The sequence below is a fragment of the Streptomyces sp. NPDC086549 genome (genome assembly GCF_044746205.1).
In the GTDB taxonomy this organism is placed as follows: Bacteria; Actinomycetota; Actinomycetes; order Streptomycetales; family Streptomycetaceae; genus Streptomyces.
The window spans coordinates 168,879-213,479 of sequence record NZ_JBIVBS010000017.1; the positions used below are offsets into that span (position 1 = coordinate 168,879).

Below are 44,601 nucleotides of genomic sequence, written 5' to 3' on the forward strand. Positions count from 1 at the left end.
GTGAACGCGTATGCGCCCATCCTCGTACTGGGAGCCCTCGGGGCAGGCTTTGCGATCTTCTCCGTGGTCATGGCCACGCTGATCGGTCCGAAGCGGTACAACCGCGCCAAGCTCGAAGCCTACGAGTGCGGTATCGAGCCGACCCCCACGCCGGCCGGCGGCGGGCGCTTCCCGATCAAGTACTACCTGACGGCGATGCTCTTCATCGTCTTCGACATCGAGATCGTCTTCCTCTACCCCTGGGCCGTCACCTTCGACGCCCTGGGTGTTTTCGGGCTCGTGGAGATGCTGCTCTTCGTGCTCACCGTCTTCGTCGCATACGCGTACGTATGGCGGCGCGGCGGCCTGGAATGGGACTGAGGGGCCTAAGGACATGGGACTCGAAGAAAAGCTGCCGAGCGGTTTCCTGCTGACCACCGTCGAGCAGGCCGCGGGCTGGGTGCGCAAGGCGTCCGTCTTCCCCGCCACATTCGGCCTCGCCTGCTGCGCCATCGAGATGATGACGACCGGTGCCGGCCGCTACGACCTGGCGCGCTTCGGCATGGAGGTCTTCCGCGGCTCGCCGCGGCAGGCGGACCTGATGATCGTCGCGGGCCGGGTCAGCCAGAAGATGGCGCCGGTGCTGCGACAGGTCTACGACCAGATGCCCAACCCGAAATGGGTCATCTCCATGGGCGTCTGCGCCTCCTCCGGCGGCATGTTCAACAACTACGCAATCGTCCAGGGCGTCGACCACATCGTCCCGGTCGACATCTATCTGCCAGGCTGCCCGCCCCGGCCCGAGATGCTGATGGACGCGATCCTCAAGCTCCACCAGAAGATCCAGTCCTCCAAGCTCGGCGTGAACGCCGAGGAAGCGGCGCGGGAGGCCGAGGAGGCCGCTCTCAAGGCCCTGCCCTTGATCGAGATGAAGGGGCTGCTGCGGTGAGCGACGCGAACAGCACCAACGGCGCGAACGGGTCCGCGAACGGGGTGAACCCCGAGAAGGACCTCGCCGCCTCCAACCTCCCCGGCCAGCGCGGCGAGGGCGGCGAGGAGATCCGCGTCCAGCGCGGCATGTTCGGCGCCAACAACGGCGGCGACACCTCCGGCTACGGCGGCCTCGTCCGCTCGGTCCGTCTCCCGGGACCGGCGACCCGTCCTTACGGCGGATGGTTCGACGAGGTCGCCGACGAACTGGAGGGCGCTCTGGAGGAACAGGGACTCCTCCCCGAGAACGCCATCGAGAAGACGGTCGTCGACCGCGGCGAGCTGACCTTGCACATCGAGCGCGAGCACCTCGTCCGGGTCGCCCAGACCCTGCGCGACGACCCGGCCCTGCGCTTCGAGCTCTGCACCGGCGTCAGCGGCGTCCACTACCCGCACGACAAGGGCCGCGAGCTGCACGCCGTCTATCACCTGCGCTCGATCACCCACAACCGGCTGGTCCGCCTGGAGGTCAGTGCCCCGGACGGCGACCCGCACATCCCGTCCCTGGTCTCCGTGTACCCGACCAACGACTGGCACGAGCGCGAGACCTACGACTTCTTCGGGATCGTCTTCGACGGTCACCCGGCCCTCACGCGGATCATGATGCCGGACGACTGGCAGGGCCACCCGCAGCGCAAGGACTACCCCCTCGGCGGCATCCCCGTCGAGTACAAGGGCGCCCAGATCCCGGCTCCGGACCAGCGGAGGTCGTACTCGTGAGCACGCAGTCAGCATCCGCGGCCGCCTCGGCGCGCGAGACCACCGAGGGCACCGTATATACGGTCACCGGTGGCGACTGGGACGAGATCGTCCAGTCCGCGGCCCGCGCCGACGACGAGCGCATCGTCGTCAACATGGGTCCCCAGCACCCGTCCACCCATGGAGTGCTCCGTCTGATCCTGGAGATCGAGGGCGAGACGGTCACCGAGGCCCGCTGCGGCATCGGCTACCTCCACACGGGCATCGAGAAGAACCTCGAGTTCCGCACGTGGACGCAGGGGACCACGTTCGTGACGCGCATGGACTACCTGACGTCCTTCTTCAACGAGACCGCCTACTGTCTCGCCGTCGAGAAGCTCCTCGGCATCGAGGACGACATCACCGAGCGAGCCAAGATCATCCGGGTGCTCCTGATGGAGCTGAACCGGATGTCCTCCCACCTGGTGTGCATCGCCACCGGCGGCATGGAGCTCGGCGCCACCACGATCATGATCTACGGATTCCGTGATCGTGAAATGATTCTCGACATCTACGAGCTCATCACGGGCCTCAGGATGAACCACGCGTACATCCGCCCCGGCGGACTCGCCCAGGACCTGCCGCCCGGCGCGGTGGACCACATCCGCGAGTTCGTGAAGAAGATGAAGAAGAACCTCCCGGAGTACGACAAGCTCGCCACCGGGAACCCCATCTTCAAGGCCCGCATGCAGAACATCGGCTACCTCGACCTGGCCGGCTGCATGGCCCTCGGCGCCACCGGCCCGATCCTGCGCTCCACCGGTCTGCCGCACGACCTGCGCAAGGCGCAGCCGTACTGCGACTACGAGACCTACGACTTCGACGTCCCGACCGCCGACTCCTGCGACGCCTATGGCCGCTTCCTGGTCCGCCTGGAGGAGATGCGCCAGTCGCTCAGGATCGTCGAGCAGTGCCTGGACCGGCTGCAGCCCGGACCGGTCATGGTCGCCGACAAGAAGATCGCCTGGCCCGCCCAGCTCGCCCTGGGACCGGACGGACTGGGCAACTCCCTCGACCACATCAAGAAGATCATGGGCACCTCCATGGAGGCCCTGATCCACCACTTCAAGCTGGTCACGGAGGGCTTCCGCGTACCGCCGGGACAGGCGTACGCGGCCGTCGAGTCGCCCAAGGGCGAACTCGGGGTGCACGTCGTGTCCGACGGCGGCACCCGCCCCTACCGGGTCCACTTCCGGGACCCGTCCTTCACCAACCTGCAGGCCATGGCGGCGATGTGCGAAGGCGGCCAGGTCGCCGACGTCATCGTCGCCGTCGCGTCCATCGACCCCGTGATGGGAGGCGTCGACCGGTGAGCACGAGTTCTTCGGAGCGGGGCGTCAGCCTGGGCATGCCCGAGCTGCCCGCGCCCGGCTATCCGGACGACGTCCGAGCCCGGCTGGAGGCGGACGCGCGCGAGGTCATCGCGCGGTACCCCGACTCCCGGTCCGCGCTCCTGCCGTTGCTGCACCTCGTGCAGTCGGAGGAGGGACACGTCACGCGCACCGGGATGCAGTTCTGCGCGGACATGCTGGACCTGACCACGGCGGAGGTCACCGCGGTCGCCACCTTCTACACCATGTACCGGCGCAGGCCGAGCGGCGACTACCAGGTGGGCGTCTGCACCAACACGCTGTGCGCGGTGATGGGCGGCGACGCGATCTTCGAGTCCCTCCAGGAACACCTGGGCGTCGGCAACGGCGGGACCACCGACGACGGCAAGGTCACCCTGGAGCACATCGAGTGCAACGCGGCCTGCGACTTCGCGCCGGTCGTGATGGTCAACTGGGAGTTCTTCGACAACCAGAGCCCCGCGAGCGCGCGGCGCCTGGTCGACGACCTCCGCGAGGGACGCCCCGTCGAGCCCACGCGCGGGGCGCGCCTGTGCACCTTCAAGGAGACCGCCCGCATCCTGGCCGGCTTCCCCGACGAGCGGCCCGGGGCCGTCGAGGAGAGCGGCAGCGCCGGCCCCGCTTCGCTGGTGGGTCTTCGCCTGGCAAGGGGAGAGACCGCACCCGCGCGGGTGGTGCATCCGCGGGACGGCGGACCGCACGACGAGCCGCAGGACCGGGCGGTGCACGAGCCGTCACCGGCCGAGCACCTCAGCTCGCACGACGCGCCGCAGGACACATCGGCCTCCGACCCGTCCCACCCGTCGCCCACCACCACCCGTGATGGAGGGGCTTCGCCCCGCAGCCTTGATGCGGCAGGGCCTACCGCCGAGGAGGGGGAGTGATGACCGTGGCAGCCGACCTCAAGGACACCAGCCCCGAGAAGCTGCTCGCACCCGTGCTGTCGGCCTTCTGGGACGAGGACAGGTCCTGGACGCTGGACGTCTACCGGAGGCACGAAGGGTACGAGGGGCTGCGCAAGGCGCTCGCCATGTCGCCGGACGACCTGATCGCGTACGTCAAGGACTCCGGTCTGCGCGGGCGCGGAGGCGCGGGATTCCCGACGGGAATGAAATGGCAGTTCATTCCGCAGGGTGATGGAAAACCGCACTATCTAGTTGTCAACGCCGACGAATCGGAGCCCGGAACCTGCAAGGACATCCCGCTCCTCTTCGCGAACCCGCACAGCCTCATCGAGGGCATTGTGATCGCGTGCTATGCCATCAGGTCGTCGCATGCCTTCATCTATCTGCGTGGTGAAGTCGTCCCCGTTCTGCGGCGGTTGCACGAGGCCGTGCGCGAGGCCTACGCGGCGGGCTACCTCGGCGAGAACATCCTGGGCAGCGGACTCGACCTCCAGCTCACCGTGCACGCCGGCGCCGGCGCGTACATCTGCGGTGAGGAGACCGCACTGCTCGACTCGCTCGAAGGCCGCCGTGGTCAACCGCGGCTCCGTCCCCCCTTCCCTGCTGTCGAAGGGCTCTATGCCTGCCCGACTGTTGTGAACAACGTCGAGTCGATCGCGTCGGTTCCCGCCATCCTGCAGAACGGCAAGGAATGGTTCAGGTCGATGGGAAGCGAGAAGTCTCCAGGCTTCACGCTCTACTCGCTCAGCGGCCACGTCGCGAGCCCCGGCCAGTACGAGGCGCCGCTCGGCATCACGCTCCGCCAGCTCCTCGACATGAGCGGCGGCATGCGTCCCGGGCATCGCCTCAAGTTCTGGACGCCGGGCGGTTCCTCCACTCCGATGTTCACCGACGAGCACCTCGACGTCCCCCTTGATTACGAAGGAGTGGGTGCCGCGGGTTCCATGCTCGGCACAAAAGCCCTGCAGTGCTTCGACGAGACCACCTGCGTCGTGCGTGCCGTGACCCGCTGGACCGAGTTCTACGCCCACGAGTCCTGCGGCAAGTGCACGCCCTGCCGCGAAGGCACGTACTGGCTCGTCCAGTTGCTGCGTGACATCGAGGCCGGCAAGGGCGCCATGGCCGACCTCGACAAGCTCAACGACATCGCCGACAACATCAACGGCAAGTCCTTCTGCGCCCTCGGCGACGGCGCCGCCTCGCCGATCTTCTCCTCGCTCAAGTACTTCCGCGAGGAGTACGAGCAGCACATCACGGGCCGGGGCTGCCCCTTCGACCCGGCAAAGTCGACGGCCTGGGCCGACCGCCCGGAGGTGAACGCATGACCGTGACCACCAGCGCTCCCTCCGGAGGGGGAGAGGCGGCGGTCCCGCCGGAGGACCTCGTCACGCTGACGATCGACGGCGTGGAGATCAGCGTGCCCAAGGGCACCCTGGTCATCCGGGCCGCCGAACAGCTCGGCATCGAGATCCCCCGCTTCTGCGACCACCCGCTCCTCGACCCGGTCGGCGCCTGCCGCCAGTGCATCGTCGAGGTCGAGGGCCAGCGCAAGCCCATGGCGTCCTGCACGATCACCTGTACGGACGGAATGGTGGTGAAGACTCAGCTCACCTCGCCGGTCGCCGAGAAGGCCCAGCACGGTGTGATGGAGCTGCTCCTCATCAACCACCCGCTGGACTGCCCGGTCTGCGACAAGGGTGGCGAGTGCCCGCTGCAGAACCAGGCCATGTCGCACGGCAACGCCGAATCCCGCTTCGAGGGCCGCAAGCGGACGTACGAGAAGCCCGTCCCGATCTCCACACAGGTGCTGCTCGACCGCGAGCGCTGCGTGCTGTGCGCCCGCTGCACCCGCTTCTCAAGCCAGGTCGCGGGCGACCCGATGATCGAGCTGCTGGAGCGGGGCGCGCTCCAGCAGGTCGGCACCGGTGAGGGCGACCCCTTCGAGTCGTACTTCTCCGGGAACACCATCCAGATCTGCCCGGTCGGCGCGCTGACCTCGGCGGCGTACCGTTTCCGTTCCCGTCCCTTCGACCTCGTCTCCTCGCCCTCGGTGTGCGAGCACTGCTCCGGCGGCTGCGCCACCCGCACCGACCACCGGCGCGGCAAGGTCATGCGGCGGCTCGCCGCCAACGACCCCGAGGTCAACGAGGAGTGGATCTGCGACAAGGGGCGCTTCGCGTTCCGGTACGCGCAGCTGAAGGACCGGCTGGAGACGCCCCTGGTGCGCAACGCGGAGGGTGAGCTCGAACCGGCTTCCTGGCCCGAGGCGTTGCAGATCGCCGCCCAGGGTCTCCTGGCGTCGCGCGGCAGGACCGGTGTCCTGACCGGCGGGCGGCTCACCATCGAGGACGCCTACGCCTACAGCAAGTTCGCGCGGGTGGCCCTCGCCACGAACGACATCGACTTCCGCGCGCGCGTGCACAGCAGCGAAGAGGCCGACTTCCTGGCCGCCCGGGTCGCCGGACACGGCCGGGACCTCGACGGTACGGGCGTCACGTACGCGTCGCTGGAGAAGGCGCCCGCCGTTCTGCTGGTCGGGTTCGAGTCCGAGGAGGAGGCGCCCGGCGTCTTCCTGCGGCTGCGCAAGGCCTGGCGCAAGCGCAAGCAGAAGGTGTTCTCGCTGGCCACGCACGCCACCCGGGGCCTGGAGAAGGCGGGCGGCACACTGCTGCCGACCGCTCCCGGCACCGAGACCGAGTGGCTGGACGCGCTCGCGAGCGGGGTCGGCCTGGAGGAGCCCGGGACGAAGGCGGCCGAGGCGCTGCGCGCCGACGGCGCGGTGATCGTCGTCGGCGAGCGGCTGGCCGCGGTCTCCGGTGGCCTCACCGCCGCCGTACGGGCCGCGTCCGCGACCGGCGCCCAGTTGGTGTGGATCCCGCGCCGGGCCGGGGAGCGCGGCGCGGTCGAGGCGGGCGCACTGCCGTCGCTGCTGCCGGGCGGACGTCCGGCCACCGACCCCCGCGCGCGTGAGGAGGTCGCCGCGGCCTGGGGCCTCGCCGAACTCCCGCTCCGCTACGGCCGGGACACCGGCCAGATCGTCGAGGCCGCCGCGAGCGGCGAGCTCCAGGCGTTGCTGGTGGCGGGTGTGGAGGTCACCGACCTGCCCGATCCGGCACGCGTGCGTGAGGCCCTCGCCGAGGTCGGTTTCCTGGTGTCGCTGGAGCTGCGGCCCGGTGAGGTCACCGAGCTCGCCGACGTCGTCCTCCCCGTCGCCGCGGTCGCCGAGAAGGCGGGCAGCTTCCTCAACTGGGAGGGCCGGGTCCGCTTCTTCGAGGCCGCGCTCAAGCCCGACCAGATGACCCGCCGCCTGTCGCCGGCCGACGCGCGTGTCCTGCAGATGCTGGCCGACGCCATGGACGTACACCTGGGTCTGCCGGATCTGCGCACCGTGCGCGCGGAGCTGGACCGGCTCGGCGCATGGGACGGCCCGCGGGCCTCGGACCCGCTGGAGACGGGGACCGCGCTGCCGCGTCCGGCCGCCGGAGAGGCCGTGCTCGCCGGGCACCGGCTGCTGCTCGACCAGGGCGCCCTTCAGGAGGGCGACGAGGCGCTCGCCGGAACCCGGCACGCGGCACGCGCGCGTGTGTCGCCCGCGACGGCCGCCGAGGCGGGGATCGAGGACGGCGACGTCATCGCCGTGACCGGCCCCTCCGGGGTGACCGAACTCCCGCTGCAGATCACGGAGATGCCCGACCGCGTGGTCTGGCTCCCGCTGAACTCCGCCGGCCGGGGTGTCGCCTCCGACACCGGGGCGCTGCCCGGCTCCCTCGTCCGCATCGGCCCGGCGGCCACCGCCGGTGAGGCCCCCAAGGAGGTGGAGGCATGAGCCCGTACTTCGCCGCTGAAGACCTCTCGATGTTCGGCCGCGACCCCTGGTGGCTGGTCGTCATCAAGGCGGTGTTCTGCTTCGCCTTCCTGATGGTGACCGTACTGTTCTCCATCGTCTGGGAGCGCAAGGTCGTCGCCTGGATGCAGCTGCGCATCGGCCCGAACCGGCACGGCCCCTGGGGCATGCTCCAGTCGCTCGCCGACGGCATCAAGCTGATGCTCAAGGAAGACCTCATCGTCAGGCGCGCGGACAAGGCGGTCTACATCCTCGCGCCGATCGTCGCGGCCATCCCGGCCTTCATGGCGATCGCGGTGATCCCCTTCGGTCCGGCCGACAACGAGATCTCGATCTTCGGTACGCGCACCACGATGCAGCTCACCGACCTGCCGATCGCGATGCTCTACATCCTCGCGGTCGCCTCGGTCGGCATCTACGGCATCGTGCTGGCGGGTTGGAGTTCCGGATCCACCTACCCGCTGCTCGGCGGTCTCCGGTCCTGCGCGCAGATGATCTCGTACGAGATCGCCATGGGCGCCTCGTTCGCCTCCGTGTTCCTCTACTCGGGGTCGATGTCGACGTCGACGATCGTCGAGCAGCAGCAGGACCGCTGGTACATCCTGCTGCTGCCGGTCTCCTTCATCCTCTACATCGTCACGATGGTCGGTGAGACCAACCGCGCCCCCTTCGACATGCCGGAGTCCGAGGGCGACCTCGTCGGCGGCTTCAACACCGAGTACTCGTCGATCAAGTTCGCGATGTTCATGCTCGCCGAGTACGTGAACATGGTGACGGTGTCGGCCGTGTCGACCACGCTCTTCCTCGGCGGCTGGCGGGCCCCGTGGCCGATCAGCGGCTTCTGGGAGGGCGCGAACCACGGCTGGTGGCCGCTGCTCTGGTTCGTCATCAAGGTCCAGTTGCTGCTGTTCTTCTTCATCTGGCTGCGCGGCACGCTTCCCCGCGTCCGCTACGACCAGCTGATGAAGCTCGGCTGGAAGGTCCTCATCCCGGTCTCGGTGACCTGGCTGATGCTCGTCGCGACCGTGCGGACCCTGCGCAACGAGCACTACGACTTCGCCGACATCGCCCTCTACGTCGGCGGCGGTGTCCTGGCCCTGCTGCTCCTGTCCTTCGTCGCGGACATGTTCCGTGACAAGGCGAAGGCGGCCGAGCCGCCCGCGGAGCCGGCCGGGTTCGACCCGACGGCCGGCGGATTCCCCGTACCGCCGCTGCCCGGGCAGGAACTGCCGCCGGTGCCCAGGCGCCGTCCCCGCCGCGAGCGGGAGCTGATTGTCAGTGGTGGGTCGGACACTGTCAGTGACGGATCTTCGGATGGAAAGGAGGCGTCCGATGGCTGAGGAGCCCAAGGAGGCCGCACAGGCGAAGCCTGGCTTCCAGAACCCCGTGGCCGGCTTCGGCGTGACCTTCAAGGCCATGTTCAAGAAGCGGCTGACCGAGCAGTACCCGGAGCAGAAGAAGACCACTGCTCCGCGGTTCCACGGACGGCACCAGCTCAACCGCCATCCGGACGGCCTGGAGAAGTGCGTCGGCTGCGAGCTGTGCGCCTGGGCGTGCCCCGCAGACGCCATCTACGTGGAGGGTGCCGACAACACGGACGAGGAACGCTACTCGCCCGGTGAGCGGTACGGCCGCGTCTACCAGATCAACTACGCACGCTGCATCCTGTGCGGCCTGTGCATCGAGGCGTGCCCCACGCGCGCGTTGACGATGACCAACGAGTTCGAGCTGGCGGACTCCAGCCGCGCCAACCTCATCTACACCAAGGAGCAGCTGCTCGCCGGCCTCGACGAGGGCATGGTCGACACGCCCCACTCGATTTTCCCGGGGATGGACGAGCAGGACTACTACCGGGGTCTCGTCACCGAGGCGGCGCCCGGCACGGTGCGCCAGGTCGCCGTCTCCAAGGGCGAGCGGCCGGAAGAACAGGGGGCCGACGCATGAGCGCCCAGCTCGCCGCCTACTCCACCTCCACCGGAGAGGCCTTCCAGTTCTGGGTCCTCGGCACCGTCGCCGTGATCGGGGCCCTGGGCACCGTCTTCATGAAGAAGGCCGTGCACAGCGCGCTCTCTCTCGCCGGGACCATGATCATCCTGGCGGTGTTCTACCTCGCCAACGGCGCCTATTTCCTGGGCATCGTGCAGATCGTCGTCTACACGGGCGCGATCATGATGCTGTTCCTGTTCGTGGTGATGCTCGTCGGCGTGACCGCGGCGGATTCGCTGAAGGAGACCATCAAGGGTCAGCGCTGGCTGGCCCTTCTCTGCGGGGTCGGTTTCGGCGTCCTGCTCCTCGCGGGCATCGCGAACGCCTCCCTGAAGGAGTTCGACGGCACCGGCCAGGCGAACGCCAACGGCAACGTGGAGGGCCTCGCGTCCCTCATCTTCACCAAGTACGTCTTCGCCTTCGAAATCACCGGCGCCCTGCTCATCACGGCTGCCGTCGGCGCCATGGTGCTCACGCACCGCGAGCGCACCGAGCGGGCAAAGACACAGCGCGAACTGGCCGAGCAGCGGGTGCGGGAGGGCAAGCACCTACCGCCGCTGCCGGCGCCCGGCGTGTACGCGCGGCACAACGCCGTGGACATCGCGGGCCTGCTGCCCGACGGAACCCCGTCCGAGCTCACGGTCAGCAAGACGCTGCGCGAGCGCGGCCAGATCCGTGACGTGTCGGCTCAGGCGCTCAACGACCTGCGGGCCCTGGAGCAGCGCGCCGAGGAGCGGCTGGAGCGGACCGAGATCGAGCCGGAGAACTTCAAGCGGGCCGAGGAGGCGTCGAAGTGAACCCCGTCAACTACCTCTACCTCGCCGCCCTGCTGTTCACGATCGGCGCCACCGGCGTGCTGATCAGGCGGAACGCGATCGTCGTCTTCATGTGCATCGAGCTGATGCTCAACGCGTGCAATCTCGCGTTCGTCGTCTTCTCCCGTATGCACGGCAATCTCGACGGCCAGATCATCGCCTTCTTCACGATGGTCGTCGCCGCCGCGGAGGTCGTGGTCGGGCTCGCGATCATCGTGTTGCTGTTCCGTACCCGCCACTCGGCCTCGGTCGACGACGCCAGCCTGATGAAGCTGTAAGGGGCGCTGGACCGAATGAACGCAGAGAACCTGATTGCGCTGCTGATCGCGGCGCCCCTGCTCGGAGCGGCCGTGCTGCTGGTCGGCGGCCGGCGCCTGGACGCCGTCGGCCACTGGATCGGCACGCTCCTGTCCTTCACCTCCTTCGCGTTCGGCGTGATCCTCTTCGCCGACCTGCTGGGCAAGGGCGCCGATCACCGCACGCTCACCCAGCACCTGTGGACGTGGATCTCGGTCGGCAGCTTCCAGGCGGACGTCACCTTCCGCCTCGACCAGCTGTCGATGACGTTCGTCCTGCTGATCACCGGTGTGGGCTCGCTGATCCATCTGTACTCGGTCGGGTACATGGAGCACGACGGGCGGCGCCGCCGCTTCTTCGGCTATCTGAACCTGTTCCTCGCGGCGATGCTGCTGCTCGTACTCGCCGACAACTACCTGTTGCTGTACGTCGGCTGGGAGGGCGTCGGTCTCGCCTCGTACCTGCTGATCGGCTTCTGGCAGCACAAGCCGAGTGCCGCGACGGCCGCGAAGAAGGCCTTCCTCGTCAACCGCGTCGGCGACATGGGCCTGTCGATCGCGATCATGCTGATGTTCACGACGTTCGGGTCCTTCGCCTTCGGGCCGGTCTTCAGCCACGTCGGTGACACCTCCGAGGGCAAGCTCACCGCCATCGGTCTGATGCTGCTGCTCGCCGCCTGCGGCAAGTCCGCCCAGGTGCCGCTGCAGTCCTGGCTCGGGGACGCGATGGAGGGCCCGACCCCGGTCTCGGCCCTCATCCACGCCGCGACGATGGTGACCGCGGGCGTCTACCTGATCGTCCGCTCCGCCGCGATCTTCAATGCAGCCCCCGACGCGCAACTGGCGGTCACCGTGGTCGGCGCGGTCACGCTCCTGTTCGGTGCGATCGTCGGTTGCGCTAAGGACGACATCAAGAAGGCGCTGGCCGGCTCGACCATGTCGCAGATTGGCTACATGGTGCTGGCCGCGGGCCTCGGCCCCGTCGGCTACGTCTTCGCGATCATGCACCTGGTCACGCACGGCTTCTTCAAGGCCGGACTGTTCCTCGGCGCCGGCTCGGTCATGCACGGCATGAACGACGAGGTCGACATGAGGAAGTACGGCGGCCTGCGGAAGTACATGCCGGTCACCTTCATCACCTTCGGCCTCGGCTACCTCGCCATCATCGGCTTCCCGTTCCTGTCCGGCTTCTACTCCAAGGACGCGATCATCGAGGCGGCCTTCGCGAAGGGCGGCACCCAGGGCTGGATCCTCGGCAGCGTGGCCCTGCTGGGCGCGGCCATCACCGCGTTCTACATGACGCGCGTGATGCTGATGACGTTCTTCGGCGAGAAGCGCTGGCAGCCCGACGAGAACGGCCACGAGCCGCACCCGCACGAGTCGCCGAAGGTCATGACGATCCCGATGATCGTGCTGGCCGTCGGCTCCGTCTTCGGCGGTTTCTACTTCAACCTCGGCGACCGATTCCTGCACTGGCTGGAGCCGGTCACCGGACACAGCGAGGGGAACTCGCCGGTCAGCGCCTGGACGGTCACCGGTGCCACCCTCGTGTGCCTGGTCGTCGGTGTCGGCATCGCCTACGCGCAGTACGGCCGCAAGCCCGTCCCGGTCGTCGCCCCACGCGGTTCGCTGCTCACCCGGGCGGCCCGGCGCGACCTGCTCCAGGACGACTTCAACCATGTCGTCCTGGTCCGCGGCGGCGAGCACCTCACCCGCTCCCTGGTGTATGTCGACCACACCCTGGTCGACGGGGTCGTCAACGGCACGGCGGCCGGTTTCGGCGGCCTGTCCGGACGGCTGCGCAAGGTCCAGAACGGCTTCGCGCGCTCCTACGCGGTCTCGATGTTCGGAGGTGCGGCACTCCTGATCGCCGCGACCCTGCTGATGAGGGCGGTCTGATACCGATGTCCTTTCCTCTGCTGACAGCGACAGCGGCGCTCCCGGCCGTCGGGGCGGTCGCCACGGCCGCCGTACCGGCCGCGCAGCGCACCGCCGCGAAGTGGCTGGCGCTGCTGGTCTCGCTCGCCACGCTCGCCCTGGCGATCGTCGTCCTGGTCCGCTTCGACCCGGACGGCGCCCGCTACCAGCTCACCGAATCCCATGCCTGGATCAAGGACTTCGGGGTCAGGTACGAGCTGGGGGTGGACGGCATCGGGGTCGCCCTCGTCGCGCTGACCGCCCTGCTGATCCCGTTCATCGTCCTCGCGGGCTGGCACGACGCCGACCCGTTGGAGACCGGAAGCCACCGTTGGCGGCCGACGCAGGGCTTCTTCGCCCTGATCCTGGCCGTCGAGGCGATGGTGATCATCTCCTTCGAGGCCACCGACGTCTTCCTCTTCTACATCTTCTTCGAAGCCATGCTCATCCCGATGTACTTCCTCATCGGCGGCTTCGGGGACCGTGCCCACGAGCACGGCGAGGAGGTGGCCTCGACGCAGCGGTCGTACGCGGCCGTGAAGTTCCTGCTGTACAACCTGGTCGGCGGTCTGATCATGCTGGCCGCGGTGATCGGCCTGTATGTGGTCGCCGGGAACTTCAGCCTCCCGGAGATCGCGCAGGCGCGCGCCAACGGCTCGCTGCACATGGCGACGAACACGGAGCGCTGGCTGTTCCTGGGCTTCTTCTTCGCCTTCGCGGTGAAGGCGCCCCTGTGGCCGCTGCACACCTGGCTGCCCAACGCGATGGGGGAGGCCACCACCCCGGTCGCCGTCCTCATCACGGCGGTCGTCGACAAGGTGGGCACCTTCGCGATGCTCCGCTTCTGCCTCCAGCTGTTCCCGGAGGCGAGCAAGTGGGCGACGCCCGCGATCCTCGTACTGTCGCTGATCAGCATCGTCTACGGGGCACTGCTCGCGGTCGGCCAGCGGGACATCAAGCGGCTGGTGGCATACGCGTCGATCTCGCACTTCGGTTTCATCATCATGGGCATCTTCGCGATGACCACCCAGGGCCAGTCCGGAGCCACGCTCTACATGGTCAACCACGGGATCTCGACGGCCGCGCTGATGCTGGTCGCCGGCTTCCTGATCTCCCGGCGCGGCTCGCGGCTCATCGCCGACTACGGCGGGGTGCAGAAGGTCGCGCCGGTGCTCGCCGGCACGTTCCTGATCGGCGGCCTCGCGACGCTGTCCCTGCCGGGGCTGGCGCCGTTCGTGAGCGAGTTCCTGGTCCTGGTCGGCACGTTCACGCGGTACCCGGCGATCGGCATCATCGCCACCTTCGGCATCGTCCTCGCCGCGCTCTACACCCTCGTCCTCTACCAGCGGACGATGACGGGCCCGGTGAAGCCGGAGGTCTCCGCGATGCCCGACCTGAGGGCACGTGAACTCGTGGTCGTGGCTCCGCTGGTGGTGCTGCTGATCTTCCTGGGCGTCTACCCGAAGCCCGTTACGGACATCGTCAACCCGGCGGTCAAACAGACCCTGTCGGACGTACACAAGACCGACCCCAAGCCCGAGGTGGAGGCGGCCAAGTGAGCACAGCAGCTGTCCACAGCCTGTGGACAACCGCGGCCGAACCGATCTCGAAGATCGAGACGCCGAAGATCGAATATGGGCAATTGTCGCCCACCCTGATCGTCGTCGGCGCGGCCGTCGTCGGGGTGCTGATCGAGGCGTTCGTACCGCGCAGGTCGCGGTACTACGCCCAGGTGTTCGTGTCCGTCGTCGCGCTCTGCGCCGCCTTCGCGGCGGTCGTCGCGCTCGCGTCCGACGGATACGGCACGACCAAGGCGCACATCGCGGCCATGGGGGCGATCGCGGTCGACGGGCCGTCCCTGTTCCTGCAGGGCACGATCCTGCTGGCCGCTCTGGTGGCTCTGTTCACCTTCGCCGAGCGGCGCCTGGACCCGGCGGCGCACGGCAACCGGGTCGACTCGTTCGCCGCGCAGGCCGCCTCCGTGCCCGGCAGTGACAGCGAGAAGGCGGCGGTGAAGGCCGGCTTCACCACCACCGAGGTCTTCCCGCTCCTCCTCTTCGCGGTCGCCGGCATGCTGGTGTTCCCCTCGGCCAACGACCTGCTGACGCTGTTCGTGGCCCTGGAGGTCTTCTCCCTTCCGCTGTACCTGATGTGCGCGCTGGCCCGCCGCAAGCGGCTGATGTCGCAGGAGGCCGCGGTCAAGTACTTCCTGCTCGGCGCGTTCGCCTCGGCGTTCACGCTGTTCGGCATCGCGCTGCTGTACGGCTACGCGGGCTCGGTGTCGTACGCGGCGATCGCGCAGGTCGTGGACGGCACGGTCACCAATGTCGACCCGGCGCTCGCCAACACCATGGGCAACGACGCGCTGCTGCTGATCGGTACCGGCCTGGTGGTGATGGGCCTGCTGTTCAAGGTGGGCGCGGTGCCGTTCCACATGTGGACGCCCGACGTCTACCAGGGCGCCCCGACGCCGGTGACCGGCTTCATGGCGGCGGCGACGAAGGTGGCGGCGTTCGGCGCGCTGCTCCGGCTGCTGTACGTCGTCCTGCCCGGCCTGCGCTGGGACTGGCGGCCGGTCATGTGGGCCGTCGCGGTCCTGACCATGCTGGGCGGTGCGATCGTCGCGATCACCCAGACCGACATCAAGCGGCTCCTGGCCTACTCGTCGATCGCGCACGCGGGATTCATCCTCGCGGGTGTCATCGCGACCTCGCAGAACGGCGTCTCGTCCGTCCTCTTCTACCTGGCCGCGTACTCCTTCGTGACGATCGGCGCGTTCGCGGTGGTCACCCTGGTGCGCGACGCGGGCGGCGAGGCGACGCACCTGTCGAAGTGGGCCGGTCTCGGCCGGCGCTCGCCGCTGGTCGCGGCCGTGTTCGCGGTGTTCCTGCTGGCCTTCGCGGGTATCCCGCTGACCTCGGGCTTCGCCGGTAAGTTCGCCGTGTTCAAGGCGGCGGCCGAGGGCGGCGCGGCCCCGCTGGTCGTGGTCGGTGTGATCTCCTCGGCGATCGCGGCGTTCTTCTACATCCGTGTGATCGTGCTGATGTTCTTCAGCGAGCCGAGCCCGGAGGGGCCGACGGTCGCCGTGCCGTCGCCGTTCACCATGGCGGCGATCGGGGTCGGCGTGGCGGTCACCCTGGTACTCGGTGTGGCCCCGCAGTACTTCCTGAACCTGGCGAGCCAGGCGAGCGTGTTCGTGCGCTGAGCCACCCCGGTCGGAACAGGAACGGCCCGGCACCCCTCACGGGTGCCGGGCCTCCTGCCGTGCGCCACGGTCACCCCGTGCCACTGGACGACCGCACAACGGAGCGGACGGAACCTGTGGATAACTCCGGCGCTGTCGGTGCGGAGCCCTATCGTGGACGCAGTGGTCGAGGGACGACGTACGGGGGCACAGCGATGGGCGGGACGGGCGGGATCAGCGAGATGTCAGGGGCGACCGAGAGCGAGGCGCTGGCCACACTGCACCGGGTCTTCGGGTACGAGGCCTTCCGCGGTGAGCAGGAAGCGGTCATCGAGCATGTGGTGGCCGGTGGCGACGCCGTCGTCCTCATGCCGACCGGCGGCGGAAAGTCACTGTGCTACCAGATCCCCGCCCTGGTCAGACCCGGTACGGGAGTCGTGGTCTCCCCGCTCATCGCACTGATGCAGGACCAGGTCGACGCGCTGCGGGCGCTCGGTGTGAACGCGGGGTTCGTCAACTCCACGCAGGACTTCGACGAGCGGCGCGTGGTCGAGGCGGAGTTCCTGGCGGGCGAGCTGGACCTGCTGTACCTGGCCCCGGAGCGGCTGCGCCTGGACTCCACCCTTGATCTGCTGTCCCGGGGCAAGATCTCGGTGTTCGCGATCGACGAGGCGCACTGCGTGTCCCAGTGGGGCCACGACTTCCGCCCCGACTACCTGTCCCTCTCCCTCCTGGGCGAGCGCTGGCCCGACGTCCCGCGGATCGCGCTCACGGCGACGGCCACCCGGGCGACGCACCAGGAGATCACACAGCGGCTGAACATGCCGACGGCCCGCCACTTCGTGGCGAGCTTCGACCGGCCCAACATCCAGTACCGCATCGTGCCCAAGGCCGACCCCAAGAAGCAGCTGCTCGCCTTCCTGCGGCAGGAGCACGCGGGCGACGCGGGCATCGTGTACTGCCTGTCGCGGAACTCGGTGGAGAAGACCGCCGAGTATCTGAGCCGCAATGGCGTCGAGGCGGTGCCCTATCACGCAGGTCTGGACGCGGGCACACGCGCCGCGCACCAGTCCCGGTTCCTGCGCGAGGACGGCCTGGTCGTGGTGGCGACCATCGCCTTCGGCATGGGCATCGACAAGCCGGACGTACGCTTCGTCGCCCACCTCGACCTGCCCAAGTCGATCGAGGGCTACTACCAGGAGACCGGCCGTGCGGGCCGTGACGGCTCGTCCTCCACGGCCTGGATGGCCTACGGGCTGAACGACGTCATACAGCAGCGCAAGCTGATCCAGTCCGGCGAGGGCGACGAGGCCTTCCGCCGCCGGTCCGCCGCCCACCTCGACTCGATGCTCGCGCTCTGCGAGACGGCCCGGTGCCGCCGCGGCCAGCTGCTCGCCTACTTCGGCCAGGACCCCGATCCGGCGGGCTGCGGCAACTGCGACACCTGCCTCACGCCCCCGGAGACCTGGGACGGCACGATCGCCGCGCAGAAGGTGCTGTCGACGGTGGTCCGGCTGCAGCGGGAGCGTGGGCAGAAGTTCGGTGCCGTGCAGATCGTCGACATCCTGCTCGGGAAGCGCACCGCCAAGGTGATCCAGTTCGACCATGACCAGTTGTCCGTGTTCGGCATCGGCGAGGATCTGACCGAGGGCGAATGGCGGGGAGTCGTCCGGCAGCTGCTGGCCCAGGGACTGCTCGCGGTCGAGGGGGAGTACGGCACGCTGGCACTCACCGAGGCGAGCGGTTCGGTGCTGCGGCGGGAGCGGGAGGTGCCGCTGCGCAAGGAGCCCGAGAAGCCGGCGGCCGCGCGCACGACGTCCTCCTCGCCCGGCCGAGGCGACCGCAAGCCCAAGGCTGCCGCGGCCGAGCTGCCCGACGACCTGCTCCCCGCCTTCGAGGCCCTGCGCTCCTGGCGCGCCGAACAGGCCCGCGAGCAGGGTGTTCCGGCATACGTCATCTTCCACGACGCCACGCTCCGGGAGATCGTCAGCCGGTGGCCCGGCTCGGTGGCCGAGCTGGGCACGGTGAGCGGCGTCGGAGAGAAGAAGCTGGCGACGTACGGGGAGGGCGTGCTCGAGGTGCTGACCTCCATGGATGGCCCGGCCGCAGCCGAAGCCACTGCCGCAACCCCCGCCACGGCCTCAGCCGCACAGGCGACCGGTGACGCACGGGTGACCGCCCACGCACCGGACGACGACTGGCCCGAGATGGACATGGAGCCGGAGCCGGACGACTGGATATAGCCCGACGCTCCTGGCCCCACGCCCTGGCCCCGCGCCCCTGTCCCGAGGCACCTGGCCCGACGGCCGGGCCGCCTCACAGCCCCCGCGCCGCGTACGCCCTGACGTCCGCGTCCGAGTCGGCCGTGACCGTGGCGAGGGCCGCCCGGGCCTCTTCGGTGTCCCGGTGCCGGGTCAGTGCCAGGACGGCCGCCTTGCGCACGTCGGCGTTCGGGTCGGCGAGGGCCTTGGACAGGGCAGGCACCGCCACGTTGGGGTCGGCGGCGGCGAGTGCCTTGGCGGCACCGGCGCGCACCTGCCATGCCGGTTCGGCCAGGGCGGCGACTGCCCGTTCGGCCAGCGGCGCGGTGCAGCCGACGGCTGCCAGGGCCTCGTAGGACGCCGCCCGGACCAGGACGTCGGGGTCGTCGGTCAGTGCGGCGAGGGCGTCCAGGGCGCCATCGGCTCCGGGCTCTGCTCCACCTCGGCTCGCTTCCCGGCTCCCGGCCGATACCGTCCCCAGCGCCTTCGCCACGGTCACCCGGACCTCGCGGGACGGGTCGGCGATGGCCCGAGCCAGCGGGGTGACGGCGTCGACGGAGACAAGGGCGCGGACGGCCTCGACACGGACGGCCGTGTCGGAGTCGGACAGTGCCGTGGTGAACAGAGCGGTGTCGCCCAGGCGCAGGGCGCGGAGCACATCGAGGGCGGCCGAGCGGACGACCGGATCGCCCTCCGCGAGGGCACCGGCGAGTGCGTCCCGCAGGCCGGGTTCGGGCGGGAGCGTCTCGACCAACTCGCGCAGCGAGGCCGCCGCGGTCGAACGGACTGCGGCGTCGGGGTCGGAGAGGGCGCCGGCCAGCGCCTGCCCGGTTCCGGGCGGCACGGTCTCGGTGAGGACCGAAACGGCCGTCCGGCGGACCGACGGATCCAGGTCCGACAAGTAGGGCTCGACGAGAGCGAGTTCGGGCTCCTCCTCGGCGAGGGTCAGGAGCTCCAGGAGCCGGGGTGAGCCCGCCTCGGTCCGGCCGGGCTCCACGGGGCGGGCAGCTCCGGCGGTCACCGGCCCCGTGGCCACCGGCGGCACATCGCGTGCCCTCGCCGTGGCCACGTCCAGCGGGTGTACCTCGCCGAGCCGTCGGGAGGGGCCGCCCACCGGGGTGAACTCCTCGACCGGAACCAGATACGGAGCCACGGGACGGGCCGTGAACTCCATCGCACCAGAGGGGGACTTGTGCAGATCGAGATGGTGGAACCAGGAGGCGTCGTCGCGCCGGGGGTGGTCGATGCGGTCGTGGTAGAGGCCCCAACGGGACTCCGTGCGGGCCAGGGAAGCGCGCGCGGCCATTTCCGCGCAGTCGCGGATGAAGGTGACCTCGGCGCACCGCATCAGTTCGTGCGGCGTGCGGGCGCCCATCGACGCGATGTCCTCGCGCATCCGCTCGAATGTCTCCAGGGCGAGCGACAGCCGGGCGCCGGACTTCGGCGGGGCCACGTAGTCGTTCACGAAGCGGCGCAGCTTGTACTCGACCTGGGGCTGCGGCGGGCCGTCCGGGTTGCGCAGCGGGCGGTAGATCAGTTCGTGCGCCTCCCGCAACTGGTGCGCGGGAAGATCTCCTTCGTACGCCGTGTACTGGGAGGCGTCCGCGCCCGCCAGGTCGCCGAAGACGAACGCGCCGATCATGTAGTTGTGCGGGACGCAGGCCAGATCGCCGGCCGCGTACAGGCGGGGGACGGTCGTGCGGGCGTGGTCGTCGACCCGTACGCCGGAGGCCGAGTGGCCGCCGCACAGGCCGATCTCGGAGATGTGCATCTCGACGTCGTGGGTGCGGTAGTCGTGCCCGCGGCCGGCGTGGAAGGTGCCGCGAGTGGGCCGCTCGGTGGAGTGCAGGATGGACTCCAGGGCGGAGACCGACTCCTCGGGCAGATGGCTCAGCTTCAGGTACACCGGGCCCCGGTCGGAGGCGACCTCCGCCGCGAACTCGGCCATCATCTGCCCGGACCAGTAGTCGGAGTCGACGAAGCGTTCGCCGTGCCGGTTGACCTGGTAGCCGCCGAAGGGGTTGGCGACGTAGGCGCAGGCGGGTCCGTTGTAGTCCTTGATCAGCGGGTTGATCTGGAAGCACTCGATGCCGGTGAGCTCGGCGCCCGCATGGTACGCCATGGCGTAGCCGTCGCCCGCGTTGGTGGGGTTCTCGTAGGTGCCGTACAGGTAGCCGGAGGCAGGCAGGCCGAGGCGGCCGCAGGCGCCGGTCGCCAGGATCACCGCGCCCGCGCGGACGGTGACGAAGGCGCCCGTGCGCGTGTGGAAGCCGACGGCGCCGACGGCCCGCCCCTGCGCGGTGAGCACGCGCACCGGCATCACCCGGTTCTCGATCCGGATCCGCTCACGCATCTCGCGCCGCCGCAGCTGTCGGTACAGGACCTTCTTCACGTCCTTGCCCTCCGGCATGGGCAGCACGTACGAGCCCGACCGGTGGACCTGGCGGACGGCGTACTCGCCGTGCTCGTCCTTCTCGAACTTCACGCCGTAGGACTCCAGTCGCCGCACCATCGCGAAGCCGCGGGTCGCGGTTCGGCGGACGGTGGACTGGTCGACGATGCCGTCGTTGGCGCGGGTGATCTCGGCGACGTAGTCGTCGGGCTCGGCGCGGCCCGGGACGACCGCGTTGTTGACGCCGTCCATGCCCATGGCGAGCGCGCCGGAGTGGCGGACGTGGGCCTTCTCCAGCAGCAGCACGTCCGCGCCGCGCTCGGCGGCGGTCAGCGCGGCCATGGTGCCGGCGGTGCCGCCGCCGATGACGAGGACGTCACAGCTGATCTCCTCGGCGTCGGTGAGCGCGGGGATCTCCACAGGGGTGTTCGCGGGGGTGGTCACCGGGGTGCCTTTCAGGAACCGAGCGAGGTGAGGACTTCGCGGCGCAGGGCCATGCGCGCCGGATCGTCGTGGGCCGTACGGTCGCGGGGACGCGGTACGTCCCGTACGGCGGACAGCCGGCCGTCGCCGAGGAGCGCCACACGGTCGCCGAGGAAGAGGGCCTCGTCCACGTCGTGGGTGACGAAGACGACGGTCGCGCCGGTGCCCCGCAACACCTCCACCAGCAGGTCCTGCATGCCGGCGCGGGTCTGGGCGTCGAGGGCTCCGAAGGGCTCGTCCATCAGGACGGCACGCGGGCTGCCGGCCAGGGCGCGGGCCAACTGGGCGCGCTGGCGCTGCCCGCCGGAGACGCGGTGCGGCAACTGCTCTGCCTGCGTGGCGAGTCCGACCCGGTCGAGCCAGGCCTCGGACTGTGCGCGGCGTTCTTTGCGCGGCAACCCCTTGACGGTGAGGGGGAGTTCGACGTTGGCCCGCAGGCTGCGCCAGGGCAGAAGGGCGTCCTCCTGGAAGATCAGCGCGCGGTCGGCGGACGGGCCGGGCAACGGGTGCCGGTCCTGCTCCACCGACCCGGCCGGCGCGGGCAGCAGCCCGGCGAGGGTGCGCAGCAGTGTCGACTTGCCGCAGCCCGAAGGGCCGACCACGGTGAGGATCTCGCCGGGGGCGACGTCCAGGTCGACGCCGTACAGGACCGGGGTGCCGGGGTGCCCGAGGGTGGCGTCGGTGAGGGTGAGCCGGGTGCCGCGCACGGCCTTCGGTGCGGTGGCCTCCGTAACCTCCGTATCGGTCACGGTGTCAGACGAGGTGCTCATCACGCGCCTCCTCGGTCTCGGTCTTCCTGCGGACGGAGGCGGGCGACACCGGAGCGGTGGTCCGGGGTGCCCGGGACCGCCCGCTGGGGACGTACGACGTGCGCGGCAGCCAGCGGGTCAGCCGGCGGCCCAGGAGTTCCACGACCGTGGAGGTGACCCAGCCGAGCACGCCGATCGTGACCATGCCGACGAAGACGCCGGGGTAGTCGACGACCGTGTAGTCCTGCCAGGTGCGGTAGCCGACGCCGTACTGGCCGGAGATCATCTCGGCGGAGATCACGCAGATCCACGAGACGCCGATGCCGACGGACAGGCCGCCGAAGATGCTGGGCAGCGCGCCCGGCAGGACGACCGAGCCGAGGATCCGCCACCGGCCGCCGCCCATGGTCCGCACCCCCTCCTCCCAGACGGGGGTCAGCGCGCGGACCGCGTGCCGGGTCGAGACCAGCACGGGGAAGAAGGCGGCGGTGCAGGTGATGAAGACGATGCCCTGTTCGTTGGAGGGGAAGAGGAGGATCGCGACCGGGACGAGGGCGATCGCCGGGATCGGGCGGATCACTTCGAGGACCGGTCCGAGCAGGTCCTCGGCGAGGCGCGAGCGGGCCATGAGCACGCCCGTCGCCACGCCCAGCACGGCCGCCAGCGCGAAGCCGGTGAGGATCCGGGTGAGGCTGTCGGTGAGGTCCGTCCAGTAGTCGCCGCCGGAGAGCCGTTCGGCGAAGGCGCGGGCCACGTCGGTGACCGTGGGGAACTGCGAGAAGCGCAGCCACAGGTCGACGTCCAGGCTGGTCAGCAGCTGCCAGAGGCCGAGGGCGGCGGCCAGGGACGCCGCCCGCAGCGCATACCGGGCCAGGGGGCGCCGGGTCACGATGCCCGTCCGAGTGCGTCGGCGTATGTGACCGTGCGGGCGCCGCCGCGGGCCGACACGTAGGCCCGCGCGGTCGCCGGGGCGACGAACGGGAGGAGCCGGTCGCCGTCGGCCACCCACACCGCCTTGTCGGCGAACCACAGGGTGCCGGTGGTGGCGTCGGGGACGTAGGCGGCGCGGATGCCGTTCCTGTGCGCGGCAACGTAGGCCAGGAGCTCCTCGGGGGAGGTGAAGACGGTGGTCTTCTCGGTCCCCTTGGCCCACACCTCGCTCGCGGCCGGTGGGGGCGTCGCGGCGAGCCGCTTCGCATAGCCGGTCCCGAGGGCCGTCTTCACGTACCGGTCGTCGACGAAGGCGTCCACGTCCACGTCGCCGGTCAGCTCGGCGGCCTTGAGAACCGACACGTCCTGCTTCAGAGCCGAGACAAGCCGGGGCTTGACGGCGGGGTCGAAGGCGGAGATGCCGTGGGCGCCGTTGTAGAGGTAGACGACCTCGGCGGGCAGGCCGGTGGCCTCGGCGACCTTCTCGGCGGCCGCCACCGGGTGGCTGTTGAGGTAGTCGGTCGCCTCGGCCTGGGCCTTGAGGAAGGCCTCCAGGACGGCGGGACGCTTCTTGGCGAAGTCCTCGCGGGCGGTGACGCCGTGGAAGGTGGGGAGGTTCAGCTGGGCGCCGTCGTACAGCGCCTTCGCCTTGCCCTGGAAGGTGAGCAGGCCCGGCCAGGCGACGAACTGCGACAGCGCGTCCACGCTGCCCGCCGACAGGGCCGAAGCGCCCACCGCTGGCTGCTGGTTGAGCTTGGAGATGCCCTTGTCCGGGTCGATCCCGGCCCGCTGCAGGGCTCGGACGAGGGTGCCGTCGGCGGCGGAGCCGATGCTCGTGGAGACCTTCTTGCCCTTGAGGTCCTTGAGGGAGGTGAGCTTGGAGTCCGGGGCGGTGACGACGGTGTTGAGGCCGCCACGGAGGTTGTAGCCGGTCACCGAGACCAGGTGGGTCGGGCGGCCGAGCTGTCTGCCGCGGGCCGCGTTGAGCAGCAGCGGGAAGTCGCCCATCGAGCCGATGTCGATCTTCCCCGCGGTCATCTGCGCGGTGATCGGGGCGCCGGTCGCGTAGTCCTGCCAGTCGACCTTGTAGGTGTGGCCGTCGTGGAGGGCGTCGAGCTCCCGCTCGAAATAGCCGAGGGAGCGGAGCAGGGTTCCCGCGGTGACGGTGTTGATGGTCTTGGACTGGTAGCCGACGGTCACGGTGACCGTGGAGCCGCTGCCGGCCTCGGCGCTGCCGCCGCAGGCGGACAGGGGGATCAGCAGGGTGACGGCGGACAGGGCAACGGCCGTGCGTTTCATGGGTGTTCGGGCCTCTCGCCGGAGCATGGACAGGTCGAAGGAGGTCAGCGGAGCAAATAGGGCATGTTGACCGTGACGGCTCCGGTGGGGCAGCGGGCCGCGCACGGGCCGCAGTACCAGCACTCGTCGACGTGCATGTACGCCTTGCCGCTGCTCTCGTCGATGGCGAGGGAGTCCAGCGGGCACATGTCCACGCAGAGGGTGCAGCCGTCGATGCACTTCGACTCGTCGATGGTCACGGGCACGTCGGCCCGCTGGGGCGCCAAGGGCATGGCTGTCTCCAGGAAGGTCGAACCGGTTGAGGGGGTGGGGTCAGAGGGAGCGGTGCAGCAGGCCGCTCATGGTGATGCGGTCGCCGCGGAAGCGGATGAACTCCAGGTCCACGGGGCGGCCGTCGGAGAGGTGAGTGAGGCGTTCCAGCATCAGGACCGCCGCGCCGCGCGGGGCCTCCAGCACGGCGGCGGAGTGGGCGTCAGCGTTCACCGCCTCCAGGGTGATCTCGGCGTGGCCGAGGCGACGGCCGGTGGTGGCTTCCAGGAGGCGGAAGACGTCGGTGTTCTCCAGGTCGGCGCCCAGCAGGGCGGTGCCGATGTCGAGCGGGATGTAGGTGAGGTCGAGGGAGAGGGGCAGTCCATGGAGACGGCGTAGGCGTTCGATGTAGAGCACGTCGGCGCCGGCCGGCACGCGGAGGCGTTCGGCCACCGGGGCGGGTGCGGGAACAGGGCCCATCGTGCGGACCTCGTTGGTGACGCGGCCGTGTTCGCGGAGGGTTTCCGCGAGGCCCATCAGGCGGTCGAGTCCGTGTGGGTACTTCTGGGCGACGACCACTGTGCCCACGCCGGGGAGGCGTTCCACCAGTCCCTCGGCACGGAGCAGGTCAAGAGCCTGGCGGACGGTGTTGCGGGTGGCGCGGTAGTCGTCGGCCAGGGTGGTCTCGTGGGGCAGCGTGCCGTCAGGGAAGGCGTCGGCGAGGATCTGGTGCCGGAGGAGATCGGCGAGCTGCCTGGCCTGGTCCGCGCGCAGCCGGCGCCGCGCGCGGTGGGCGGCGACGGTGGTCGCGGCGCCCTGACCGGCGTGGTCTCGGATGCGGTCGGTGGGTGGCATGCCTCGAACCATACTGACGCGGTAGGAAAAGTGGTGTTGCTGGATTGTTGCGCCACCTGAGGCTCTGCCGGTCGGGCCGTTGAGCTGGGGTTTCTTCCGAGGTCGTGAAAGATCTGCCACCGGTCGCACCACCCGGACCGTCCGGCCCCCGGCGGTCAGGACAGTGCCGTCAGCCCCGGAGCGAACGTGATCAGCAGCGGCAGGAGCGGGACCAGCGCGGCCACCGTCGTCGTGAGTGCCCGCTGCCTGCGCAGCAGCCGTGGCGGGGGCTCCAGGAGGCGGTCGACGCGTTCGCCGAGCAGGCGGCGGCTGGAGGCGCAGGAGAGGACTCCGCGGTGCTGGTTCAGCTCGATGAGGGCGAGTGCCGTCGTGAGGTGGCCGCAGCGGCGGGACGCCGTGTCGTCTGCGGCCAGTTCGACCAGGCGGTGGGTCTGGTCGCAGAAGTGGGCGAAGAGGGGGACGCGTGGGAAGCCGGTGGCCAGCGCCGTGGAGAGGTGCAGCAGCCAGTCGTGGTGGGCGCGCGCGTGACCGCGCTCGTGGGTGAGGACGGCGTCCAGCTGATGGTCGGTCAGGCGAAGCAGGGCGCCGGTGGTGACCACCAGCTGGGGCGGGTGGCCCGGCATCCACCAGGCGTCCGGGTACTCGTCCTCCAGCACCAGCATGGGTCCGCGCGCGGCCGGCAGCCCGGCGGGCAGGTCGGGGGCGCGCTCGCGCAGGTGCGCACGGGTCTGTCCGCGGCGACGGCGCGCCTCGGCGAGCTCACGGGCGAGCATCGCCGTGGTCCACGCGGCACCGCAGGCCAGCAGCGCGGTGAGCGCGACGGCCCAGACAGGGGCGACGGAGAGGTCGTACGCGGCGGTGACGGCGGGCGGTGCCGGTGCGAAGACCCGGTCGCGCACGGTGTGGAAGACGGCCGCGGCATCCAGGACCAGCGCGGCCAGACAGCACAGCAGCACGGTGGCGACCAGGCACTGCCACACCCACAGCGCGACCACGGGTTCCCGCTCGGGCCACGCGGCCCGGGTCAGCGCGCGCGGCGCCGGCACGGCGGCCGTCAGGGCGACGACACTCAGCAGGAGCAGGCAGACGGTCATGCCGGGGGCTCCGGTTCCTGGTCGGAAGCAGGGGCGGGTGGCGGGTGGCCGGGGTGGTGCGGCGGCTCGTACGGCGGAGGCGGTGGCCGTACGTCGGTGGTGCGGCGGCTCGTGAAGCGGTCGTGCGGCGGTCGTACAGCGGTCGTACGCCGGGTCGTGCTGCGTCCCGCCAGTATGACGGCGACGGACCCCGGGAGTCAGGGGTCAACGGTTATCCGGCACCCCGGATCTCCACCCCGGCCCCGTCCGTCCGCCCCTACTCCCGCAACGCCCCTCGCGCAACGCCCCTCGGACAGCGCCCAGAACCTCCTCCTCGTCCGCTTGGTACTTACCGCTTGTATCAAGCGGTAAGTACCAGATGCGGTCCGCGGGGAACCTGTGTCAGCTGCTTGCCACAACCCGGCCGCTGACCTCTCCCAGCCCCACCCGGACCCCGGCCGCCCCCGGCGCCCACGCCGACAGCGTCACCACGTCCCCGTCCTCCAGGAAGGTCCGCTTGCCGTCCGGCAGTTCGAGCGGATCCCGCCCGTTCCAGGTCAGCTCAAGGAGTGAGCCGCGCTCGTGTTCCGCCGGCCCGCTCACGGTTCCCGACCCGTACAGGTCCCCGGTCCGCAGCGAGGCCCCGTTCACCGTCATGTGCGCCAGTTGCTGCGCCGCGGTCCAGTACATGGTGGAGAACGGCGGCTCGGACACCACGTGACCGTTGATCGCCACGGAGATCCGCAGGTCGTAGCCGTCCGGCTCGTCCCCGGAGCCGGAGTCGTCCAGATACGGCAGCAGCGGGTGCGTCCGCTCGGGCGGTGCCACCCGCGCCCCCTCCAGGGCCTCCAGCGGGGTGATCCACGCCGACACCGAGGTGGCGAAGGACTTTCCGAGGAACGGGCCGAGGGGAACGTACTCCCAGGCCTGGATGTCCCGGGCCGACCAGTCGTTCAGCAGGCACAGCCCGAAGACGTGCTCCCGGAAGTCGCCCAGCGCCACCGGCCCGCCCATCTCCGACGGCACGCCCACCACGAAGCCGACCTCGGCCTCGATGTCCAGCCGGACGGACGGGCCGAAGACGGGCGCCGGGTCGTTCGGCCCCTTGCGCTGTCCGGACGGCCGTACGACGTCCGTCCCCGACACCACGACCGTGCCGGAACGCCCGTGGTAACCGATCGGCAGGTGCTTCCAGTTGGGGGTCAGAGAGTCCTCGGCGTCGGGGCGGAAGATCTGCCCGACGTTCCTGGCGTGGTTCTCGGAGGAGTAGAAGTCGACGTAGTCGGCGACCTCGAAGGGAAGGTGCAGGGTCACCGACGACAGGGGGTGGAACAGTGGTTCGATCGTCTCGCGGTGCGAGGGCACCGTCACCCACGCCGTCAGCGCGCGCCGGACGTCCGACCATGCCGTGCGGCCCGCGGACAGCAGCGGGTTGAGGGTCGGGCGGGCGAGCAGGGAGGCGTACGGGGAACCGAGCGCGTGCGCCGCCGCGCCCGCGTCGAGTACATGGTCGCCGAGGCGGACGCCGACGGTCCGCTCCTGGCTGCCGGGGGGCGAGAACACGCCATACGGAAGGTTGTGCGGGCCGAAGGGGTCGCCCTCGGGGACGTCGAAGGGGGGCATGGGGTGCTGCCTCACTCTCATCCGTGCCATGCATGGCTATGCGTTCCATGTGGTCGCGCCACACGTTACGGGTGAGTTGCGCGTCTTGGGCAGTGTCTAAAGAGTTCGCAATGTCCGAATAGGTCTTGTCGGAGGGGTCAATTCCGGCTTAGCGTCCTTTGGGGACACGGACGGGGTGGATCCGGTCCGTAGGGGGGACGCGTGGGGGGACCCGTGGCCAGGAATGCCGTCAGCGTGCCTTTCGAGGCGGACCGTGACGTGCCGGGCCTGATCGTCAAGTTCGGCGACTACCCGCTGCACCACGGCGGCGTCGGCGCGATCCGCAGCCTGGGCCGCCTCGGTGTCCCGATGTATGCGATCACCGAGGACCGTTACACGCCCGCGGCATCCTCCCGTTACCTCACGCGCGCGTTCGTCTGGCCGACGACCGGTGCCGAGGATCCGGAGTTCCTGGTGGAGGGACTGCTCCGCATCGGCAACCGCATCGACCGCCCCACCGTGCTCATCCCCACCGACGAAGAGGCCGCCGTCCTGATCGCCGAACACCAGGACGCACTCAAGGGCCGGTTCCTCTTCCCGCCTGTCGACCCCGGCCTGCCGCGCCGCCTGGCCAGCAAGCAGGGCCTGCACGAACTGTGCCTGGAACACGGCATCCCCAGCCCGTCCGCGGCCTTCCCGCAGTCGTACGACGAGATCGTGGACTTCGCCGAGAAGGCCCGTTTCCCGGTGGTGGCCAAGAACCGCGAGGCCTTCGTACGGCGCAAACGGCCGGCCGTGAACGGCACCACGAGGATCGCCACCCCCGAGGGCCTGCTCACGCTCGCCCGCGACTGGGGCGAGCGCCCAGGTGTGATCCTCCAGGAGTACCTGCCGAGGGAGGAGGCCGAGGACTGGATCGTGCACGCCTGCTTCGACGCCGACTCCGCTCCGCTCGCCATGTTCACGGGCGTCAAGGTGCGCTCGTGGCCGCCGCACGCGGGCATGACGGCGAACGCGTACGTCGTCGACAACCCGGAACTCGCGGACCTCGCCGCGCGTTTCATCAAACAGATCGGCTTCAGCGGCATCATCGACCTCGACCTGCGCTACGACCGGCGCGACGGACAGTACAAGCTCCTCGACTTCAACCCCCGCATGGGCGCCCAGTTCCGCCTCTTCGAGAACGAGTCGGGGGTGGACGTCGTACGCGCCATGCATCTGGACCTGACCGGGCGCACCGTTCCGGAGGGGGAACAGCGCGCCGGCCACCGGTACATCGTGGAGAACATCGACCTCCCCGCTCTCCTCGCCTACCGCCGCAGCGGCTATACGACGCCGCACGCGCCGGCCCGGGCGAGCGGGACGGAGCTGGCCTGGCTCGCGGGTGACGACCCGCTGCCCTTCTTCACGATGCTCGCCCGCTTCGTGCGTCCGGGCGCGAAGCACCTCTATCAGCTGTGGCGGACGAACCGCCGCGGCAGCACGACCAGTTCGGGCGGTTAGTCAGTCCGATCGCCCGAGCCGGACCACGAAGTGACGTAAATGACGTCCTGGGGAGGGACTTCGTGATTCAACCGGTAGCAGTCATCGGCGCGGGCCCATTCGGCCTGTCCACCGCCGCACACCTTCGGGCGCGCGGCATCCCCGTCCGCGTCTTCGGCGATCCCATGGTGAGCTGGCGCGACCACATGCCCGCCGGAATGATCCTCAAGTCGACCCCGGCGGCCTCCAACCTCGACTGCCCGCAGCGCGGCCACACGCTCGCCGACTACTGCGACGCGGCGGGCATCCGCCGGCTGGTGACCGACGAGGACATCATCCCGGTCGAGACCTTCATCGCCTACGGCGAGTGGTTCCAGCAGAAGCTCGTGCCCGAGCTGGAGCAGGTGCGCGTGGTGTCCGTCGACCGCGGCAAGAGCGCCGGGTTCGAACTCAAGCTGGACTCGGGAGAGCTGTTCACGGCCCGCGCGGTCGTGGTCGCGACGGGCCTGTCGGGCCTGGCCCACCTCCCGGCGGAGCTCGCCAAGGCGGCGGCGGATGGACCCACCCCCACGGGCCCGGTCTCCCACAGCTCCCAGCACCACGACCTCACACGCTTCTCCGGCAAGGAACTGATCGTCATCGGCGCCGGCCAGTCGGCGCTGGAGACGGCGGCACTGGCGGCGGAGGCGGGCGCACAGGTGCGCGTGGTCTCGCGCGGTCACGGCAAGGTCGCCTTCGGCGCCCCGCCCTGGAACCAGCCGAAGCTGTGCCCGGTATCTCCCTTCGGCCGGGCCTGGTCCCTGTGGGCCCTCAGCTACTACCCCCACCCCTACCGCTACCTTCCGGCCCAGGTCCGCCACTACCTGGTACGCCGGGTCCTCGGCCCGCTCGGCGCCTGGTGGCTGCGCGACCGCTTCGAGGGCAAGGTGCAGGTCGAGGAGGTCGGCGCGGTGGTGGGCGCGGACGCCTCCGACGGCAGCCCGGTCCTCACGGTCCGCACCCACGCGGGCGGTACCACCCGGCTCTCCGCCGACCACATCATCGCGGCCACCGGCTACCGCGTGAACATCGCGGCCATGGATTTCCTGGGCCACGGACTGCGCACCCAGCTCACGGTGAGCCGCGGCGCCGCGAAGCTCGGCGCCGGCTACGTCTCCTCGGTCCCCGGCCTCTACTTCACCGGCCTCCCGGCCGCCGCGTCCTACGGCCCGGTGATGCGCTTCGTCTGCGGCACGGAGTTCGCCTCCCCGCGGCTGGCGAAGCACCTGGTGGCGGCACACGGCTGACATCCGTCCGGGCCGCCGGCCCAGGCCCTGGGTGTATTGATCACGAGCGTTGTCGACAGCCGCGGGGCTTGATCATGGCGAAGACCACGATGGGGAGGGAAGACGGGGAGGGAAGGAGCCCGCGGGCACCACTTGGGGCTGAGTGAGGCGGCCGGACGGGGGTGAGTCGGAGCGGCGTGGTGTCCGTATTCTCTGATCATGGCCGCTCCCCCCGCTTATACACTCATCGCCACCGACCTGGACGGGACGCTGCTGCGCGGTGACGACACCCTCTCCGACCGGTCCCGCGCGGCGCTCGCGCGGGCGGTGGAGGCCGGCGCGCAGCACCTCGTGGTGACGGGGCGCCCGGCGCCGAGAGTGCGGCCGCTGCTGGAGGACCTCGGCGGCAAGGGGCTCGCGGTGTGCGGGCAGGGCGCGCAGTTGTACGACGCCGGCGCGGACCGTCTGCTGTGGTCGGTCACTTTGGACCGGGAGCTCGCCGAGACCGCGCTCGGCAAGATCGAGGCCGAGGTGGGACAGGTGTTCGCGGCCGTCGACCAGGACGGAGTGGATGGGCTCACGCTCATCGAGCCCGGGTACCTGATGCCCCATCCGACCCTGCCCGCCGTACGGGTCCGGCGGCGCGACGACCTCTGGTGCGAACCCATCAGCAAGGTCCTGCTCCGCCATCAGTCCTTGTCCGACGACGAGTTGGCGGACGCGGCGCGCGGAGTCGTGGGTTCGCTGGCGACGGTCACCATGTCGGGGCCAGGGACCGTCGAGCTCCAGCCGTGCGGCATCACCAAGGCCACGGGCCTGGCGCTGGCCGCCGAACACCTCGGTCTGAGCCGTGAACAGGCCCTCGCCTTCGGGGACATGCCCAACGACATCCCGATGTTCCGGTGGGCCGCCCACGGAGTGGCGATGGCCAACGCCCACCCCGAACTGAGGGCGGTCGCCGACGAGGTCACCTTGTCGAACGAGGACGACGGCATCGCCGTCGTCCTCGAGAGACTCTTCGCCTGACCCGCGTCAGTCAGGGCCTGTCAGTAGGCGCTGTTGACGTTGTCCATGGAGCCGTACCGCGCGGCCGCGTAGTTGCACGCGGCCGTGATGTTCGCGACCGGGTCGTAGATGTCGAAGGACGTTCCGGCCACGTGGTACGCGTTGAACGTCGGGTCGATGACCTGGAGCAGGCCCTTGGACGGGATGCCCTTGACCGCGTTGGAGTCCCACAGGTTGATGGCCCGCGGGTTGCCCGAGGACTCACGCATGATGTTGCGGTAGATGCCGTTGTAGGTGCCCGGAATGTGCTTCTCCGCCATGATCGCGAGGGACTCGCGGATCCAGCCGTCGAGGTTGTTCGGGTACCCGGCCAAGGTCGTGGCGGGCGTGGTGGCCGTGGTGGCCGTCGGGGCGGCCGAGGCGGTGGTCGCGCAGACCAGCGGGACGGCGAGCACCGTGACACCGGTGCCGGCGAAGGCGAGCTTGCGGATGAGGCGGGACGTGCGGGTGCTGATGTGCTGAGCGGCAGCAGGCATGGCGAAGTTCCTCTCCGTCGCCTGCGAGGTGAGCTGTCGGGTTCGGGCGGGGAGGTGCCCGGCCGTGCCTCCGTGAGGCGGCACGACTTCACCCCTAGCCGTTCCGTGCGACGTGTGTCGTCCGGCCCGGCGACTTACCTGGTTCCCCCGCTCCTGCCTACGCGAATGAGTTCGTCGATGGGTTACGTCGGGCGGCGGCAGGATTAGGCGTCCGCCTGACAGGCTCGGAAGCTATGCGAGAGCACATGTCGGGAACAAGTACCTGATTCACAGAACGCACCATTTGACCTTGGTCTGATACGTATGAGGTACTTGATCCTTTGCGGGTGCCAAGCCTCAACTGACTTACGGGCAAAGGGTGGAACGGGTGTCGGGGGTGCGGTGCGCCATCGGGGCCACGTGACCCAACTCACGGAATAACAATCGCGGCGAAACGGACATGCAGGTCACGGCGGATCCGGTCGGTTCCGGGAGGTCGACCGCCGGATCGGGTGGTGGGCCGTGGTCGGGGCGGCCCTCGTTCGGCCAGACGGAGGACCGTGTCCGATGGATCGGGTACGTGGATCAGGTGTGGGCACCGGGTACATGGAGACCGGGTATATAGGAACGAAAAGTGTCACATCGTGGTGAATCTATAAATATCGAACCATATCTCCTGATCATGAACATACCGGTCGTGATCCGATACCGCCTGGGCTGTAACCGTGGGCGCTATCGGTGATCGAAACCTGACCGGATACGCTGACTTGAGTGATGGCAGCGACCTATCGACAAACCGTGTAATCGCCAGCAGACACCAGCAGACAGGAGACCCCACGTGACCGTCGTCGGGCCGTTCGGGCTGAGCGTGCGGGACCAGGCTCTGGAAGCCGATGTCCAGGCCGGAATGGCCGCTGTCGAGGAAGGCTTGCTCGAAGCCACCAAGAGCGAGGTCCCGTTCATCACGGAGGCCGCGCAGCACCTCGTGAGGGCGGGCGGGAAGCGGTTCCGGCCGCTGCTCGTGATGCTCGCGGCGCAGTTCGGTGACCCGTACGCGCCGGGTGTCGTGCCCTCGGCCGTGGTCGTCGAGCTGACGCACCTCGCGACGCTGTACCACGACGACGTGATGGACGAGGCGGCGGTACGCCGCGGGGTGGACAGCGCGAACACCCGTTGGGGCAACTCGGTCGCCGTCCTCACGGGTGACTTCCTGTTCGCCCGCGCCTCGCAGATCCTCGCCGACCTCGGCCCCGAGGCGGTGCGGGTCCAGGCCCTCGCGTTCGAGCGGCTGGTCACCGGACAGATCCTGGAGACGGCGGGGCCGTCGGACGGCCGGGATCCGGTCGAGCACTACCTGGACGTGCTGGGCGGCAAGACGGGGTCGCTGGTGGCCGTGTCGTGCCGGTTCGGGGCGATGATGTCGGGGGCCGACGAGACGGTCGTCGACGTGCTGACCCAGTACGGCGAACGGCTCGGCGTCGCCTTCCAGCTGGCGGACGACGTGCTCGACATCGCGTCCGACTCGCACGAGTCCGGGAAGACGCCGGGCACCGATCTGCGGGAGGGCATCCCGACGCTTCCGGTGCTGCGGCTGCGGGAGCGGGCGGCGCGGCTGGGGCTGGCCGAGGACATCGCGCTCTGCGAGCTCCTCGACTCCGACCTGACCGACGACGCCCGCCACGCCGAGGCGCTGGCCGGCCTGCGGGCGCATCCGGCGCTGGAGCAGGCCCGGCGCGACACCGTGCGCTACGCGGAGGACGCGCGGGCGGCACTGGCCCCGCTGCCGGAGTGCGACTCGAAGGCCGCGCTGGTCGAGCTGTGCGACGCGGTGGTGCACCGGGCCGGGTAGTTCCCGGGCGAGGGCCGTGTGGTGCCCGAGCGGAAGGCCGGGTGGTGCCCGTGCGAAGGCCCGGGTAGTTCCCGAGCGGAAGGCCGGGTGGTGCCCGTGCGCCGGACCGGGTGGTGTCCGTGCGCCGGATCGAGCGTTGCCTGGCCGTTGGGCCGGTCGGTTCCCGGCCGACGGCGTGACGCACGTCTCATTTCTGGACTGAGTCTAATCTAAGATCCCTTCCGTACCCATTGCCAGAAGCCGACGCAGGGGGCGTCGGCGGACGTACGGGGAGTAAAAAGAATCATGGGTATGAACGGAACGTTCTTCGCGCGCCGCAAGAGCCTCGTCACCGCCGCTGTCGCGGTGGCCGCCGCCGGCGGGGTCGCCGCCGCGGTGATCCCGGCCTCCGCCGCCGCGCGTCACGGAGACCAGGGCGGGACCGTCCTCGTCGCCAGTCTGCGCGGGGCCAACGAGGTGCCCGTGGCGGGCGGCCCCGCCGTGGGGGACAAGGACGGCGCGGCGCTGGAGTTCATCAAGGTCAAGGGGGACAAGGTGTCCGTCGCCGTGACCTGGCGCGGTACCGGCAAGCCGACCAACCTGCACATCCACCAGGGCGCCAAGGGCACCAACGGCGGCGTCAAGATCGACTTCGGCAAGGTGCTGGAGGGGGCGCGCAAGGGGCGGCACTCGGTCACCGGGTCCGTCAAGGTGAACGACCCCGCCCTGCTCAAGCAGCTCACCACCGACCCCGGCTCCTTCTACGCCAACCTCCACACCGCCGAGTTCCCGGGCGGAGCCGTCCGCGGGCAGCTCCACAAGGTCACCACCGCCGTCGACTTCCGGCACGCGCTCGGCAACTTCCAGGCCTCCGTCGTCAAGGGCAGGCAGATCTACGAGTGCAAGGCGGTGGACGGGGGCGGGTACGCCTTCGGGCAGCGCGACGTCAGCGCCCTGCTGGGCGGCGGCATCCGGCACTCCTTCGTGAAGCCCAACTCCGGCACCCCGCAGTGGGTCGCCCCGGACGGAAGCGCCGTCACGGGTGCGCTGATCGCAAAGACGCCCAACGGCGACGGCAACATCCCCGAGCTGGACCTGAAGGCCACCCAGTCCGGCAAGCACCGCGGCCTGCTCGCCGGCACCGGCGAGATCCTGCGGCTGAACACCGTCGGCGGAGTCGCCCCGACCGGCTCCTGCACACCGGGCACGATCGTCGGCGTGCCCTACCAGGCGGACTACGTCTTCGTTCAGCAGCACTGAGCCACGGCGGCGCCTCCCGGACAACCGACCCCTACGGGTCGGGGGAGGCGCCGTCTCCGTGTGTCATACCCCAGGCGTACACGGAGTTGAGTCCGGGGGCTGACGCTTCCGCACGGCCGATTTGGTCAACTGGAAACCACGGACATCACCACTCCTCACCGATTCGGGTGAGAATGGCGGCTCAGGGTGGGACAGAGTGCGAGGACAGCCGCCGCCGACGACGGAGGTAAGGCACACATGGCACCGTACGAATCCGGCGACAACACGGGCGCCGCGGAGGTCGACGACCTGCCGACAGGGCGGCGCAAGGCCGCCAGGTACGTAGTCCCGGTCGCGGTGGTGGGGGTGGCGGCGGCGACCATCGGGCTGGTCCCGGCACTCGCCGACTCCGGAGACCCCGACCTGCCGAAGATCACCGCGCAGCAGCTCATAGAGAAGATCGCCAAGTCGGACGTACAGCAGCTGTCCGGCACGGTGAAGTTCAGCACGGACCTGGGCCTGCCCGACCTCGGCGGCCTGGAGAACAGCCTGCTCTCCGGCGCCACCCGGTCGGGTGACGGATCGTCGGCCGACCCGTCCGCCAAGCTGACCGAACTCCTCACCGGCACGCACACCCTGCGCGTCGCCGCGGACGGCCCGGACCGGCAGAAGCTCTCGCTGATCGAGAGCGCGGCCGAGTACAGCCTCATCCACGACGGCAAGGACGTGTGGGGCTACGACAGCAAGTCCAACGAGGTGTACCACGGCACCTCGGACCAGGACGGCAAGGGCGGCAAGGACCGGAAGGGTCACAAGGAGGAACTGCCCGCCACCCCGAAGGACTTCGCCGACGAGGCCCTGAAGTCCGTAGACGACACCACGTCCGTGACCGTCGACGGCACCGTCCACGTCGCGGGGCGGGACGCCTACAAGCTGCTCATCAAGCCCAAGCAGTCCGGCAGCACGGTCGGCGCGATCAGTATCGCCGTGGACGCCAAGACCGGGATGCCGCTGAAGTTCACCCTCACGCCGTCGAGCGGCGGCGCGGCCGTGATCGACGCGGGCTTCACCCAGGTCAGCTTCGCCAAGCCGGCCGCCTCGACCTTCGCCTTCACCCCGCCCAAGGGCGCGAAGGTCACCGAGGAGGACGACCAGGCGCAGAAGGCTCCCGGCAAGGACTCCCTCAAGCCCGGCAAGGACTCCCTCAAGCCCGGCGGCGACTTCGCCAAGGGCCTCGGGGGGGACGACTTCGCCAAGGGCTTCGAGGGCGGTGACGGCTTCACCGTCCTCGGCAAGGGCTGGAACACCATCGCCACCTTCGACACCGGCAGCAAGGGCGGCGTGCCGTCCGGCTCCGCCGGCGGCGACCTGGGCGGCTTCCTCGGCTCGCTCGGCGACCGGGTGACCGGCAAGTTCGGCAAGGGCATGGTCTTCTCCACCCGCCTGGTCAACGCCCTGATCACGGACGACGGCAAGGTGTACGCCGGTGCCGTGACCAAGGACGCCCTGGTCAAGGCGGCGAACGCGGCGAAGTAAGTACCCTGCGGGCACGACGGATCGAGGGAGCCGATGGACGAACCGTCCGCCACGGAGCAGGACACGGGGGCGGAGGACGAGGGGCGGGACGCGCCGAGCGTCATCGACACCCGCGGCCTCACCAAGCGCTACCGCGGCGGACAGCTCGCCGTGGACGGTCTCGACCTGACCGTCCCGGCGGGCAGCGTCTTCGGTTTCCTCGGTCCGAACGGCTCCGGCAAGACCACCACCATCCGCATGCTGATGGGGCTCATCGAGCCCACCTCCGGCACGGCGCGGGTGCTGGGGCGCCCCATGCCCCGGTCCTCCCGCGCCGTGCTGCCGCATGTCGGCGCGCTCATCGAGGGGCCCGCCCTGTACGGCTTCCTCTCCGGCCGGGACAACCTCCTGCGGTACGACGCCGCCGACCCGACCGCCGACCCGCGCACCCGGCGCACCCGCGTCGCGACCGCCTTGGACCGGGTGGGCCTGACGGCCGCCGCGGGCAAGAAGGCGAAGGCGTACTCCCTGGGCATGAAGCAGCGCCTGGGGCTCGCGGCCGCGCTGCTCCAGCCGCGCCGACTGCTCGTCCTCGACGAGCCGACCAACGGGCTCGACCCGCAGGGCATGCGCGAAATCCGGTCCCTGGTACGGGAGCTGGCCTCCGACGGCACCACCGTCTTCCTCTCCTCCCACCTCCTCGACGAGATCGAGCAGGTGTGCACCCACGCGGCGGTGATGGCGCAGGGACGGCTCGTCACCCAGGGCGCGGTGGCCGACCTGGCGGCGGGAGCGCGCGGCCGGCTGGTCGTGACCACGCCGGACACCGCGGACGCGGCCCGGATACTGAAGGAGCAGGGCGTCGGGGACGTCGTCGTCGCCGAGGACCGGGTGACCTCGGAGCCCCCGCAGGGTGAACTCGCCGATCTGAACGCCGCGTTGGTGACGGCCGGGGTGCGCGTCCGGGGCTTCGCGGTGGAACGGGCCTCGCTGGAGGACGCATTCGTGGCACTGACCGGAGAGGGCTTCGATGTCGCAGGCTGAACTCGGGCTGTCGCAGTCTGAACGCGGGCTGTCGCAGGCCGAGGCAGGGGTCGTACGCGCCCCGAATCCGCTGTGGACCTTCGGTCTCCTCCGCAGCGAACTGCTCACCACCTTCCGGCGCTGGCGCACGCTCGCGCTGCTGGGCGTGCTGGCGGGAGTGCCGATCCTGGTCGGTGTCGCGGTGAAGATCGAGACGCGGGGCGATGGTCAGGCCGGCCGCGGCGGCGGAGCAGGGCCCGCCTTCATCGCGCAGATCACCAACAACGGCCTGTTCCTCGTCTTCACCGCACTGGCGGCGACACTCCCGTTCTTCCTGCCGATGGCGATCGGCGTCGTCGCGGGCGACGCGATCGCGGGCGAGGCCAACGCGGGGACCCTTCGCTATCTCCTGGTCGCCCCCGCCGGCCGTACCCGCCTCCTGCTCACCAAGTACGCGACGACGATGGCCTTCTGCCTGCTGGCCACCCTCGTGGTCGCGGTCTCCGCGCTGGCCGTCGGCGCGCTGCTGTTCCCGCTCGGCGACCTGACGACCATCTCCGGCACCCGGATCGGCTTTGGCGAGGGCCTGGGCCGGGCCCTGCTGATCGCCCTGGTCGTCGCCGCGTCACTGACCGGGATCGCGGCACTCGGCCTCTTCATCTCGACCCTGACCAACAGCGGGATCGCGGCGATGGCGACCACGGTGGGCCTGCTGATCACCGTCCAGATCCTCGACCAGATACCCCAGCTGCACGCGCTCCAGCCGTACTTCTTCTCCCACTACTGGCTGTCCTTCGCCGACCTGATGCGCGACCCCGTCTACTGGGACGACCTGGTCAAGAACCTCGGCCTGCAGGCCCTCTACGCGGCCGTGTTCGGCTCGGCGGCCTGGGCGCGGTTCACCACGAAGGACATCAGCGTGTAGCGCGACCGGCACCGCACGGGTTTCAAGCGGCTGCCGTCTCGTAGGGGAACCGCGCGAGCGGCGCCTCCCGCGCGAAGAACGTCTTCGCACGCGCCAGCGCCTCCGCGTCCCGCAGTACGTTCCCGGGCGCGCTGCCGTTGCCCAGCAGCACCCCGCCGAAACGCATCCGCAGGTACGCGGCCGAGTTGTTGAGCAGGCCGACCAGCGGATCGGCCACCTCCGGCTCCTTGTGCGCGAGCGCGGTGACGCCCCAGAGCGTGCGCCCGGCCAGGGTCGCCTTGAAGTCGAGGCCGGGGGTGCGCAGCCAGCCGGACCAGTAGTCCAGGTAGCGCTTGGTGTGGGCGGACACCGAGTACCAGTACAGCGGCGAGACGATCACGATGTCCGTGGCCGCGAGCGTGGCGTCCAGGAGCAGGCCGGTGGTGCTGTCGGCGGGGGGCCGCACGTGGTCGCTGTCGTGCCGCCGGTCCACGAAGTCGGGCAGCGGGTGCTCGGCGAGACTGATCCACTGCTGCTCCACGTCGGCGGGCAGTTGCTCGGCGGCCTTGCGGGCCAGCAGTTCGGAGTTCCCGTCGGCGCGGGCGCTGCCCAGCACGAAGAGGAAGCGGCGGGTCATGGTTTCCCCCAGGATGATCGGCGTACGGCCAATGCAAGCACGTGCATCATATGCACACGCAAGCAGTTTCTGAAGGGGAACTCCGGCACGACTACCGCCCGGCGCCCGCTGCCCCGGTCAACCGCACCAGCGCATCGGTCCCCCGCGGCGCCCCGCCGCTCAGATCGCCCAGGCGCCAGTCCTCCACCCAGGGCACCCGGTACACGTCGATGACCGACTCGATCACCTTGACCTGCCGGTCCAGCCGGCGCGGCAGCCGCCCCGGCGCGTCCGCGACGAGTACCACGGCGTCCAGGTCGAGACCGGCCGGTGCGGCGCCCCGCCGGAACATCTCGACGGCGTGCGTGGCACGGTCCAGCCCGGTCGCGTGGGTCCGTGCCACGAGCAGCACCGACGGCGGGGCATCGGGCTCCGGCCACTCGCGCCCGCAGTCCCGGCCGCCGTACACGGCCGCGAGCGTGCTGGTGCCCGCCCCGCCGTGCACGCCGACCCAGGAGAAGTGCCGGGTGGGAAAGGGCCCGTGAGCGGTCGTCCCCCACATCCCGTCCGGCTCCGGATGCCGCTCCTGTTCCGGTTCGGTGACCGGCCCACGGATCCAGATCTCCGGCCCCTGCTGCCCGCCTGGCTGCATTTCCGCGCTGCTCCCGTTCTGTCGGCGTTTCAGTGCCTGGTGCGAGTCTGTGACATCGCGGTGACGTGGGAACCGTAGCGAGAGGAGACACTCGACAGTACGCACGTGTACGACCGGATCGTGACGCCGGGGGAGTGAGGGGACCGATGTCTCGACTCAGCCGCGAGAAGAAGCGGGAACAGCAGCGGGCCGCCTTCCCGGCGGAACCGGTGGACGTCCGCGTTTCGGGCACGGGCGGCGCGTCGGTCGCCGGCGTACCGGTCGTGGCAGGACCCGGCGAGGAGATCCAGCACGCCGTCCTGAACCACCTCCACCGCCTCGTCCTCGCGGCCGGCCGCCCCATACTCGCCTCGGTCCACGACGCCCGCATCGGTTACGTCGTCCCGCTCCACGTCGAGGCGGACGGTTCCAGCCGTTTCGCGGGGGAGCCGTTGCGGATGGCTCCGCCGGCCGAGCGGGTGGCTCTGGAGAAGCCCACCCACCTGCTGCGGCCGGCCGGTGAGCCGGTGCGGGACGCCGTTCCGACGTTTCCGTTGCGGGCCGTGCCGGAGGCGGCGGCCGGGGAGCCCGTGGCGCCCGGAGAGCCCGTGGCACCCGGGACAGTCCAGATGCCCACCGGGGTGTTCGGGCCGCCGCCCGTCATGAGCACCGAGCCGGGACCGGTCGCCCTACCGGAGCCGGTTGCCGTACCGGAGCCGGTTGCCGTACCGGAGCCTGTCGCCGTACCCGAGTCGATCGCCGTACCCGAGCCGGGCGCCGAACCGAAGGCGGTCGTCGAATCCCCGGCCGTCCGGCAGCCCGCCCCCGAGTACGTCACCGAACCCGGCCCCGACCCCGACCCCAAGCCCACCCCCGCCCGGGGTTTCGACGCCGTGGCCGAAGAGGTGCTCGGTGACGGGCCGGTGACCACCACCGAGGAGGGCGCCGCGCTCCTCACCGAGCCGATGACGCGGATCAACGAGGCCGTCAAGGAGGGCCGGATCGAGGCGGCGGCCGCACTGGCGCAGCGCACGGTCGCGGAGGCCTCGGCCCTGCTGGGCCCGGACCATCCCGAGGTGCTCCACCTGCGTGAACTGACCGCCTACATCGCCTACCTGGCCGGCGACCCGCTCCGCTCGTTCCGGCTCTCGATCGACCTCGCCCGGCTGCGCCGCCACGCCCGGGACGCGGAGGGGGCGTACGGCAACGTGCAGAGCGCGGCCGCGGCCTGGCGCGCCGTCCGCGACCCCGAGCAGGGTCTGAGCCTGGGCCGCGAGCTGATCGCGCTGTGGACGGAGCTCACCACCGAGGAGGGGCCGGCTGCCGACGACATGGAGCAGCTCCGGTCCGCGCACAACCGCATGGGCCGCCTGACGGAACGCGCCCGCAGGGCCGCGAACCCCCGTAACTCCTAGGCGAAACTCCCAGGCGAAACTCCTAGGCGACGCAGAACTCGTTGCCCTCCGGGTCCGCCATCACCACCCACTCCCCGGAGGGCTCCCGCACCTCCCGCAGCACGCGTGCCCCCAGCCTCTCCAGCCGCTCGACCTCGTCCGCCCGCCTGCCCTCACCCGGGTGCAGGTCGAGATGGAGCCGGTTCTTGACGGTCTTGGCCTCCGGCACGCGCTGGAACAGCAGCCGCCGCCCCAGCCCGGTGCCGCGCTCCTTGTCGTACGGGTCATCCGGGTGCCGTACGGCGATCAGGTCCCGGAAGGCGGGGCGGCCGTGGAACTCGACGGTCGCGGCACCCGGGAGCGCGCCGAGCTCCAGCAGCCGCTCGACGAGCGCACTGTTGTCCTCGACCTCGTAGTGCAGCGCGGCGGCCCAGAAGTCGGCCTGCGCGTGCGGGTCGGCGGCATCGATGACGAGCTTCCAGTGCAGCGGGGCGGGCGTGGCGTCCGGCGTCGGTGTCATGCCGCTCACTTATAGCCGACGCGGGCGTTCTCCTCACGGGAAGCGGGGATCTGGCTGCCACGGAGTTCGGTGAGGGCGCGCGAGGTGCGGCGGGCGGTGCGCAGTGCGTCCCAGGTGAGCATCGACAGGGCCAGCCAGACCAGCCCGAAGCCGGCCCAGCGCTCGGCCGGCATGGCCTCGTGGAAGTAGAGGATGCCGAGCAGGAACTGGAAGACGGGGGCCAGGTACTGGAGCAGTCCGAGCGTGGACAGCGGGACGCGTATCGCGGCCGCGCCGAAGCAGACGAGCGGGACGGCGGTGACGATCCCCGTCGAGGCGAGCAGGGCCGCGTGCCCGGTGCCGCCGGTGGTGAACGTGGAGTCGCCGTGCGCGGTGAGCCACAGCAGATAGCCGAGTGCGGGCAGGAACTGGATCGCGGTCTCGGCGGCCAGTGACTCGATGCCGCCGAGGTTGACCTTCTTCTTCACCAGCCCGTAGGTGGCGAAGGAGAAGGCGAGACAGAGGGAGATCCACGGAGGCTGCCCGTACCCGATGGTCAGGACCAGTACGGCGGCGAACCCGATCCCCACCGCCGCCCACTGCACGGGCCGCAGCCGCTCCTTCAGGATCAGCACGCCCATGGCGATGGTGACCAGCGGGTTGATGAAGTACCCGAGCGAGGTCTCCACGACGTGCCCGGCGTTCACGGCCCAGATGTAGACGCCCCAGTTGACCGTGATCACGGCGGCCGCGAACGTGACGAGGGCCAGTCGGCGCGGCTGCCGCAGCAGCTCTCCGGCCCAGGCCCAGCGCCGTACGACGACGAGCGCGACGGCCACGAAGGCGAGGGACCACACCATCCGGTGAGCGAGGATCTCCACCGAGCCCGCGGGCTTCAGCAGGGGCCAGAAGAGCGGTACGAGCCCCCACATCCCGTAGGCCGCGAAGCCGTTCAGCAGACCTGTCCGCCGCTCACTCTTCGACACGTCGGCCATGGGCCCCTCCTGCTCATTCCTCGGTCCTGCCCGCCTGGACGAAGGTAGCGCCGAGCACCCCCGTCTGTCATGCCCGTATCGCTATACGGTCATGACAGACGGGGGTGGAGTGCGCTCAGGGAGCCGGCGAGAGCGTTCAGCCCTTGAGTGCGGCGGTGACGGCCTCGGCGAGCGGGGTGGTCGGGCGGCCGATCAGTCGGGACAGGTCGCCGGTGGAGACGACCAGCTCGCCCTTCGTGATGGACGCGTCCACGCCGACCAGGATCACGGCGAACGGCTCCGGCAGCCCGGCACCGGTGAGGATGCCCTGGAGGACCTCGCCGGGGACGGAGTTGTAGGCGATCTCCTTGCCCGTCTGCTTGCTCAGCTCGGCCGCGTACTCGGCGAAGCCCCACGCCACGTCGCCGCCCAGCTCGTACGCCTTGTTCTCGTGGCCCTCGCCGGTGAGCACGGCGACGGCGGCGGCCGCGTAGTCGGCACGCGAGGCGGAGGAGACGCGGCCGTCACCGGCGGACGTGACGACGGCGCTGTGCTCCAGCACCGGGGCGAGGTTCTCGGTGTAGTTCTCGTGGTACCAGCCGTTGCGCAGCAGCGCGTAGGGCAGGCCGGAGGCGAGCAGGACCTCCTCGGTGGCGCGGTGGTCGTCGGCGAGCGCGGCCGTCAGGCTGCCGGGAGCGCTGGTGTACGCGAGCAGCGCCGCGCCGGCCGCCTTGGCGGCGTCGATGACGACCTTGTGCTGCTGGACACGGCCCTTGTCGAACTCGTTGCCGGAGATCAGCAGCACCTTGTCGCCGGCCGCGAACAGCCCGTCGAAGGTCTCGGGCTGGTTGTAGTTCGCGACGGCGATCTTCACGCCGCGGGCGGCGAAGTCGGCGGCCTTGGCCTCATCGCGTACGACGGCGGTGATCTGCTCGGCCGGGACCTTCTCCAGCAACTGCTCCACGACGTGGCGGCCGAGGTGTCCGGTGGCTCCGGTGACGACGATGCTCATGATCTGGGATCTCCTTGTGGGGTGCGTCTGTCACTAACCCTAGGAGGTGCACTAACTCTTCGAAAGTACCCACTTTGAAGTAAGGTACTGGGATGGGAGTAAGTGTCGAGGAGCAGTCCAAGCAGTCCAAGCAGTCCAAGTACGAGATCGGCGAGGCGATGTGCCCCTACCGCCTCGTCCTCGAACACGTCACCAGTCGCTGGGGCGTTCTGATCCTGATCGAGCTCCTCGACCGGCCGTACCGGTTCAGCGAACTGCGCCGGGCGATCGGCCGGGTCAGCGAGAAGATGCTCACCCAGACCCTCCAGACCCTGGAACGCGACGGCCTCGTCCATCGTGACGCCAAGCCGGTCATCCCGCCCCGCGTCGACTACTCCCTCACCGACCTGGGCCGCGAGGCGGCGGAACAGGTGCGGGCGCTGGCGCTGTGGACCCACGAGCGGATGGACGACGTGGAGAAGGCCCGCAAGGCATACGACGAGGCCCGGGAACTCCAGTCCCGGGCCTCGTGAACGGACGGATGCCGGACGTCGGCGGTCTGGACGTCGGCGGTCTCAGCCGACGACCGTCCAGGTGTCCCCGCCGGCCAGCAGCGCCGCCAGGTCCCCCTTGCCGTTCTGCTCGACCGCCGCGTCCAGTTGGTCGGCCATCTGGGTGTCGTAGACCGGCCGCTCCACCGACCGGAAGACCCCGATCGGCGTGTGCCGGAGGGTGTCGGGGTCGGCGAGGCGGGAGAGGGCGAAGGCGGTGGTGGGGGATGCCGTGTGGGCGTCGTGGACGAGGATGTGGGCCTCGTTGTCCGG

Annotated in this window: 39 protein-coding genes, 1 pseudogene and 1 riboswitch; of the genes and pseudogenes, 25 read left to right on the forward strand and 15 right to left on the reverse strand. The window is 70.2% G+C overall.

Annotated elements, in window-relative coordinates; translation table 11 throughout:
• The 15 genes from ACIPSA_RS39965 to recQ all read left to right on the forward strand — a co-directional run bounded on the left by ACIPSA_RS39965 (position 1) and on the right by recQ (position 18,246).
• Positions 1 to 360, forward strand: coding sequence for an NADH-quinone oxidoreductase subunit A (locus tag ACIPSA_RS39965; RefSeq protein ID WP_007383963.1), 360 nt, complete (start codon positions 1 to 3; stop codon positions 358 to 360).
• Positions 361 to 373: 13 nt separating this feature from the next.
• The gene (locus ACIPSA_RS39970) at positions 374 to 928 is read left to right on the forward strand and encodes a NuoB/complex I 20 kDa subunit family protein (protein WP_402644171.1); all 555 of its coding nucleotides are present in this window, start codon (positions 374 to 376) and stop codon (positions 926 to 928) included.
• Positions 925 to 1,689 (forward strand): NADH-quinone oxidoreductase subunit C, encoded by a 765-nt coding sequence (locus ACIPSA_RS39975; RefSeq protein WP_402644173.1) that lies wholly within the window; start codon positions 925 to 927, stop codon positions 1,687 to 1,689. Before ACIPSA_RS39970 ends, ACIPSA_RS39975 begins: the two co-directional genes overlap by 4 nt.
• Positions 1,686 to 3,020 (forward strand): NADH-quinone oxidoreductase subunit D, encoded by a 1,335-nt coding sequence (locus ACIPSA_RS39980; protein WP_402644176.1) that lies wholly within the window; start codon positions 1,686 to 1,688, stop codon positions 3,018 to 3,020. Before ACIPSA_RS39975 ends, ACIPSA_RS39980 begins: the two co-directional genes overlap by 4 nt.
• Positions 3,017 to 3,940, forward strand: a complete 924-nt coding sequence (nuoE, locus tag ACIPSA_RS39985; RefSeq protein ID WP_402644179.1) for an NADH-quinone oxidoreductase subunit NuoE — start codon at positions 3,017 to 3,019, stop codon at positions 3,938 to 3,940. Before ACIPSA_RS39980 ends, nuoE begins: the two co-directional genes overlap by 4 nt.
• Positions 3,937 to 5,286, forward strand: a complete 1,350-nt coding sequence (nuoF, locus tag ACIPSA_RS39990) for an NADH-quinone oxidoreductase subunit NuoF (protein WP_402644181.1) — start codon at positions 3,937 to 3,939, stop codon at positions 5,284 to 5,286. The genes nuoE and nuoF overlap by 4 nt, the downstream gene beginning before the upstream one ends.
• Positions 5,283 to 7,787 (forward strand): NADH-quinone oxidoreductase subunit G, encoded by a 2,505-nt coding sequence (locus ACIPSA_RS39995; RefSeq protein WP_402644184.1) that lies wholly within the window; start codon positions 5,283 to 5,285, stop codon positions 7,785 to 7,787. The genes nuoF and ACIPSA_RS39995 overlap by 4 nt, the downstream gene beginning before the upstream one ends.
• Complete coding sequence (nuoH, locus tag ACIPSA_RS40000) at positions 7,784 to 9,145, forward strand: NADH-quinone oxidoreductase subunit NuoH (RefSeq protein WP_402644186.1); 1,362 nt, start codon at positions 7,784 to 7,786, stop codon at positions 9,143 to 9,145. The genes ACIPSA_RS39995 and nuoH overlap by 4 nt, the downstream gene beginning before the upstream one ends.
• A complete protein-coding gene (nuoI, locus tag ACIPSA_RS40005; RefSeq protein ID WP_402644188.1) occupies positions 9,138 to 9,749 on the forward strand; it encodes an NADH-quinone oxidoreductase subunit NuoI in 612 nt (203 codons plus the stop codon). Before nuoH ends, nuoI begins: the two co-directional genes overlap by 8 nt.
• Positions 9,746 to 10,588 (forward strand): NADH-quinone oxidoreductase subunit J, encoded by an 843-nt coding sequence (locus tag ACIPSA_RS40010; RefSeq protein WP_402644191.1) that lies wholly within the window; start codon positions 9,746 to 9,748, stop codon positions 10,586 to 10,588. Before nuoI ends, ACIPSA_RS40010 begins: the two co-directional genes overlap by 4 nt.
• On the forward strand, positions 10,585 to 10,884 hold the full coding sequence (nuoK, locus tag ACIPSA_RS40015; RefSeq protein ID WP_402644193.1) for an NADH-quinone oxidoreductase subunit NuoK: 300 nt from the start codon (positions 10,585 to 10,587) through the stop codon (positions 10,882 to 10,884). Before ACIPSA_RS40010 ends, nuoK begins: the two co-directional genes overlap by 4 nt.
• A 15-nt stretch (positions 10,885 to 10,899) precedes the next feature.
• A complete protein-coding gene (gene nuoL / locus ACIPSA_RS40020) occupies positions 10,900 to 12,801 on the forward strand; it encodes an NADH-quinone oxidoreductase subunit L (RefSeq protein WP_402644196.1) in 1,902 nt (633 codons plus the stop codon).
• 5 nt (positions 12,802 to 12,806) lie between these two features.
• Complete coding sequence (locus ACIPSA_RS40025; protein ID WP_402644199.1) at positions 12,807 to 14,378, forward strand: NADH-quinone oxidoreductase subunit M; 1,572 nt, start codon at positions 12,807 to 12,809, stop codon at positions 14,376 to 14,378.
• Positions 14,375 to 16,024 carry an NADH-quinone oxidoreductase subunit NuoN gene (nuoN, locus tag ACIPSA_RS40030; protein WP_402644202.1) on the forward strand — a complete coding sequence of 550 codons (1,650 nt, stop codon included), beginning with the start codon at positions 14,375 to 14,377 and terminating at the stop codon, positions 16,022 to 16,024. Before ACIPSA_RS40025 ends, nuoN begins: the two co-directional genes overlap by 4 nt.
• A gap of 194 nt (positions 16,025 to 16,218) precedes the next feature.
• On the forward strand, positions 16,219 to 18,246 hold the full coding sequence (recQ, locus tag ACIPSA_RS40035) for a DNA helicase RecQ (protein WP_402644205.1): 2,028 nt from the start codon (positions 16,219 to 16,221) through the stop codon (positions 18,244 to 18,246).
• Between the two features lie 73 nt (positions 18,247 to 18,319).
• Here recQ and ACIPSA_RS40040 read toward each other — a convergent pair whose 3' ends face one another.
• The 8 genes from ACIPSA_RS40040 to fahA form a co-directional block, all read right to left on the reverse strand.
• Positions 18,320 to 21,043: a fumarate reductase/succinate dehydrogenase flavoprotein subunit gene (locus ACIPSA_RS40040; protein ID WP_402644274.1), complete on the reverse strand. Its 2,724-nt coding sequence runs from the start codon at positions 21,041 to 21,043 to the stop codon at positions 18,320 to 18,322.
• 68 nt (positions 21,044 to 21,111) lie between these two features.
• Positions 21,112 to 21,909 carry an ABC transporter ATP-binding protein gene (locus tag ACIPSA_RS40045; RefSeq protein ID WP_402644208.1) on the reverse strand — a complete coding sequence of 266 codons (798 nt, stop codon included), beginning with the start codon at positions 21,907 to 21,909 and terminating at the stop codon, positions 21,112 to 21,114.
• Complete coding sequence (locus tag ACIPSA_RS40050) at positions 21,893 to 22,777, reverse strand: ABC transporter permease (RefSeq protein ID WP_402644210.1); 885 nt, start codon at positions 22,775 to 22,777, stop codon at positions 21,893 to 21,895. Before ACIPSA_RS40050 ends, ACIPSA_RS40045 begins: the two co-directional genes overlap by 17 nt.
• Positions 22,774 to 24,117 carry an ABC transporter substrate-binding protein gene (locus ACIPSA_RS40055; protein ID WP_402644213.1) on the reverse strand — a complete coding sequence of 448 codons (1,344 nt, stop codon included), beginning with the start codon at positions 24,115 to 24,117 and terminating at the stop codon, positions 22,774 to 22,776. The genes ACIPSA_RS40050 and ACIPSA_RS40055 overlap by 4 nt, the downstream gene beginning before the upstream one ends.
• A 44-nt stretch (positions 24,118 to 24,161) precedes the next feature.
• On the reverse strand, positions 24,162 to 24,389 hold the full coding sequence (locus ACIPSA_RS40060) for a ferredoxin family protein (RefSeq protein ID WP_030347217.1): 228 nt from the start codon (positions 24,387 to 24,389) through the stop codon (positions 24,162 to 24,164).
• Between the two features lie 40 nt (positions 24,390 to 24,429).
• Positions 24,430 to 25,221 (reverse strand): GntR family transcriptional regulator, encoded by a 792-nt coding sequence (locus ACIPSA_RS40065; RefSeq protein ID WP_402644215.1) that lies wholly within the window; start codon positions 25,219 to 25,221, stop codon positions 24,430 to 24,432.
• A 155-nt stretch (positions 25,222 to 25,376) separates the two neighbouring features.
• On the reverse strand, positions 25,377 to 26,315 hold the full coding sequence (locus ACIPSA_RS40070) for a M56 family metallopeptidase (protein WP_402644217.1): 939 nt from the start codon (positions 26,313 to 26,315) through the stop codon (positions 25,377 to 25,379).
• Positions 26,316 to 26,696: 381 nt separating this feature from the next.
• A complete protein-coding gene (gene fahA / locus ACIPSA_RS40075; RefSeq protein WP_402644219.1) occupies positions 26,697 to 27,917 on the reverse strand; it encodes a fumarylacetoacetase in 1,221 nt (406 codons plus the stop codon).
• 234 nt (positions 27,918 to 28,151) lie between these two features.
• Between fahA and ACIPSA_RS40080 the strand changes: the two genes are divergently transcribed.
• The 3 genes from ACIPSA_RS40080 to ACIPSA_RS40090 all read left to right on the forward strand — a co-directional run bounded on the left by ACIPSA_RS40080 (position 28,152) and on the right by ACIPSA_RS40090 (position 31,669).
• Positions 28,152 to 29,399, forward strand: a complete 1,248-nt coding sequence (locus ACIPSA_RS40080) for an ATP-grasp domain-containing protein (protein ID WP_402644220.1) — start codon at positions 28,152 to 28,154, stop codon at positions 29,397 to 29,399.
• Between the two features lie 62 nt (positions 29,400 to 29,461).
• Positions 29,462 to 30,664, forward strand: coding sequence for an FAD-dependent oxidoreductase (locus ACIPSA_RS40085; RefSeq protein ID WP_402644222.1), 1,203 nt, complete (start codon positions 29,462 to 29,464; stop codon positions 30,662 to 30,664).
• Positions 30,665 to 30,862: 198 nt separating this feature from the next.
• A complete protein-coding gene (locus tag ACIPSA_RS40090) occupies positions 30,863 to 31,669 on the forward strand; it encodes an HAD family hydrolase (RefSeq protein ID WP_402644224.1) in 807 nt (268 codons plus the stop codon).
• A gap of 20 nt (positions 31,670 to 31,689) precedes the next feature.
• Here the strand turns inward: ACIPSA_RS40090 and ACIPSA_RS40095 are convergent, their stop codons facing one another.
• Positions 31,690 to 32,184 carry a transglycosylase SLT domain-containing protein gene (locus ACIPSA_RS40095; protein WP_402644226.1) on the reverse strand — a complete coding sequence of 165 codons (495 nt, stop codon included), beginning with the start codon at positions 32,182 to 32,184 and terminating at the stop codon, positions 31,690 to 31,692.
• Positions 32,185 to 32,187: 3 nt separating this feature from the next.
• A riboswitch (cyclic di-AMP (ydaO/yuaA leader) is annotated at positions 32,188 to 32,371 on the reverse strand.
• Positions 32,372 to 33,001: 630 nt separating this feature from the next.
• Between ACIPSA_RS40095 and ACIPSA_RS40100 the strand changes: the two genes are divergently transcribed.
• The 5 genes from ACIPSA_RS40100 (at position 33,002) to ACIPSA_RS40120 (ending at position 38,693) form a co-directional block, all read left to right on the forward strand.
• Complete coding sequence (locus ACIPSA_RS40100; RefSeq protein ID WP_402644229.1) at positions 33,002 to 34,012, forward strand: polyprenyl synthetase family protein; 1,011 nt, start codon at positions 33,002 to 33,004, stop codon at positions 34,010 to 34,012.
• A 285-nt stretch (positions 34,013 to 34,297) separates the two neighbouring features.
• Positions 34,298 to 35,251, forward strand: a complete 954-nt coding sequence (locus ACIPSA_RS40105; protein ID WP_402644232.1) for a CHRD domain-containing protein — start codon at positions 34,298 to 34,300, stop codon at positions 35,249 to 35,251.
• A gap of 237 nt (positions 35,252 to 35,488) precedes the next feature.
• Positions 35,489 to 36,766: an outer membrane lipoprotein carrier protein LolA gene (locus tag ACIPSA_RS40110; RefSeq protein ID WP_402644235.1), complete on the forward strand. Its 1,278-nt coding sequence runs from the start codon at positions 35,489 to 35,491 to the stop codon at positions 36,764 to 36,766.
• 33 nt (positions 36,767 to 36,799) lie between these two features.
• Positions 36,800 to 37,789, forward strand: a complete 990-nt coding sequence (locus tag ACIPSA_RS40115) for an ABC transporter ATP-binding protein (protein WP_402644237.1) — start codon at positions 36,800 to 36,802, stop codon at positions 37,787 to 37,789.
• Positions 37,776 to 38,693, forward strand: a complete 918-nt coding sequence (locus tag ACIPSA_RS40120; protein WP_402644238.1) for an ABC transporter permease — start codon at positions 37,776 to 37,778, stop codon at positions 38,691 to 38,693. The genes ACIPSA_RS40115 and ACIPSA_RS40120 overlap by 14 nt, the downstream gene beginning before the upstream one ends.
• Before the next feature lie 22 nt (positions 38,694 to 38,715).
• Here ACIPSA_RS40120 and ACIPSA_RS40125 read toward each other — a convergent pair whose 3' ends face one another.
• A complete protein-coding gene (locus ACIPSA_RS40125; RefSeq protein ID WP_402644241.1) occupies positions 38,716 to 39,309 on the reverse strand; it encodes a flavodoxin family protein in 594 nt (197 codons plus the stop codon).
• Positions 39,310 to 39,400: 91 nt separating this feature from the next.
• Complete coding sequence (locus tag ACIPSA_RS40130; protein WP_402644243.1) at positions 39,401 to 39,940, reverse strand: DUF6668 family protein; 540 nt, start codon at positions 39,938 to 39,940, stop codon at positions 39,401 to 39,403.
• Positions 39,941 to 40,086: 146 nt separating this feature from the next.
• Here ACIPSA_RS40130 and ACIPSA_RS40135 point away from each other — a divergent pair, with 146 nt between their 5' ends.
• Positions 40,087 to 41,334, forward strand: coding sequence for a tetratricopeptide repeat protein (locus ACIPSA_RS40135; RefSeq protein WP_402644246.1), 1,248 nt, complete (start codon positions 40,087 to 40,089; stop codon positions 41,332 to 41,334).
• Positions 41,335 to 41,356: 22 nt separating this feature from the next.
• On the opposite strand, the gene ACIPSA_RS40140 is transcribed toward ACIPSA_RS40135, so the two are convergent.
• The 3 genes from ACIPSA_RS40140 to ACIPSA_RS40150 form a co-directional block, all read right to left on the reverse strand.
• Positions 41,357 to 41,833, reverse strand: a complete 477-nt coding sequence (locus ACIPSA_RS40140; protein WP_402644248.1) for a VOC family protein — start codon at positions 41,831 to 41,833, stop codon at positions 41,357 to 41,359.
• A gap of 5 nt (positions 41,834 to 41,838) precedes the next feature.
• Positions 41,839 to 42,807, reverse strand: coding sequence for an EamA family transporter RarD (rarD, locus tag ACIPSA_RS40145; RefSeq protein ID WP_402644251.1), 969 nt, complete (start codon positions 42,805 to 42,807; stop codon positions 41,839 to 41,841).
• 136 nt (positions 42,808 to 42,943) lie between these two features.
• Complete coding sequence (locus ACIPSA_RS40150) at positions 42,944 to 43,798, reverse strand: NAD(P)H-binding protein (RefSeq protein WP_402644253.1); 855 nt, start codon at positions 43,796 to 43,798, stop codon at positions 42,944 to 42,946.
• A gap of 92 nt (positions 43,799 to 43,890) precedes the next feature.
• On the opposite strand from ACIPSA_RS40150, the gene ACIPSA_RS40155 reads away from it, so the two are divergent.
• Positions 43,891 to 44,310, forward strand: a complete 420-nt coding sequence (locus tag ACIPSA_RS40155) for a winged helix-turn-helix transcriptional regulator (protein WP_402644256.1) — start codon at positions 43,891 to 43,893, stop codon at positions 44,308 to 44,310.
• A gap of 42 nt (positions 44,311 to 44,352) precedes the next feature.
• On the opposite strand, the pseudogene ACIPSA_RS40160 reads toward ACIPSA_RS40155, so the two are convergent.
• Positions 44,353 to 44,601: pseudogene (locus tag ACIPSA_RS40160) on the reverse strand (2-oxoacid:ferredoxin oxidoreductase subunit beta); the annotation flags it as partial.

What these genes read in the sequence shown, in the direction of transcription:
- ACIPSA_RS40130 (WP_402644243.1), bottom strand. Translation starts at nt 39,940, where the DNA reads ATGCAGCCAGGCGGGCAGCAGGGGCCGGAGATCTGGATCCGTGGGCCG.
- ACIPSA_RS40120 (WP_402644238.1), top strand. Translation starts at nt 37,776, where the DNA reads ATGTCGCAGGCTGAACTCGGGCTGTCGCAGTCTGAACGCGGGCTGTCG.
- rarD (WP_402644251.1), bottom strand. Translation starts at nt 42,807, where the DNA reads ATGGCCGACGTGTCGAAGAGTGAGCGGCGGACAGGTCTGCTGAACGGC.
- ACIPSA_RS40105 (WP_402644232.1), top strand. Translation starts at nt 34,298, where the DNA reads ATGGGTATGAACGGAACGTTCTTCGCGCGCCGCAAGAGCCTCGTCACC.
- ACIPSA_RS39970 (WP_402644171.1), top strand. Translation starts at nt 374, where the DNA reads ATGGGACTCGAAGAAAAGCTGCCGAGCGGTTTCCTGCTGACCACCGTC.
- ACIPSA_RS40140 (WP_402644248.1), bottom strand. Translation starts at nt 41,833, where the DNA reads ATGACACCGACGCCGGACGCCACGCCCGCCCCGCTGCACTGGAAGCTC.
- ACIPSA_RS40055 (WP_402644213.1), bottom strand. Translation starts at nt 24,117, where the DNA reads ATGAAACGCACGGCCGTTGCCCTGTCCGCCGTCACCCTGCTGATCCCC.
- ACIPSA_RS40095 (WP_402644226.1), bottom strand. Translation starts at nt 32,184, where the DNA reads ATGCCTGCTGCCGCTCAGCACATCAGCACCCGCACGTCCCGCCTCATC.
- ACIPSA_RS40065 (WP_402644215.1), bottom strand. Translation starts at nt 25,221, where the DNA reads ATGCCACCCACCGACCGCATCCGAGACCACGCCGGTCAGGGCGCCGCG.
- ACIPSA_RS40045 (WP_402644208.1), bottom strand. Translation starts at nt 21,909, where the DNA reads ATGAGCACCTCGTCTGACACCGTGACCGATACGGAGGTTACGGAGGCC.
- recQ (WP_402644205.1), top strand. Translation starts at nt 16,219, where the DNA reads ATGGGCGGGACGGGCGGGATCAGCGAGATGTCAGGGGCGACCGAGAGC.
- fahA (WP_402644219.1), bottom strand. Translation starts at nt 27,917, where the DNA reads ATGCCCCCCTTCGACGTCCCCGAGGGCGACCCCTTCGGCCCGCACAAC.
- nuoI (WP_402644188.1), top strand. Translation starts at nt 9,138, where the DNA reads ATGGCTGAGGAGCCCAAGGAGGCCGCACAGGCGAAGCCTGGCTTCCAG.
- ACIPSA_RS40135 (WP_402644246.1), top strand. Translation starts at nt 40,087, where the DNA reads ATGTCTCGACTCAGCCGCGAGAAGAAGCGGGAACAGCAGCGGGCCGCC.
- ACIPSA_RS40155 (WP_402644256.1), top strand. Translation starts at nt 43,891, where the DNA reads ATGGGAGTAAGTGTCGAGGAGCAGTCCAAGCAGTCCAAGCAGTCCAAG.
- ACIPSA_RS40070 (WP_402644217.1), bottom strand. Translation starts at nt 26,315, where the DNA reads ATGACCGTCTGCCTGCTCCTGCTGAGTGTCGTCGCCCTGACGGCCGCC.
- ACIPSA_RS40125 (WP_402644241.1), bottom strand. Translation starts at nt 39,309, where the DNA reads ATGACCCGCCGCTTCCTCTTCGTGCTGGGCAGCGCCCGCGCCGACGGG.
- nuoL (WP_402644196.1), top strand. Translation starts at nt 10,900, where the DNA reads ATGAACGCAGAGAACCTGATTGCGCTGCTGATCGCGGCGCCCCTGCTC.
- ACIPSA_RS40010 (WP_402644191.1), top strand. Translation starts at nt 9,746, where the DNA reads ATGAGCGCCCAGCTCGCCGCCTACTCCACCTCCACCGGAGAGGCCTTC.
- ACIPSA_RS40060 (WP_030347217.1), bottom strand. Translation starts at nt 24,389, where the DNA reads ATGCCCTTGGCGCCCCAGCGGGCCGACGTGCCCGTGACCATCGACGAG.
- ACIPSA_RS40115 (WP_402644237.1), top strand. Translation starts at nt 36,800, where the DNA reads ATGGACGAACCGTCCGCCACGGAGCAGGACACGGGGGCGGAGGACGAG.
- ACIPSA_RS39995 (WP_402644184.1), top strand. Translation starts at nt 5,283, where the DNA reads ATGACCGTGACCACCAGCGCTCCCTCCGGAGGGGGAGAGGCGGCGGTC.
- nuoH (WP_402644186.1), top strand. Translation starts at nt 7,784, where the DNA reads ATGAGCCCGTACTTCGCCGCTGAAGACCTCTCGATGTTCGGCCGCGAC.
- ACIPSA_RS40110 (WP_402644235.1), top strand. Translation starts at nt 35,489, where the DNA reads ATGGCACCGTACGAATCCGGCGACAACACGGGCGCCGCGGAGGTCGAC.
- ACIPSA_RS40150 (WP_402644253.1), bottom strand. Translation starts at nt 43,798, where the DNA reads ATGAGCATCGTCGTCACCGGAGCCACCGGACACCTCGGCCGCCACGTC.
- ACIPSA_RS40090 (WP_402644224.1), top strand. Translation starts at nt 30,863, where the DNA reads ATGGCCGCTCCCCCCGCTTATACACTCATCGCCACCGACCTGGACGGG.
- ACIPSA_RS40025 (WP_402644199.1), top strand. Translation starts at nt 12,807, where the DNA reads ATGTCCTTTCCTCTGCTGACAGCGACAGCGGCGCTCCCGGCCGTCGGG.